This is a genomic window from Streptomyces sp. NPDC002328, assembly GCF_042890065.1.
GTDB lineage: Bacteria > Actinomycetota > Actinomycetes > Streptomycetales > Streptomycetaceae > Streptomyces.
Window position 1 is genome coordinate 170858 of the sequence record NZ_JBIARQ010000014.1, and the last position, 41436, is coordinate 212293.

A 41436-nucleotide genomic window follows, 5' to 3' on the forward strand; every position below is an offset into this window, starting at 1 on the left:
GCTTTGCACTCCGCCTGCTCCGAGACTTCGACGGCGTGACCGCCGGACTCATCCTTCACTGGAGCTCGGGCAGCATCGAAGGCCGTCAACCGCATCAAGAAGATCGAAAGGCAACTCCACGGACGAGCTGGCTTCCGTGCTCGTTGAGCACGGTCTTGCCTCCATCAATCGCTCGGGCTCCGAGCAAATGCCGTGCAAGGATCTCACCCATGATGACCAGGCCCACTCTGACGGAACACCGCTCTCCATGGGTCGTGTTCACCTCACCAGCCGACCCATGGCTGGCGTCGGAAACGGCTGCGCTCGTGGAGCGCAACGGTCTGGTCCTGCGGCTGGACGGCCGGGAAATGCGGGATCCGGCGTCCGTCTTCCGCGCCTTCGCCCGGGAACTGTCGTTCCTCGGCTGCTTCGGTCACAACTGGGACGCGCTCGTGGACTGCCTCCACGACTGGCACGGTCCTGGACACGGCAACCAGGACCTCGCGATCTTGATCGAGCACGCGGACGACCTGCTGGAGTCGGACTTCCTCGGGCTGTTCGTATCGGTTCTCGCCCAGGCGGCCTGGAACTCCAACCTACGCCTGGACGGCGACGGCGAACTCGATGAGTGGCGGCAGCGTATTGCCCAGCACTTCGTCTTCCTCCTGGACCACACTGCACCCGCTGCCTTCACGGAGAAGGCGGCCCGCGGCATGGACGTGGCCGTGGCGCTCGCGGACGGCCGCCTGCTCGCCACCCTGACCGACATCGACTGGCCAGGCGGCCCCGCCTCTGCGCGGCCAACGTCGACCGTCTCACCTTCGGCGGCAACAACATAGAGACCGGCACGGACTCCTACCGCCTAGCCACCACCCGCGCCCGCGCCGAGCAACATGCCGTCGGCTGAGCGCGGAGCAGCGAGGAACTACCCGCCCCTCAGTTCTCCATGAATCGCCGGCGCCAATATCCGCAAGCGCTGAACGGAGTTGCCAGCACGAGGTGAGAGCTGAGGGAGACGGCCCTGCGGTCGAACTCAGCGTCTAACCTGGCAACGATCCTGCCGAGGTCAGCCCGAGCACCACGGGGAAGCCACAGCAGCACGTCCTCCAGGAGGTCTCGCGCCATCAGAGGATCACAGCAGTCGCAGCCCATCACCGGATCTGGTAGAACGCGCCCTGGTTGCCCCAGGTACCACCGGCACTCCGCCAGGGCAGCGGCGACAGCCCCCAACCACAGACGCTCTTCTTCCAACTTTCGGATCGCTACACGAGTCGCCGCGGAAACACCGCGGATCCGGCGAACCGGGATACCTCGTCTGGGCCGCCAACGCTCCGCGCGCAGCCCCTCCGGACGCCTACGCGGCATCGGCCTTTCGGATCAACATGTCGTCATCTTGCCACGGTCCGAAAGACCCTCGCACGCGGTCCTTGCGAGCCCGTGCCGCTCTACGTGCTTTTACGACGTGGTCGGCTATTGGATATCGGGGCCGTGCTGTGTGGCTGAGGACCCCGGACATGGTTGATCAGCGCTTGGTTGACGTGAGTGGGATTCGGTTGGCCTATCAGGTGGGCGGATCCTCACCAAGATCCGTACCGATCCCGCTCGCGCCACGTGCCTCCTGCGTGCCCTGCTCGTCCTGACAAATCTCGAGGTCAACCGCTGCAACGTCCAGCCCCCGTCTCCTGTACCCAGCCTGCGTGCAGTGGGAGGTTGGAGGGCCTGCGCCGCTCGGGCGGCAGGCCCTCCAACTGTTGCAGAGAGGATCGATCATGACCTCGGACCACGAAACGCTGTGGCGTCGCTGCGCGTACCTGGGTCACGTCCTGCTGCCACTGCTGGACCAGGAGCCATGGCGCAAGGATCGCCGCCAAGAGCGGCTGCACTCCTGGGGCATTGACGTGGCGGTGGGAGAACGACTCATTGAGGTCTTCGCGGCTTTAGCTGCCCACGCTGTCGCGTTGGACACTTCCTTGTCCGCGCCAGAGTTCGAGACCCTGCCCCTCAGCGCCGTGGCCGACGCGGCGACCGGCAAGCAAGACTTCGAACTACTCGCCGGGCTCCCCGACACCTTCGCGGACGACCGCGACGAAATCGCGGTCAAAGTCTTCCGCCTGCACGCCTATAGGGGCGGTCAGATCAGTCTCCAGCTCGTTCGGCTGGGCACGGAAGTGCGCCATACACTGACCGTCCTTGCAGCCCGCGAGTCGGTGCCCTCACCTACGTGCGGAGACATCTTCCGCACAGCAGACGAGTCCAACCTGCCGCAGTAAGCATGGAGATTGGCACTCGGGCCGTTGGCACCAGCAACACAACAGAGCCCGACGGACGATCTACTACTCAAACTGCCGTTCGCGACCAGCGTGAGCGACCCGAGAACCGGTCACACCAGCCCTTTGACCTGCGTCTTCAAGTTGGCGGAGGCTCACTGCAGCGCTACACCGGGCGCCGCGAGGACTACGTCGAAACCCACCACGCCATCGCCGGACTGGTCGCCGACCGCGCCGCCCGGCGCCCCACCCGTTCCGCACACAGCACCGAACTGCCGAAAGCGGGAGAACCAAGGGGCAAAGCTGACCGCCCTGTGCCCCCGAAGCACCCACCGGCCCCGCCTCCAGCGGGGTCGGTCTCGGGCTGTTGGGCTACGCGTCGCGCCATACATCGGTCGCCCAGCCGACCTCGAAGTGCCACCACCCATCCTCTTGGCCGCGGATCAGCAGCGCCTTGATCCCGCCGAGGTCTGCGTCTGCCGGCACGGTGAGGGCGACCAACGGGAACTCCTCGCTGAAAGCCTCACCACCCAGGCCGAACGGCGACAGCCGCTCGTGCACAGCCCGAGCACTTCTCCCCAGCGGGCCGGAGGGAACGGGCAGGACCCGGATGGTGCAGTTCCCCGAAGCCTCCACCCGCTCCTTCGCCCAGTGGAGACCGTCAGCATCAGTTGTAAACCGGACGATCTCACCCTCGGCCACCCCGTTTTGGAAGAAGGGGACATCCTCCACTCTGGCCGTATCACCGCTCAGGCGCGTGGCCCAAAGTCCCTCAGTGTCATAGGGAAGCCAGCCTTCGCGCGGCACAAACCGGTACCACACCTTGATCCGGTTGCTCTCGGTAGCGCTTGGCTCGGATGGATTCTTGGAGGCCACGTTCTAGATGATCGCGCACTCATCTGCACTCATCTGCACGCATCGAACGAAAGTCCGGATTCTGTCGGTCCGGAGAGAAGGAGTCATCGAGAAGCCGAACACGGGCCCAGGACGCGCCGTTTGTCGTGCGTGCCGGTGGGGCACTCGGCGGCGCATGACCGGAACCTCGCGTCACCGTCGGATGAAGCGGAGCCGCATGCTGGGGCTGCTCGAGCGCCTGGAGCGTGAGCCGCGCGCCGATCCGCTGATCGACGTCCTGCGGACGGGGATACGTTCCCTGCCGCTGGGCCGCGGCCGGGATGTGCTGCACGGCAGGTGGCTGGGGCATCCGGTGCATCCGGTGGCGGTGCAGGTGCCGATCGGCAGCTGGATGTCCGCGGCCGTGCTGGACCTGTGGCCCGGCCGCTCCCGCGAGGCCGGCCTCCTCGTGGGCGTCGGCCTGGCCGCGGCGGCGCCCGCCGCGCTGACCGGGGCCGTGGACTGGGCGGAGCTGCACCGCGAGCAGTCGCGCGTGGGCCTGGTCCACGCCGCCGCCAACTGGGCGGCCGTCGGCCTCTACGCGGCCTCGCTCGTCTGCCGTGTGCGGGGCCGCACGGGAGCGGGCCGGGCGTACGGCTTCCTGGGGCTGACGGTGGTCGGGGTCGGCGGCATGCTCGGCGGTCACCTGGCTTACCACCAGGCGTCCGGCGCGAACCACGCCGAAGAGGTCCCGCACGTGATCCGCGACGCCTGGCACCGGGTCGGCGCCGTCGCCGAGTTCCCGGCCGGGCGGCCCGTGCGGCGGCTCGTGGACGACGTGCCGATCCTGGTCGTCCGGGAATCCGGCGGGACGATCCACGCGCTCGCCGAACGGTGCAGCCACCTCGCGGGACCGCTCGCCGAGGGCACGATCGCCGACGGGTGCGTGACGTGCCCGTGGCACGGCAGCGTCTTCCGCCTCGCCGACGGCTGGAACGTCCGCGGTCCTGCCACCGCGCCCCAGCCCGCCTTCGACACCCGGGTCCTCGACGGCCACGTCGAGGTGCGTCTGCGGCGCGACGGCCGCCGGGCCGCGAACGGCAAATGGAGCGAGACGACGCCTCCACCGCCGGCGCGCCTGGGCCCCGCCTGACCCAGCGACTCCACCCGCCTGACCCCGCGTCTCAGTGACGCGGCAGCGCCTGCTCCGCCCAGATCACCTTCCCCTGCGGCGTGTACCGGGTTCCCCAGCGGTCGGTCAGCTGGGACACCAGGAACAGGCCCCGGCCGCCTTCGTCGGTCGTCGCGGCGTACCGCAGATGCGGCGAGGTGCTGCTGCCGTCGGCGACCTCGCAGATCAGGGTGCGGTCGTGGATCAGCCTGATGTGGATCGGCCCGCAGCCGTAGCGGACGGCGTTGGTGACGAGTTCGCTCAGCACGAGTTCCATGCTGAAGGTCAGCTCGGACAGTCCCCACTCGTCGAGCCGGGCGGCCGCGGTGGCGCGCGCCCCGGCGACGGCGGCCGGATCGGACTGCACGTCCCACTCGGCGATCCGGTCCGGCGGCAGCGCGTGGGTGCGGGCGATGAGCAGGGCCACGTCGTCCGTCGGGCGGCCGGGCAGCAGCGATTCCAGCACGGCCCGGCAGCTCTCGTCGGGCTCCCGCTCGGGGTGGCCGGCCAGGGCCTTGCGCAGGAGTTCCATGCCCTCGTCGAGGTCGCGTGTGCGGTCCTCGATGAGACCGTCGGTGTACAGGACGAGCTGGGAGCCTTCGGCGATGTCCAGCTCGGCGGCCTGGAAGGGCATGCCGCCCAGCCCCAGCGGCGGACCCGACGGCAGCTCGGGAAAGACGACGCTGCCGTCGGGGTGGACCAGCGCGGGAGCCAGGTGCCCCGCGCGGGCCATGGTGCAGCGGCGCGTCGCCGGGTCGTAGATCGCGTACAGGCAGGTGGCGCCCACGACGGCGGCAGGGCTCTCGGTGCACGCCTCGTCCTGGTCGATGCGTCCGACCAGGTCGTCGAGGTGGCCCAGCAGTTCGTCGGGCGGCAGGTCGAGCGTGGAGAAGTTGTGCACCGCGGTCCGCAGCCGCCCCATGGTCGCGGCGGCGTGCAGACCGTGGCCGACCACGTCACCGACGACCAGCGCCACCCGGCTGCCCGGCAGGGGGATCACGTCGAACCAGTCCCCGCTGACGCCCGACTGGGCCGGGAGATACCGGTAGCCGACGTCGAGGGCGCTCTGCTCGGGCAGGCCCCGCGGCAGCAGGCTGCGCTGGAGGGTGACCGCGAGGGCGTGCTCGCGCGTGTAGCGGCGGGCGTTGTCGATGCTGACCGCGGCCCGGGCCACCAGTTCCTCCGCGAGTGACAGCTCCTCCCGGTCGAAGGGGGCGTGTTCCTCGCAGCGCCAGAAGTTGACCATGCCCAGCACGACACCACGGGCCTGGATGGGGGCCGCGATGAGCGAATGGATGCCGTAGTCCACGATCTGTTCGGTGCGTTCCGGGTCCTGGAGGTGCCAGCCCGTCGCGGTGGACAGGTCGGCCACCAACTCCGAGCGGCCGGTGCCGTAGCCGCGCGCCTGCGGCGTGGACGGCAGGAAGTCGATCAGCCGGCCCTTCTCGTAGAGCGGCTGGTCGTCGCGGATCCCGCAGACGGCGACGCGTCTCATCCCCTTCGCCGTGGTCGCCGGCTCCTCGCCGTGCAGCACGGCGTCGGCCAGGTCCACGGTGACGAAGTCGGCGAAGCGGGGGACGGCGATCCGGGCGAGTTCGTCGGCCGTGCGGACCACGTCCAGGGTGGTGCCGATGCCCAGTCCCGCGTCGTAGAGCAGCTTCAGCCGCTCACCGGTGATCTGGGCTCTGCCGGACACCGCCAGCAGCTCCGTGGAATCGCGCAGCGTCACGACGGTGCCCCTGGGGCCGCCGCCGCAGTCCGTGGGTCGCTGGTTGACGACCAGCAGCCGTGGCCCGGCGGGGTGCACCTCGTCGGTGGCCACGCGGCCCGAGCCGAGCAGGGACGCCATCTCGGGTTCCAGGGTCGGCAGCCGGGACACCTGCCTGCCCTCCGCGTCCGGGGGCAGCTCCAGCAGTCGCCGGGCCTCGTCGTTCGCGAGCAGCAGCCGCCCCTCGCCGTTGACGATGAGCACTCCCTCGCGCACCGAGTGCAGCACCGCGTCGTGATGCTCGTACATACGGGCCATCTCGCTCGGCGCCAGGCTGTGCGTCTGGCGTCGCAGCCGCCTGCTCACCAGCACCGTGGCGGCGGTGGCCGCGCCGAGGGCGACCGCCCCGGCGGTCAGGATGATCGGTATCTGCCGGTCCACCAGACTGGTCACGTTCTTGACCTTCAGGCCGGCGGAGACGAGGGCCACCACCTGGCCCCGGGCGTCCCGGACGGGCACGGTCGCCTGCACCTCCTGGCCGAGGGGGCCGTCCACGCTCTCGGTGTAGACCTTCCCCGCGAGCGACGGCTCGATCTCTCCCACGAACCGCTTCCCGATCCGGTCCGGCATGGGATGGGTGTAGCGGATCCCGTTCGTGTCCATCACGACGACGAAGTCGACGCCCGCGGACTCGCGCCCCGCCTCGGTCAGCGGCTGGAGGACCTTCGCGGGGTCGGGGGCCCGCAGCGCGGACAGCATGCCGGGGGAGTGGGCGAAGGTCTGCGCGACGGCGATGGAGCGCCGTTCGGCCTCCGCGCTGGTGCCGCGGCGTGATTGCAGGACGAGCGCGAAGACGGCGAACGCCACGAGCAGCACCACCAGCGCCACCTGGAGGAGGAACATCTGCCCCGCGACGCTCTGTGCGTTCTTCCGCACCAGCGACCACGGAGATATGTGGCGAACTCGGGCAAAACGGTCGTCCATCGACCCTTTCTAGCATTGGTCACCCTGTGCAGTCACGGGCCGCCCGCAGGCCGGACATCCTCGCCGACGGTGCGGACATCCTCGCCGACGGTGAGAAGAGCGCCTTCGTGCGAGTGGATCAGCCCGTGGTCCCAGCCTCCCTCAGCAGCTCCTCCGCGATCTCCAGTGCCGTGGCGCGGTCGGCGGGGACGAGGCCGATGCGGGTGCGGCGGTCGAGGAGGTCCGCCGAGTCGAGGGCGCCTTCGTGGCGTACGGCCCACAGGAGTTCGGCGCGGGTGACCGGGTGGCCGGGCAGCACGGGTTCGGCGAGGTACGGGTCCCGGGCGCTGAGCGCGTGGACGGCCGGAGCCTCGGTGCCGTAGCGGCGGATCAGGCGGCGCGGGGCGGCGAGTGCGGTGAGGAGGCGGGGCGGCGCGGCGCCGATCAGGGGGAGCGAGGCGGTGGGGGAGGGCCGCGCGGACAGGCGGTGGGCGGTGACGGCGGCGTCGACGGCGTCCTCGGCCATCCGCCGGTAGGTGGTGAGCTTGCCGCCGACGACCGTGATCACGCCGTCGGGGGAGGTGAGAACCGCGTGCCTGCGGGAGATGTCCGAGGTGCGGGCCGGCGCGCCGGAACCCGCCGCCGGCGTGGTGTCCAGCAGGGGGCGCAGACCGGCGAAGGCGCCCACCACGTCGTCGCGGTGGACGGGGATGTCCAGGGCCGAGCCGAGGACGTCGAGGAGGAAGCCGATGTCGGTCTCGGGCGCCTCGGGGGTGTCCGGGATGTCGTCGCCGACGGGTTCGTCGGTCAGTCCGACGTAGGTCCGGCCGTCGCCCTGGGGCAGGACGAGGACGAAGCGGTTGGTCTCGCCCGGGATCGGGATGTGCAGGCCGGCGGGCAGGGTGCCGAGCCGCTCCGAGCGCAGGACGAGGTGGGTTCCGCGCGAGGGGCGGATGCGGACGCCGTCCACCAGGCCGCCCGCCCACACGCCGGAGGCGTTGATGACGGCGCGGGCCCTGATCTCGCCCTCCTCGCCGGTGAGTTCGTCGCGCACACGGGCGCCGGAGCGGGTGAGCTCCAGCGCCCGCACGCGGGTGAGGATCCGGGCTCCGTGGGCCGCGGCCGTCCGGGCGACCGCGGTGACCAGACGGGCGTCGTCGGTGACGCGGCCGTCCCAGGACAGCAGGCCCCCGCGCAGCCCGTCGCCGCGCAGCGCCGGAGCGAGACGGCGGGTCTCGGCCGCGGAGAGCCTGCGCGGTGCGGGCAGCGTGGCCCGCCCGGTGCGGGCCGCCAGGCGCAGGGTGTCGCCGGCCCGGAAGCCGGCCCAGGCCAGCGCGGCCTGCCCGCGGGAGACCAGCGGGGTCAGCGGCAGCACGAAGGGCTGGGCGCGCACCAGGTGGGGCGCGCTGCGCTCCATGAGGATGCCGCGTTCACGCGCGCTCTCGTGGGCGACGTCGAGCTGGGCGGAGGCGAGGTAGCGCAGTCCGCCGTGGATGAGCTTGGAGCTCCAGCGGGAGGTGCCGAAGGCCAGGTCGTGGGCGTCCACGGCGACGACCGTCAGTCCACGGGCGGCGGCGTCCAGCGCCGCTCCCGCGCCGGTCGCGCCGAGACCCACGACCAGCACGTCCACGGCCGGACCGCCGACGGTCCGGGCCAGTTCGTCGCGGCGGCGGGCGGCGGTCAGCGAGGACCCCGGCGCCGTGGCGGAGGAAGGGGCGGTGGGGGAGGAGGGGGCGGGGGAGGAGGTGGCCGTGCTGCTGGGGCTCATGGCGTCAGCGTCCTCTCGAGGATGGTGCGCAGTTCGACGGCGAAGGCCTCGCTCGTCAGGTCGGGGTCGTCCTCGTCGGTCATGGTGCGCAGCGACAGGGTGAAGGACTGGGCGACCAGGAGCAGGGACCGCGCCTGCCGCTCGGGATGGCCGGGACGGACCGATCCGTCGGCGTGTCCCTCCCGCAGAGCCTCGGAGAGCAGGCCCAGCAGGGCTTCCTGGCTCGCGCCGCGCCGGTCCAGCATGTAGGGGAGGAGCAGCTCGGGGTCGACGTCGACGATCTTGCGGAAGAGGGGGTGGGCGCGGAAGGCGGCCACCCCGCTGACGAGGCCGTCGACGACACGGGCGCGCGCGCCGCTCCCCGGCGCCGGTGCGGGCATCGCCCCGGTCGCCGCCTCGATCCATTCCCGGGTCATCAGATCGCCGACCAGGGACCGCACGTCGGGCCAGCGCCGGTACAGCGTCATCCGGGAAACGCCCGCGCGGCGGGCCACGTCGGTGAGGGTCGTGCGCCGGACGCCGACGGCCAGGACGCAGTCGCGTACCGCGTCGAGCACCGGATCGCTGTCCGAGGCGTTGTGACGAATAGGCGTCATGTGTAACAGTGTAACGCCCTGTGCGGCGGTGTCGTACTGCCCGGCAGGAGAAGAACTCTTCCGCGACGACCGATGGGGACAAGCGCATGGACATGCTGTGGAGCGGCTGGGGCGACCCGGCCAGGGCGACGCCGCTGCCCGACTCGGTGACCGGGTTGCTGCGCGACCTGCTCGGGGTCAAGCCCCGCGACACCGAGCAGGTCGCCCTGGCGGAGATCACCGTGCCCGAGCCGGCGCTCGACGCCGCCGCGCTCCGGGACCTCGCCGACGCCGTCGGCGGCGAGAGCCACGTGCGCACTGACGCCGAGGCCCGCGTCCGGCACACCCGCGGCAAGTCCACCCCCGACCTGCTGCGCATCCGTGCCGGGGACGTGGAGAGCGTCCCGGCCGCCGTGGTGCTCCCGGCGACCCACGACGACGTGCTCGCCGTGCTGCGCGCATGCGCCGAACACGGCCTCGCCGCCGTCCCGTTCGGCGGCGGCACCTCCGTGGTCGGGGGACTCTCCCCTGAGCTGCGACGCCCCTTCGTCGCCCTGGACCTGGCCCGCATGGACGGCCTGCTCGCCCTCGACCCGGTCTCCCGCACCGCCACCCTCCAGCCCGGACTGCGGGCCCCGCGGGCGGAAGCGCTCCTGGCCGAACACGGCTTCACCCTCGGCCACTTCCCCCAGTCCTACGAGTGGGCCACCATCGGCGGCTTCGCCGCCGCGCGCTCCAGCGGACAGGCGTCCGCCGGCTACGGCCGCTTCGACGAGATGGTCCTCGGCCTCACCCTCGCCACCCCCGCCGGCACCCTCGACGTCGGCCGCGCACCGCGCTCGGCCGCCGGCCCCGACCTGCGCCAGCTCGTCCTCGGCTCCGAGGGCGCGTTCGGCGTCATCACCTCGGTGACCGTGCGCGTCCGCCCGGTCCCCGAGACCCGGGTCTACGAAGGGTGGCGCTTCGACTCCTTCGAAGAGGGCGCCGCCGCCCTGCGCCGCCTGGCCCAGGACGGACCGCGCCCGACCGTCCTGCGACTGTCGGACGAGACCGAGACCCTCATCGGCCTCGCCCAGCCCGACGCCATCGGCTCCGCCCTTTCCGAGTCCGCCGGCTGCACGGCGATCGCGGGCTACGAGGGCACCGAGGAGGACACGGCCCACCGCCGCGAGCGGGCCGCCGCCGTGCTGCGCGACTGCGGCGGCACCTGGCTCGGCGAGGAGCCGGGCGAACGCTGGGCCCACGGCCGCTACTCGGCGCCCTACCTGCGCGACGCGCTGCTGGACGCGGGCGCGTTCGCCGAGACGCTGGAGACCGCCGGCTTCTGGTCCCGGCTGCCCGAGCTGTACGCCGCCGTTCGCGAGGCGCTCACCACCGCCCTCACGGAGTCGGGCACCCCGCCGCTGGTGATGTGCCACATCTCCCACGTCTACGAGAACGGCGCCTCCCTGTACTTCACCGTCGTGTCGGCCCAGGGCGACGACCCGGTGGCGCACTGGGAGCCCGCCAAGCACGCCGCTAACGAGGCGATCCTCGCCGCGGGCGGCACGATCAGCCACCATCACGGCGTGGGCAGCGACCACCGGGACTGGTACGTCCGCGAAGCCGGCCCGCTCGGCATCCACGCCCTCCAGGCGGTCAAGCGACAGCTGGACCCCGCGGGTCTGCTCAACCCCGGCATCCTCCTGCCGCCCGACTGAACCCCCGTCCCCCGCCCCTCCCCCCTCCCCCCTCGCCCCTCTCCGCTCACGATCCCGTCAGCCGCCCTCGGAGGCACACCGATGCGACAGTTCACCGCCATCGTCAACCCCACTGCCGGCGGCTCCACCGGTGCCGCGGCACTCCTGGGGGTGGCCCGGCTGCTGCGGGAGGCCGGGGCAGAGCTGGAGACCGAGTACAGCCGCGACCTGGCCCACGCGCAGGAACTCGCCCGGGGGGCGGGGGCGCGGGACCGGGTCGTCCTCGCCGTCGGCGGTGACGGCATCGCCGGCGGTATCGGAGGGGCCCTCAGCGGCACCGGGACCGTCCTCGGACTGGTCCCGGCCGGACGCGGAAACGACTTCGCCCGAGCGCTGGGGCTGCCCGCCGACCCGGCCGCGCTGGCCCGGATCCTGCTCGACCACGCGCCCCGCCTCGTCGACACCATCGAGGTGGAGTCCGCCCACGGCCGCACCGTCGCGCTCGGCAGCGTGTACGCGGGCGTGGACGCCCTGGCCAACCGCTACGCCAACCACGCCCGGCTGCTGCGCGGGGCCGCCTCCTACTACCTGGGCGGACTGCGCGCCGTGGCCACCTGGCGGCCGGCCGCCTACCGGGTCACCGTGGACGGCGAGGAGCACATCCACCGCGGCTACACCGTCGTCGCCGCGAACTCCGCCTACTACGGCTCCGGCCGCATCATCGCCCCCGATGCGCGGGTTGACGACGGACTCCTCGACGTGGTGATGATCCGCCACGCGCCGCGCCGCCTCTTCTTCACCCTCATGAACGAGCTGACGACGGGCGCGCACATCCACCGGCCCGAGGTGCGGACCCTGCGGGGCCGGGAGATCCGCATCGAGGCCGAACGGCCGGTCCCCTACGGCACCGACGGCGAGGTCGACGCGGTCCTCCCCGTCACGGCGAGGGTGCTGCCGGCGTCGCTGTCGGTGCTGTGCTGAAGCGGCGGGGGCGGGTCGGGGCAGGCCGGGGGGTTCCCTACGTTCCGCGCGTGCACCGGCCCGTCGGGCTCGACGCCGGAGGGCGGCACTGGAGTGCGAAGTCGCCCGAGTCGGTGCTCAGGTAGCGCCCGATACAGCTGTCGGCGGTCGTGCGGCCCCGTTCCGCACAGAACGACAGCGCCGCTCGGCCGTCGGTGAACGGACCCGGCGCGTAGACCACCCAGAAGCCGGCGCGGAGCGAGGCGTAGTCGTCGCTGCGCAGGACGAGCGCCTCGGGCACGGTGGAACGGATGCGTTCGAGGCGACGGTCGCGGGCCGCGACGCCCGAGGACACCGGCTCCGAGGCGAGCTGGGCGATCCAGCGACCGCCTGCGACGGGAGGCGGGGTGGAGGGCGACGGTGGGCTGTAACTCGGGGAGGTGGCGGGGGCCGGGGTCTTGCTGAGGCTCTGCTGCGGTGCCGTGCTCCGAGGACGCGGGGCGCCGGGCGCGGCCGACGTGCTCGCCTGGGATCCGCCCGCCCGGTCGACGGGATCGCCGCCGTCGTCGAACGGGCGCAGGGTGAGGACGAGTCCGGCCGTCCCGGCGACGACCAGGACGGCGAGCGCGGCGGTGAGACGCCCGCGACGGCGGTGTGGCGGCGGCGGGAGGGCGCAGTCGGGCCGCGTGGACGGCACCGGAACGGGCGGGGCCGACGGGGCCGCCGGTACGGGTGATGCCGGAGCCGGAGCCGGAGCCGGAGCAGGAGCCGGAGGCGGTGCTGGTGCTGGTGCTGGTGCTGGTGTGGTCGGTGTCGGCGTCGGTGCTGCCGCCGTCAGTGTCTGCTGGGCCCACCCCGGCGGGACGCCGGTCTCGACCTGGGCCAGCAGAGCGTCCAGCCGGACGGCGTCGGGGCGGACGGCGGGATCGCGCACGAGCAGCGCCTGGAGGACCGGGGCCAAGGGGCCGGAGCGCACGGGCGGGGGCACCGGGTCGTCCAGGACGGCGGCGAGAGTGGCCAGCGTCGTCGCCCGGCGCAGCGGACTCACGCCCTCCACGCACACGTACAGCACCAGCCCGAGGGACCACAGGTCGGAGGCCGGATCGTCGTGGCCGCGGATCCGCTCGGGGGCCATGTACTCGGGGGAGCCGACGAGTTCACCCGTGACGGTGAGCGCGGAGGCGCCTTGCAGCGCCGCGATGCCGAAGTCGGTGAGCACCGCCGTTCCGTCCGGGCGCAGCAGGACGTTCGCCGGTTTGACGTCCCGGTGCTGGACGCCGGCCGCGTGGGCGACGCGCAGCGCGGCGAGGACCTGACGGCCCACCTTCGCTGCCTCGGTCGGGCTCAACGACCCCTGCGAAAGGCGTTGTTGAAGCGAGACGCCGGGCACCAGCTCCATCACGATCCAGGGGTGCGGCTGCGCCTCGATGATCTGATGGACCGTCACCACGTGCGGATCGTTGAGCCGCGCCAGCGCCCTCGCCTCACGCATGACCCGCTCACGGACGGCGGGGGAGGCCTCCGCGTCGGGGCGTACGGCCTTGAGGGCGACCTCCCGGTGCAGCACGGTGTCGCGGGCCCGCCACACCGTGCCCATCCCTCCACTGCCCAGCCGCTCGATCAGCTCGAAGCGTCCGTCGATCACGTCCCCCGGTGCGTTCATGCGCGTCAGGGTAGGGCAGATGACCATGCCGGAGCCGCGGATCCGGAGGAAGGGAGTCCCACCCGTCATCGAGCGGTTGACGCACAGCGTCCCCGGCCGTCGCCGTCATCCGACCTCGGCGACGCCCGTGGCCGCGAGGATCCCGATGACGATGAGGAAGACACCGACGATCAACGGGCCCAGCCGCACCGTGGATTCGCCCGCGGCGGCGTTGGCCCGCCCGAAGGCTCCTCGCCGGCCGGTGGCGGCCCGGGCGAACTTCCTGCTGTAGAGCACGAGGGCGATGCCGGCGAGGATGCCGAACACGGCGACGAAGATTCTCATCGAGGCCTCCAGGGTCTCGCGGGCGCCCACAACCTGTCACAGGAATCGCACAAACAGGCGGGCCGTTCCCGTGAACTCCCCGCTCATGCGCGCAGGAATCAGCCCCTCCCCTTGCCGGGGTCAAAAGGGCTGAACAGACAAGGCGTGCGAGGAAGCGAGCGCCGCCGGCGGCGGGAGCATGCGCGCTACGCGCCCCGTGACCCCGTGACCCGGGGGCCCGGACGGGTACGGGTCTATGGGCGGTAGAGGGCGCGGGCGCGCGTCAGGTCGGCGGGCCCGGCCTGATCGAGCGCGAGGAACCAGGCGGTCTGCCACGCCTGGGTGCTGCGGGCCTGCCGGTTGGTCGTGGTCACCCACGGCGGATAGACGCGGAACCCGCGCTTCCCGCCGGAGCCGTCGCGGGACACGACACCGCGCTCGCACAGGACCTCGCACGGGAACACGAACTGCCCGAAGCCGTCGCCGTCGCGGCTGCTGATGACGAAGAGGTCCACCCCGTCGTCCGCGTCGAAGGGACGGATCGGCCCCTCCTCGGACCGCTGCCACACGGTGACGAACTGGCCCACCTTCGTCGGAGTGGTCTTGGCGACGCGGAACCGGACCGAGCGGCCGTCGAGCGTGAACGCGCAAGCCGCGTACTCGGCGCTCTCCGGTTCCGGCGCCGGCGGCGAGCAGACGAAACCGCCCGGGCCGTACACCAGCGCCTGCGCCGCCAGCAGGTCCCCGTGCAGCCCCGTCCACGACTGATCCGCCCCGTCCGTCACCATGCCGTCATCCTGCCATCGCGGCCCGAGCGCACCGCGCCCACGCGCACCGCGCCAGCGCCACGTGCCCGAGCCCCCTCCCCGACGTCACGACGACTCCTTCGTGGTCACGGCCGGTTCATCGAGCGCGGCCGACTCCTCCTCGCCGGGCTCGTGCCGCGCACGGCGGCGGCGTACGAGGTCGAGGGCGAGCCCCGTCAGGCCGATGGCGGTCAGCGCCGTGACGCTGCGCGCGGTGCCCGCGTCGACCGGGTCACCGCTCAGGCCGAGCGCCGACACGACGAAGGAGCCCGCCGGGTACGTCACCACGCACAGCGCGAAGGCCAGCCAGAGCGGCGGCGGATGGCTCTCCAGCGTCCACAGGGCGGCGACGCCGACGAGGACGAGCAGGGGGACGGTGATGTCTTCGAGCTGCATGACGCCAGCATGGCCGGGCCGGACCGCGAGGCCATCGTGCGGCGGCACGGTCCTCACCTCTGTCGGAGGGGGTGCCCTCGGCCGGTCGTCTCCATCGGAAGGTAGAGGCGACATCGGGAGGTAGAGGCGACTGCGGAGCCGGCACACCCCGATCGGTCGCTGCTGAGCACCCTGGTGACTGCGTAGACATGCTCGCGTAGTCAGAGCCTCCTGCCAGGCGTCGCGGATATTGTCCGAACCCTTGACGGGCAGCACATGACTGCGTAGACATGTCAGCGTAGTCACATCAGGCCAGGCGGCGATCACCGGATCGGCGGCCCCGACTCCCGGGAGGCACCATGAGGCGAAGGGCGGAAGGGAGCAGCGGCTCCGGCACGCCGCGCAGCGTGGACGTCGCCCGGCTGGCGGGGGTCTCCCAGAAGACGGTGTCCAGGGTCTTCAACGACGAGCAGTACGTCTCCGCCGACGTGCGCCGAAGGGTCCTGGAGGCCGCCGGCAGCCTCGGCTACCGCCGCAACAACGCGGCGCGGGCACTGGCTTCCGGCCGCACCCGGTCCATCGGGGTGGTGACGCTGGGGACCGCGTTGTTCGGACCCGCCTCCCTCCTCATGGGCGTCGAGCGCGCGGTGCGGGACAACGGTTACGCACTCCGCGTGGTCAACACCATGGAGGGCGAGGCTGCGGGCGTCGCCGGGGCCGTGGACTCGCTCCTGGACCAGGGCGTGGACGGCATCGTCATCTCCGAGCCGATCGACGAGGAGAACGGCGCGGCCCTCTCCGCGCGGGTCGACGCGCCGGTCCTCGTCCTCGGCGCACCCCCGCCGTTCGCCGCCTCCCGCGTGCTGACGGCCGGCATCGTCTCCGGGCAGATGGCGCGGGCGGCCACCGAGCACCTGCTGGAGCTGGGCCACGCCACCGTCCACCACCTGGCCGGTCCGCAGCGCTGGTACTCGGCCCGGGACCGGCTCGACGGCTGGCGCTCGGCGCTCGCCGCGCACGGGCGGGCGGAACCGCCGGTCGTCGAGGGCGACTGGTCGGCCGCGTCCGGGTACGCGGCGGGCCGCCAACTGGCCGCCGACGGCGGTCTGACCGCGGTGTTCGCCGCCAACGACGACATGGCGATCGGCCTGATCCGCGCGCTGACGGAAGCCGGACGGCGCGTCCCGGAGGACGTCAGCGTGGTCGGCTTCGACGACATCCCGGTCGCCGCCTACACGACCCCGCCGCTGACGACGATGCGCCAGCCGTTCGACACCATGGCGCAGGACGGCCTGAAACTCCTGGTGCACGCCATCGAGAACCCGCGGGCCGACCCACTGCCGATGACCGACCCACCGGTCGAACTCGTCGTCCGCGCCTCGTCGTCCGCGCCCCCGGAGCCCCGAAAGCCCCCCAGCAGCCCCCTCACCTGACCGCACACGGTCCCGCCCGCGAACGGAGGCCCACCCACACCGCATCCGCCGCCCCTCCTCTCCCCTCTACACACCCTCCCCCTCGACACGCCCTCGGCGCTCGAACGCCACCCCAGCCCCGCAGCAGCACCCACGGCCCCGCAGCACCCCCAGCCCCGCGTCGCCTGCGCCACACCGCTCCCCGCGTCGCCCGGCTCTTCCGCAGCGCGCACCACCGACCCCCGGGCCTCGAACAGGTCCCGCACCGGCCGCCGCCGCTGCCTCCCACGCCTCCCCCCTGCCCGGGCCGGAGCCGGCGGGGAGGGCGTCTCCCCTGACAGCCGCGCCCTCCCCGTCCCGCCCGCCACACCGCCGCAGCACCCACCCGAAACGCAGCACACCGTCGACCGGTGTGCCGGTCCCTCACACCCTTCCGCGGGAGAACACCATGTCCGGACCCTTCTCCGACTCCGCACCCTCGTCGCCCCTGAGCCGCCGGGGCTTCCTCGCCGCTACGGGCGCGCTGTCACTGGCCGCCGCACTGACCGCCTGCGGAGGCGACGACGGCACCGCCGCCGCCTCCGCAAAGCCGGTCGGCCGGGCCGACCTGGACAAGGCCATGCGGACCCCGACCGAGCTGACGTTCTGGACCTGGGTCCCGAACATCGACAAGGAGATCGCGCTCTTCGAGAAGAAGTACCCGGCCGTCAAGGTCAAGGTCGTCAACGCCGGCCAGGGCACACCCCAGTACACCAAGCTGCGCACCGCGCTCAAAGCGGGCAGCGGCGCCCCGGACCTGGTGCAGATGGAGTACCAGGCCATCCCCACGTTCACCGTCACCGACAGCCTGCTGGACCTGCGCCCGTACGGCGCCTCCGCGCTCAAGTCCACATTCGTGGACTGGACTTGGAGTCAGGTCAGCGGCGACGACGGCGAGATCTGGGCCGTCCCGCAGGACACCGGCCCGATGGGCATGCTGTACCGCCAGGACATCTTCGACCGGCACGGCATCCAAGTCCCCGCCACCTGGGACGAGTTCGCCGCGGCGGCCCGCAAGCTCCACAAGGCCGACCCGGACGTGTACCTCACCAACCTCGCCGCGAACCAGCCCGCCGCCTGGCACGGACTGCTCTGGCAGGCGGGTGGCAAGCCGTATGTGACCTCCGGCAAGAGCGACATCGCCGTCAGCGTCGACGACGCGGTCTCCAGGAAGCTCGGCGAGTTCTGGGGCGCCCTCGCCAAGGAGGGCGTGATCGGCGTCGAGCCGGACTTCACCGACGGCTGGTACGCCGCGCTCAACAGGGGCAAGTACGCCACCTGGCTCACCGGGGCCTGGGGCCCGGCCTTCCTCTCCGGCTCCGCCAAGGCCACCGCGGGCAAGTGGCGTGCGGCCCCGCTGCCGCAGTGGGACGCCGCCAAGCCCAGCGCCGGCAACTGGGGCGGCTCGACCACCGCGGTCATCCGTTCCAGCAAGAACCCGATCGCGGCGGCGGTGTTCGCGCAGTTCCTCAACAGCGACCCCGCCAGCGCCAGGATGTTCGCCACCGAGCAGTTCTTCTTCCCGGCCACCAAGGCGCTGCTCGCCGACGCCTCCTTCCTCGGGGACACGCCCGCGTTCTACGGCGGCCAGAAGGTCAACCAGGTCTTCGCGGACATCAGTTCCCAGGTCGACTCCTCCTTCCAGTGGCCGCCCTTCCTCGACCGCGTGGCCACGGACTGGACCGAGACCGTCGGCAAGTCCCTCGCCGACAAGTCCGACACCGTGCGCGCCCTCGGCTCGTGGCAGTCGCGCGTCACGAGCTTCGCCAAGAGCCAGGGCTTCACGGTCAAGGGAGGATGACGATGGCCACCGCCGCCACGGCCTCCCGCACCAAGCACAGGAGCCGCACCACGCACAGGAACCGCGCGAAGGGCGCGAACCGCGCCCAGGGCAGCGTGCCCCCGGCCCGTCGTCGACACGGGGCGGCCGGGGCGCTGTTCGTCGCCCCGTTCATGACGCTGTTCCTGCTGCTGTTCCTCGCCCCGCTCGGTTACGCCGCCTACCTGAGCCTCTTCCAGGAGCGGCTGATCGGCGGCTCGACGTTCGTCGGCCTGGACAACTACGTGACGGCGCTGACGGACCCGCTCCTCCTCGAAGGCATCGGCCGTGTCGCCCTGTTCTTCCTGATCCAGGTCCCCGTGATGGTGCTGCTCGCTCTGGTCCTCGCCCTCGCGCTGGACAGCGGGCTGCTGCGGCTGGCCCGGGTCATCCGGCTCGGCATCTTCGTCCCGTACGCCGTCCCGAGCGTGATCGCCACCCTCATGTGGGGCTACCTCTACGGCCCCGACTTCGGCCCCTTCGCGCAGATCAGCCGCGAACTCCACCTGCCGGCCCCGCACTTCCTCAGCGAGGGCTGGATGCTCGGCAGCCTCGCGAACATCGTGACCTGGGAGTTCGTCGGCTACAACATGATCATCCTGTACGCCGCCCTGCGTACCGTCCCCGCCGAGCTCTACGAGGCCGCCGCCATGGACGGCGCCGGCGCCTGGCGGATCGCCTGGTCCGTCAAACTCCCCGCGCTGCGACCGGCGTTGACCCTCACCCTGCTGTTCTCGGTGATCGGCAGCTTCCAGCTGTTCAATGAACCGAGCCTGCTGATGAAGGTCGCGCCGGACGTCATCGACAGCTCCTACACCGCCAACCTCTACGCCTACTCCGTCGCCTTCATCAGCCAGCAGACCAACTACGCGGCCACGGTGTCCTTCATCCTCGGGCTGGTCATCGTGATCGTGTCGTACGCCTTCCTGCTCACGGCGAACCGCAGGAGGACCTCATGACCACCGTGACCCCCGCGGACCCCGCCACCCCGACGGCGAAGCCGCCGCCCACCGGGGCCCGGTCCCCGCGCCGGTCGCCGGCCCACCGCCGCAGCACCCCGCTCACGATCGCCATGCTGGCCGTCCTCGCCTACTTCCTGCTGCCGCTGTGCTGGCTGCTCATCGCCTCCACCAAGAGCACCCAGGACCTGTTCAACAGCTTCGGCCTGTGGTTCTCCGAGACACCGCAACTCCTGTCGAACATCACGACCACCTTCACCCAGGACGACGGCGTCTTCGGCCGCTGGCTGCTCAACACCGCCCTGTACGCCGGCGTCAGCGCGATCGGCGCCGCGCTGCTCGCGGCCGCCGCCGGGTACGGGTTCGCCAAGTACCGGTTCCGCGGCCACGGCGCCGCCTTCAACCTCGTCCTCGGCGCCATCATGATCCCGACCACCGCGCTGGCCATCCCCACCTATCTGCTCTTCGCGAAGGCCGGACTGGTCAACACCCCCTGGGCCGTCATCCTGCCCTCCCTCATCAGCCCGTTCGGCCTCTACCTCATGCGCATCTACGCCGAGGACGCCGTCCCCGACAGCCTCATCGAGGCCGCCCGCATGGACGGCGCGGGAGAGACCCGGATCTTCTGCACCATCGCGCTGCGGCTGCTGGCGCCAGGCCTGGTGACCGTCGTGCTGTTCACGCTCGTCGCCACCTGGAACAACTACTTCCTGCCGCTGATCATGCTCAACGACCCGAGCCTGTACCCCATCACGGTCGGGCTCTCCTCCTGGGCCGCTCAGGCCCAGAACGGCGGCGCGGGAGCGAGCAGCGACATGCTCGCCCTCGTCGTCACCGGCTCGCTGATCTCCATCGTCCCGCTCGTCCTGGCCTTCCTCCTGCTCCAGCGGTACTGGCAGAGCGGGCTGGCCACCGGCGGCGTCAAGCAGTAACTCCCCCTACTCCCCGGAGGTTTGTCCATGGCGGACCTGCCCGCCCGCGTGCTGTTCGGCGCTGCCTACTACCACGAGTACACGCCCGTCCACGATCCCGGACTGCGGCCCGACGAAAGGCTGAAGACCGATCTCGACCTGATGGCCGCGGCGCACTTCACCGTGATCCGGGTCGGCGAGTCGGTCTGGTCGACCTGGGAGCCGGAGAACGGCCGCTTCGAACTCGACTGGCTCCAGCCGGTCCTGGACGGCGCCCACGAGCGCGGCATCTCCGTCATCCTCGGCACCCCCACCTACGCGGTGCCGCCGTGGCTGGCCCGCCAGTACCCGGAGATCGCCGGCGAACGGCGCACCGGCGAGCGCACCGGCTGGGGCGCCCGGCAGGAGGCGGACTTCACCCACCCCGCCTTCCGCTTCCACGCCGAGCGCGTCATCCGCAAGGCGGTCGCCCGGTACGCCGGCCATCCGGCGGTCATCGGCTTCCAGGTCGACAACGAACCCGGGCTCCAACTCTTCCACAACCAGGGCGTGTTCCAGCGCTTCGTCGACCATCTGCGGGCGAAGTACGGCGACATCGAGACCCTCAACCGCGAATGGGGCCTGGTGTACTGGTCCCACCGCCTGTCCACCTGGGCCGACCTGTGGACGCCGGACGGCAACGCACAGCCTCAGTACGACATCGCCTGGCGGGAGTTCCAGGCCCGCCAGTGCACCGAGTTCATCGGCTGGCAGGCGGACATCGTGCGCGAGTACGCCCGCCCCGGGCAGTTCGTCACCACGTGCATCTCCTACACGCGCCCCGCAGTGGAGGACGACGAGCTGACCGACCGCCTCGACATCGCCACCGGCAACCCGTACTACGACATGCAGGACGGCCTCCTGCTGCCCGACCCCACACCCGACGACCACGAGCAGAAGTGGAAGACGACCGGCCTGTGGGCGCTCTACCAGACGGCCGACTGGATGTTCTCCTCCCGCCAGGAGCCGTTCCTCGTCACTGAGACCAACGCCGGCTCCATCGGCTTCGCCTGGGACAACCGCCCCGCCTACGACGGCCAGTGGCGTCAGGCGGCATGGGCCCTCGTCGGCCGCGGGGCCCGCATGATCGAGTACTGGCAGTGGCAGACCCTGCACTTCGGCGCGGAGACCTACTGGGGCGGCGTCCTGCCCCACAGCGGCCGGCCGGGCCGCACCTATGCCGAACTGGCCCGGCTGGGAGCCGAGTTCGAGGCCGCCGGCCCACTCGTCGCCGGTCTCGAACCGGACTCCGACCTCACGATCGTCTACTCCACGCCCAGCAAGTGGCTGATGCAGAAGCACCCCCCGCTGGCGACCCCCGACGGCGGCCCCGACCCGGCGTCCTACCACCGCATCCTCGACCCCTTCTACCGCGGCGCGTTCGACTCCGGACGGCAGGTCCGCATCGTCCACGCCCGCCAGTTGCACGACCCTCGCGGCGAACGGGCGGGCCTCACGCCCCAGGAGGCGGTCCACCGCCACCCGGTCCTCGTCGTCCCCGCCCTCTACCTCGCCGCCGACTCCACCCTGGACTGGCTCGCCGCCTACGCCGACGCCGGCGGCCACCTCGTCCTCGGCCCGCGCACCGGGTACGCCGACCACGAGGCCCGCGCCCGCAACGAGCCGGCCCCCGGACGGCTCACCGAGGCCGCGGGCGTCAGCTACGACGAGTTCAGCAACCTCACGCGGGACGTCCCGCTGCGCGCCGAGCCCGGCGGTCCGCTGCGCCTGCCGGACGACGCCACGGCGACGCGCTGGGCCGACGGGCTCACCGTGGCCGACGCCGACGTGCTCGCCTCGTACACGGATCCGCACTTCGGCCGCTGGCCGGCCGTCACCACCCGCCGCCACGGCGCCGGCCGCGTCACCGTCGTCGGCACCGTGCCCGGCCGCGGCCTCGCCCGGGCGCTGGCGGAGTGGCTGGCGCCCGACCCCGGCTCCGGGTGGACCGGCCTCCCCGCCCAGGTCACCGTGACCACCGGCACGGCGGCCGACGGACGCCGCGTCCACATCGTCCACAACTGGAGCTGGGAACCGACCCGCGTCCACGCCCCCGACGCCCTCACCGACGCCCTCGACGGCAGCGCCGCGCCGCCGGACGGCCCGCTGGAGCTCGGCGCCTGGGACGTGCGGGTGCTGGTGGGGGAGCGGCCGGGCCGGTGAACGGGTACCAGGTGTCCGCCGCGACCTGAGCGACACTGGTCCGGTGATCGTCGAACGCGCGTATGCCCACCTCTCCTCGTACGACGAGGACGCCTGGCCCTGGTCGGTGCCCTGCGTCCGGCAGCTGCTCGACGAGGGGCTGCGCTTCACCGCACCGGTGACCTTCCTGGTCGGCGAGAACGGCTCGGGCAAGTCGACCCTGGTCGAGGCGCTGGCGGAGGGGTTCGGTCTCGACTCCTACGGCGGCTCCCACGACTGGCGCTACGCCTCACCGCGCGGCAAGTCGGCGCTCGGCGAGCGCATCAAGTTCGACGCGGCCTCGCGCGGACGCCGTATGGCCACCAGCTGGTCGGCCCGCAAGGGATTCTTCCTGCGGGCCGAGACCGCGCTGGACGCCCTGGGCAGGGAGGGCCTCTCGCCGGACTCGGTCAGCCACGGCGAGGGCTTCCTCGCCGCGTTCCGCGGCAAGTTCCGCCACCCCGGCCTCTACGTCCTCGACGAGCCGGAGGCCGCGCTCTCCTTCACCTCCTGCCTCGAACTCATCGGACACATCGACCGGTTGGCGAAGGACGGCGGCCAGGTCATCTGCGCCACCCACTCCCCCCTGCTCACCGCCCTGCCGGGCGCGGACATCCTCGAAGCCGGCGACCACGGCCTACGCCGGGTCCCCTGGCAGAACCTGGACGTCGTAGCCCACTGGCGCCGCTACCTCACCGACCCACACGCCTACCTCCGCCACATCGTCGAACCGTGAGTCAGGCGAATCCGCCGCCGAGGCCGATCAGCACCGTGACCAGGCAGCAACCGGCGACCAGACCCTGCACTGTCGCCGTGACCCGCAGGTGAACGACCCACGCTCCCGCCGCGATGATCCCTGCACACCCGGCGAGGCCCCCCAGGCACACCGGGGTGACCCACAGCTTCCCGTGCGTGAGGAGCAGCGACACGAGGATCGCCGCGGACAGCCCGACCGCCTCGCACACCAGCAGGGTCACAGCCGCGACCACGTCCCCGGCCCACTTCGCGTACCGCCTGCCCGCGTCACTCACCGCGGCAGCGTCTCCCGGAACGACCGACTCCGTCGACCCTGCCCTGGAAACTCCGCGTCAGCCCGGTGCGAGGACGCAGAACTCGTGGTTTTCCGGGTCTGTCAGGCAGGTCCATGGGGTGGGGCCCTGGCCGACGTCGAGGTCGGTGGCGCCCAGGGTCCGCAGGCGGGTCACCTCCGTCTCCTTGTCGTCGCCGGGGTAGGGCAGCAGGTCGAGATGGATGCGGTCCGGCACTGTCTTCGCGTCGGGGGTGCGCAGGAACTCCAGGTACGGGCCGACGCCCTCGGCGGAGCGCAACACCGCGCTGGCGTCGGTCACTTCCAGCAGGGCCCAGTCCGTCGCCTCACCCCAGAACCGGGCCATGGCCCGAGGATCCTCGCAGTCGACCACCACCGCGGCGATCGGCCCGGTGTCCCGGTAGACCTCACGGGGCTCCAGCACACAGAACTCGTTGCCCTCCGGGTCGGCGAGGACCGTCCACGGCACCTCGCCCTGGCCCACGTCGGCGGGCGTCGCGCCCAGTGCCTTCAGACGCGCGACCAACTCCGTCTGATGAGCCGCGGAAGCGGTGGCGAGATCGAGGTGCACACGGTTCTTCGCCGCCGTCTTGGGCTCCGGGACGGGAACGACGTCGACGCCGAGGACCACCGGGTCGGGCCAGACCAGACCGCCGGGCGGCCCCACGTAGGTGGTCACCCCGGGACTGTAGGCACTCCAGCCGAGCGCTTCCGCCCAGAACCGGCCGACCGCCGAGGCGTCCAGAGCCTTCATGTTCACGTGCACGGGTCGCAGCGCCATGCCGACGATCCTATGCACCCGCCCCGCGAGGACCGTGCGCCCCGTGCGGCCGGTTGAGCGGGGTGTGCCGCCGCGCGATGCTGGAGACAGCGCCCGCGACGGGTGACACAGCGCCGTGCCGGGTCGCCAGCGGGAACGAGGTCGGGACACCCCTCCATGGACGAAGAACCTGCCACGACCACCGGAACAGAACCTGCCACGACCACCGGAACAGAAGGCACATCGGCACCCGAGGACTTCGCCGCCGTCGTCGACGCCCGCGGAACCGTCATGGTGTGGAGCGCCGGAGCCGTGCGCCTGCTCGGCTACGGGCCCGAGGCCGTGGTGGGCCGGCTCGCCGCCCACCTGCTCGCCGCCGACCTCCCCTCCGCGACGCGACGCCACCTGACCGCGGGGGAGCCGTGGACTAGCGAGGTGGCGCTGCGCCACCAGGACGGCGACCGCGTCACCGTGGAGCTCCAGGGCACACCGCTCACCGACGCGGACGGCCGGGTGCACTGGGTCGTCACCCCGGCGGCGGTGACGTACGCCTCCGGCCCGACCGATCCGGACACCGCCCAACTGTGGGACCTCACGCTCGCCCAGCTCCCCTTGCCCGTGGCCGTCTACGACGGCGGAGCGCGGTTCGTGGCGTGCAACCACGCCATGAGCCGCGCCATGGGACTCACGCAGGACGAGATGAGGGGGCTCACCCTGTGGGAGATCAACCCCACCCCGCCCCTGGACGAGATCGACCGCCTCCAGCGCCAGGTGCTGCGCACCGGCGAGTCGGTCTTCCGCGAGGAACAGCCGCTCCGGGGCTCCGGCGAGGTCCGCGACCACGCGTGGTCGGTCTACCTCTCCCCGCTGAAGAACGGGGCCGGAACGGTGCTGGGAGTGTCGGCGCTGCTGATCGACATCACCGAGCAGTACTGGGCCCGACGCCGCCTGGCCGTGATCAACGAGGCCGGCGCGCGCATCGGCAGCACCCTGGACGTGACCCGCACGGCGGAGGAACTGGCCGACGTGGCGGTGAGGGGATTCGCCGACTTCGTCACCGTCGACCTGCTGGAGTCGGTCGTCCAGGGACACGAGCCGCGACCGATACCCCCCGCCACACCGGTCGCCTTCCGCCGTACCGCGCAACGCTCGGTGCTGCCGGGATGCCCGGAGTCCGTGGTGCCGACGGGCGACACCGACGTCTACCCGCCCGGCTCACCGCCCGCCCAGGCACTGATCACCGGCCGCGGCGCCCGCTACCGCGCGACCGACCCGCGGCTGCGCGCGTGGGCGGAGGCCCGCCCGGGGCGCGCCGAGAACGTGAGGCGGTTCGGCATCCACTCGGTGATGGTCGTGCCGCTGCGCGCCCGGGGCGTCACCCTCGGCGTGACGCACCTCCTGAGGCACCGCACCTCGGACGCCTTCGGCCGGGACGACCTGCTGCTCGCCGAGGAGATCGCCGCCAGGGCGGCCGTGAGCATCGACAACGCCCGCCGGTACACCCGCGAGCGCCGGACCGCGCTCACCCTCCAGCGCGGCCTGCTGCCCGAGCGGCCGGCGGGAGCGCGGGCGGTGGACCTCGCCCACCGGTACCTCCCCGCCGGCGCGGGGGACGAGATCGGCGGCGACTGGTTCGACGTGATCGCGCTGTCCGGGGGGCGGGTCGCGCTGGTGGTGGGCGACGTCGCCGGCCACGGCGTGCACGCCTCGGCCACCATGGGCCGCCTGCGCACCGCCGTGCGCACCCTCGCCGACGCCGACTTCGCGCCCGACGAGCTGCTGACCCGGCTGGACGACCTGGTCATCCGGCTCGACCGCGAGGAGGGCCCGGACGCCCGAGGGCAGACGGAGGGGGCCGCGGGCGAGGTGGGCGCCACCTGCCTCTACGCCGTCTACGACCCCGTCGCCGGCCGATGCGACCTGGCGCGGGCCGGGCACCCGCCTCCCGTCCTGGTGACCTCCGACGGCGCCGCGCGCGTCCTGGACCTGCCGGCCGGGCCACCGCTCGGCCTGGGCGGCCTGCCGTTCGAATCCGTCCGGATCGATGTCGGTGAGGGCAGCCTGCTCGCCTTCTACACCGACGGCCTGATCGAGGCGCCCGGCCGCGACATCGACGTGGGACTCGACCTGCTGAGCGAAGCGCTGCGCCGCCCCGTCGTCGACCTGGAGGAAACCTGCGACGAAGTGATGCGCAAGGTGCGCCCCGACCCCCCGGACGACGACATCGTCCTCCTCCTGGCCCGCACCCGCGGCCTCGGAGCCGACCGGGTGCGCACCTGGCGGCTGCCGGTGGAACCCGCGGCCGTCGCCGGGGCCCGGCGGATGGCGGGCGAACAGCTGGCCGCCTGGGGACTGACCGACCTCCTGTTCACGACCGAGCTGATCGTCAGCGAACTGGTCACCAACGCCATCCGCTACGGCAACGACCCCGTCCACCTGCGGCTCATCCGCGCCGACGCGCTCATCTGCGAAGTCTCCGACGGCAGCAGCGCCGCCCCGCACCTGCGACGGGCCCGCGTCTTCGACGAGGGCGGACGCGGACTCCTGCTCGTCGCCCAGCTCGCCGAACGCTGGGGCAGCCGCCAGACCTCCGACGGCAAGACGATCTGGGCCGAGCAGCCCCTGCGGGAAGAGCATGACGGCGAGGGCGAGGGGCCGCCCCGCCGGTTCCACCCGGCGTGAGTGAGGCGACGGGCAGTGCACACCCGTGCCGCGCACCCGCCGCACGCACAAGCCCGGCTCTCCCCGAGGGGAAGAGCCGGGCTTTCCATTGCTGTGTCAGACCACGCCCGGCGGATAGCCGTAGTGCCGTCCGCCGCGGGTGAAGGCGCGCCAGGACTCCTCGACGCCGGAGCGGTCCGGGAGGATCTCCACGAGGAAGCCGCGGGTCGCCTCGAGCGACAGCGCACCCGCCGGGCCCCGGCGGACGGTCTCCACCTGCGGGCGGGCGCCGGCCAGGACGCGGTCGAGAAGCGCCGCCCGGTCGTCGTACAGGGTCGCGAAGGCGTCGAACGCGCCCTCCCCGGCGACGCCGTTGCGGACGTACGCCATGTCGCGCGCCCCCAGGATCACCTGGCCGTCGTGGAGGACCCGGAAGGCGCACTGGATGTGCACAGCGAGCTCCTCGCCGTGTTCGCCGGTGAGTTCCAGCACGCCCATGTCCGCGGCGCGGCCGACGGAGCGGATCACCGCACCGGTCAGCAGCCGCCGGACGCCCTCTGCCTCCGTGTCAGCATCCACCGAACAACCCCTTGGCCTCATCGATGATGCGATGGTAGTCGTAGCCCTGGCCGGTGATCCGGTCGTGCAGGGCGCGGCGCTCGGCCGGGGTGACCTGCCGTCCGAGGTCGCGTTCGACGGATCGCAGGGCGTCCTTGAACTCCTTGTTCTCCGCCTGGTTGCCGCGCGGGGCGTGGTACCCGTCGTCGTCCTGGTTGCCGGAGTTCCACTCCCGCTTGAGCTCCTCCAGCCCCTTCTCCCAGTCGAAGCCGCCGTCGTTGTGCACGAGGACGGTGGCGCCGCCGGCCTTCACGTAGAAGGTGTGGGTGTTCGCGACGGTGAGGTTGTAGACCGTCCGCGTCTCCGCCCAGGTGCGGGCGGCGACCACGTCACGGAGCGTTCCGTCGGCCCCGAGGAACCGGTCGCCCGCGCGGACGTGTCCCGCGTCGACCCAGGCGCGCCGGTCGGCCACCCACATCGGGTGGTTGTCGGTCGCGGTCAGGGCGCCGGTGGCCCGTCCGTCCGGTCCGTCGGTGTCGACGGTGAACCGGACGAGGCTCTTCGCCCCGGTGCCGGTGATCACCCGCTGCACGGTCTGCGGCAGGGTCAGGCCGGTGCGGGCGTCGGTCGCGAGAACCCGGTCGCCGAGCCTGACGTGCTGGATCTGCTTCGTCGTGCCGTCCGCCATGACGACGGGCGTATCGGCGGTGAAGCTGTTGGGCGCGGGCACCGGGCAGACCTTCGGGGTCTTGCCGAACATGCCCTTGAACACGCCGTACGCCTTGTCACCCCACTTGCCGAACTTCACGGCCGAGGCCCCGTATCCGGCCAGCGGGACGGCCGAGGCACACGAGAGGCCGGCGTCGATCGCGTCGCCCTCGGCTCCGTACCAGGCGCAGTTCGCGCCGTCGGCGATCTCGCCGACGCCGGGGACGAGACCCGCGATGTCGATCAGCAGGTGCCCGGTGTCGGACCAGGTCCACTCGGCGGCCTCGGACTGCTCCTCGGCGGCCTTGCGCAGCGCCTCCTCGCGGTCCTTGCGGGCCTGCTCGTCGCGGCGCCGGGCCTCCTCCTCGGCCCGCCTCTTGGTCTCGGCGACGGACTTGGCGTCGCTCGCGGCCTGGTCGGCCGCCGTCGCGTCCTTGCCCGCGGCCTCGGCGGACGCACGAGCCTGCCGCACGGACGCGGAAGCGTCCTCGGCGGAGTAGCGGGCCCAGGCGGCGGAGGTGCGGGCCCTCTCCGCCGAGATCCGCGCGTCCCGGACGGCGGATGAGGCCGTGACCTGCGCCTTGTGAGCCTCCCTGGCCCACCGCTGGGCCTCGTCGGCGGACGCGGACGCCTGCTTGGCGGACCTGCCGGCCTCGGCGGCGTGCTCAGTCGCCTCGCGCGCCGACCGGCTCGCCTTCTGCGCCCACTCCTCGGCCTCGCCGGACTTCTTGCGGGCGAGTGCGGCCACCTGCTGGGCCTCGGCGGCGTTCTCCTGGGCCCCGGCGGCGACACCTGCCGCCTCGGCGATCATGCGCTGGACGTCGGCGACGTGCGTGGCGGCCAGGGCGTCCTGGCGTCTGGCCCGGTGCTGGCCCACCGTGATGAGCTCGTGCAGCGCCTGCGGCGTTCCCTCGATCGCGACGCTCGCCGCCGCCTTGAGTTCCGGCCCGCCCACGCCGGCCAGCCGCGAGGCGCCGAGCTGCTCGTCCTTGAGGCGCGCGGTGTACTGGCCGGAGGTGAGGAAGCTCCGCAGGGCGTCCGTTCCGCCGTCCAAGGCGGCCAGGGCCGCCTCCTTGGTGGCTACGCCGCCGCCGCTGACGAGCCGGGACACGCGCAGGCGATAGTCGTTGGCGGCGGCCTCGTGCTGCCCGGTGGTGAGGAACGCGTGGATACGCGCGGCATCCGTGCCGAGGACCTCGTCGGCGGCCTTGCGCACGGCAGGGGACGCCGCCTCGTCGGCGAGACGCTCCACGCGGACCCGCTCGTCCAGTTGAGCGGCCTCCTTCCATCCCGTACGGATGTACGCGACGACGTCTTCGTCGGGGCCGGCGAGGGCGTCGGCGGCCGAAGTGCTGCTCCACGGGCCACGCGTCTTCATGGTCACCAGGGCGATCCAGCGGCCCTTCGCGACGATCCGCGCCCGGTCCGCGTCCGGCCGCGCGGCGTACTCGGACACCTGGTTGACCAGGGTGTCGAGGGAGGCCGACGCCTTGGCGTTCTTGTCGGCCTGGGCCGCCTTCACGTCGTACGCCGCCCGGCTCTCCCGTGCCGCCTCCAAGGCGGCGGCGGTACGGGCGGTGAGCTCCTCGGCCTCGCTCCTGCGGGTCAGGTCGAAGGTCTGACGGGCCTCCTTGACCGCCGCCGTGGCGACGTCGGCGGCCTTCGTCGCCTCGGTGGCGTGGGTGGTGGACTCCTGGGCGGCGTCGGCGGACTTGCCGGCCTGCTCGGCCGCTTCCTCCGCCGCCTTGGCCGCGTTGTCGGCGTGGTCGGCGGCGCTGTTGGCGGCGTCCCTGGCTTCGAGGGCCGCCTCGGCGGATGCCTTGGCGAGGGATTGCGAGACCCCCGCGGCGCGGATCGCCTCGCGGCCACGGCGGCGGGCCGTGGCGGCCGCCGCGTCCGCTTCGGCGGAGTGCGCCCCGGCGGCGCGGGCCAGGCCGTTCGCCCGGCCGGCCTCGCCCGCGGCCTCGTCGGCGTTGCGGCCCGCGCTCGCCGCGGCCTGGGCGGCGGCGCCTGCGGCACTGGCGGCCACTCCGGCGGCCTGCGCCGCGAGGGCGGCCTGACGCGCCTGCGTGGCGATCGTCCGCGCCTCCTCCGCGGCCTTGCGGGCCGCGCCCGCCCGCCCGGCGTCAGTGGCGGCCGCGGCGGCCGCGCCTCGGGCACGGGAGGCGGCGTCGGCGGCTCCGGCCGCCGCGATGGCGGCCTGGGAAGCGGCGGAGGCGGCCACCCGTGCGGCCGCGTTCGCCGCGCGGGCGGCCTGGATGGCCTGCTGCGCGGCCGCGGCGGCGCCCTGAGCGGCGCGGGCGGCTCGTCCGGCGGCGCTGGAGGCGCGCTTGGCGTCCTTGCCGGCCGCCGCGGTCTCCTTGGCGGCCTCAAGTGCGGCGGCCTTCGCCAGAGCGGACGCCTGGACCGCGCGGGCCGATGCCTCCTTGGCGAGGTCGGTCTGCTGCTTGGCCTGCGTCCCGGCGGCCTTCGCCCGTTCCACGAGCTCCGCCACCGTGGCGCGCTCGTTGTCCCTCGCGCGGGCGATGTACTGCCCGACCTGGAGGAATTCCCGTACATCCTCGACGGTGCCGTCGGCGGCGGCCATGGCGGCTGCCTTGGTGACCGGGCCGCCGGTGCTCACGAGCCGGGAGAGCGCCAGCCTGTCGTCGGCTTCGGCGGCCGTGAACCGGCCCTTCTCGAGGAAGTCGAGAATCTTCTCCGGTCCGCCGTCCAGCGCGGCGACGCCGGCGGACTTGACGCTGGGTCCGCCCTGGCTGATCAGCTGTGAGATCCGCAGCTGCCGGTCCTGCTGGAGCGGCAGCCGCCAGCCGTCGCGCAGGAACGCGCGCACCTGGTCGGGGTCGCCGCTGTCCAGCGCCTTCAGCGCTGTCTCCCGCACCTTGGGCCCGCTGACGGAGTAGAGCTGGGAGAACAGCATCTGCTCGTCGTGGCGTTCCGCCACGGCCCGCTCCTGGTCGAGGAACAGCCGGACATCGGCGTCGGTTCCCTGGAGCGCGACCTCGGCGGCGGCCCGGACGGAGGGGCCGCCGGAGTTCCAGACGTCCAGCACGCGCTGGCGGTCGGTCACGGTGGCGCTCGCGGCGGCGGCCGGCCCGTCGCCCGCGTGCGACGGTGCGAGGGCTCCCATGGTCAGTGAGAGCGTCAGGGCGCCGAGGCACACCGTACGTATGCCACGCGCCCTCTTCCCCCCAACTTTATTCACGTTTCAATTTCCCGTTCAATTAAATCCCGCTCGGTCATGGCGGGGTGCGCCGAATTTCGACGGACGGAGTGTATCCCCGGAGAAATCTGCTCCCGTGCACCGATCTCGTGCGCCAATAAAGCGGACCGAGATATTCCGCAGGTGACGACAGAATGCCCTATTGCGTTCCTTCGGTTGATCATCCGTTATGGGCTTGTTATGCGAACCTGTGTTGCGCCGGGTCGGTGAAGAAAGGTGATACGTTCAGAAAGGCCCTGGGGGAACGGGCCTTCTTCGCGGCTGCCTTCCTGCGCCGCATCCTCCGAAGGGAAACTCACATGCAATTTCGCGTGCGTGGAATGCTGCTCGCGGGCACTGTCGGCACGGTCATGGCGCTGACCGGGTTCTCCGCGCTGACCATGGCCAACGCCGCCCCGCAGACCACGACGGCGGTTCCGGGCGCCGCACACGACGCCGGCGCGGAACCCCCTTACGCCATCGAGGACTTCGGCTATCCGGACGCCGAGGAAATCCGAAAGCAGAAGGGAATCACGCTGCGTCGCGGCGACGGCGGCATCACCCTCACCGACTGCTCCGCCCCGCACCAGATTCAGGTGTGGACCCTGCAGAACACCGAGGGCCGGTACTGCTTCCGGACCACGGGAAAGAGCGGATACCTGACCCTGGAAGTCAATCGGGTCCACGCTATCCGGACCGATGACCGGGCCGTCCGCGCCAGTCTGACGACGGAGGGGCAGACCACTACCGTGGACGTCCCGAAAAACGACTACAAGCCGGTGGGCGAAGGCGATGAGAAGGACCCGCGCCCGGCGGTTCTCGTAGAACTCAGGGTGACGGGTTCAGCCGGCCCGCGCGCGCTAACCCTCGCGTCACATTCCCTCTCCGCACACCCGCCCGCACGGCCGCCGGCACCCAAGGAAGAAACATGTTCGCACTCCGTCCGCGCCCGGCGCGGACAGTCAGCCTCCTTTCCGTCACCGCGCTGACGACCCTCGCCATGGTCCCCACCGCATCGGCCACGGCGGTGTCCGGTCCCGAGGCCGCCGCCGGCACGCACCCCTACGCGGTACGGCTCCAGCTCGGCGCCGACGCCGACTCCCGCACCTGCTCGGGCACGCTCGTCGACCGCTTCTGGATCATGACCGCCGCCAGCTGCTTCGCCGCCGCCCCCGGTAGCCCGGTCGGCGCCGGCAAGCCGGCCCTCAAGACCACGGCCACCTTCGGCGACGGCAAGGCCGTCGACATCACCGAGATAGCCCCGCGCACCGACCGCGACGCCGCCCTCGTGCGTCTGGCCACGCCCGTCGCCGGCATCACGACCGCCGAGCTCGCCGCCTCGGCCCCGGCCCCCGGCGCCGACCTGACGGCCGCCGGGTTCGGCCGCACCAGGACCGAGTGGGTACCGGGCAAGCTCCACACCGGCGCCTTCCGCGTCGACTCCACCGACGCCACCACCCTCACCGTCACCGGCAAGGGCGCCGACGCCATCTGCAAGGGCGACACCGGCGGCCCGCTGCTGAACGCGGCAGGACAACTCGTCGGGGTGAACTCCCGTTCCTGGCAGGGTGGTTGTCTCGGCACCGCCGCCACCGAGACCCGCACCGGAGCCGTCTCCACGCGCGTCGACGACCTCGCCGACTGGATACGGCAGGTCCGCCTCACCACCGCCACGGTCCGCAACGCCCACAGCGACCGCTGCCTGTACGTCGGTTGGCGCACCCCCGACAACGGCGCCCGAGCCCAGCAGGCCGACTGCGACCCGCAGTACGCCGACCAGGTCTGGAAGTTCGAGCCCGTCGCCGGTGGCGGCTACCAGATCCGCAACACCTTCAACAACCGCTGTCTGCTGGTCTCGTGGCGCACCCCCGAGTGGGGCGCACCGGTGACCCAGTACGACTGCGACCCGCGGTACGCCGACCAGGTCTGGAAGCTCGACCCGGTGCCCACCGGCGGCTACCAGATCCGCAACTCGCTGTCCGGCCGGTGCATGCACGTGTCGTGGCGCACCCCGGAGTGGGGCGCACCCGTCACACAGGCCGACTGCGACGCGCAGTACGCCGACCAGGTCTGGAAGCTCTGACGTCGGCAGTCAGCCGCAGCCGATCCCCTCCGTGTGCTCGCACACCGAACCCTGCCATCAAGGATGTTCCGCATGTCAGTTCTCCGCCCCCGTCAGGCGCGGATGACCGGCCTCGCGGTGACCGCGACCGCGTTCACCACCAGCCTCGTCACCGCTGCCCCGGCGCACGCGCTCACCGGCGCGGAAGCCCCGTCCGGCCGCTACACCTCTGTCGTCAAGCTGTCCCTAGGCGACGAGGCGAACCGCCGTGCCTGCACCGGCGTTCTCGTGGACGAATGGTGGGTCGCCACCGCCGCCAGTTGCTTCACCGCCGGCGCGGGCGAGCAGGTTCCCGCGGGGAAGCCCGCCCTGTCCGCCACCGTCACCCTGGCCGACGGCGAGACCCGCGAGGTCACCGAGATCGCACCCCGCGCAGAGCGCGATCTGGTCCTCGCCCGTCTCGTGCTGCCGGCCAGGGGCGCGGCCACCGTCAAGGTCTCCGCCTCGGCCCCGGCCCCCGGCACCGACCTGACGGCCGCCGGCTTCGGCCGGACGAAGACCGAGTGGGTGCCGGGCAGGCTCCATACCGGCACGTTCACTCTCGGCTCCGCGGATGCGACCACACTGGCCGTCACCGGCAAGGGGACCGACGCCCTCTGCAAGGGCGACACCGGCGGGCCCCTTCTCGACGCCGCGGGCGAACTCGTAGGCATCAACAGCCGGTCCTGGCAGGGCGGTTGCCTGGGCGTCGATCCGGCGGAGACCCGCACGGGCGCCATCGCGGCCCGGACCGACGACCTCGCCCAGTGGATCGCCAGTACCACCGAACCGCGCCGCTCCGCCGCCGCGCACGAGGCCGGCGGCACCGACCGGGTGCGGTGGGCCGACTGGGACGGTGACGGCAAGGCCGACTACATCAGCGTCGCCGACAACGGCAACGTCGACGTCTGGCTGAACCGCGGCCCCAACGCCTGGGCGGGCATCGGCAGGGTCGCCACCGGCACCACCACCGACCGCTCTCGCGTGCGTCTCGCCGACCACGACGGCGACGGCAAGGCCGACTACTGGGTCATCAACCCCGACGGCTCGGTCAACGTCCACATCAATCGCGGAGGCGATGTCGGCGGCGGGTGGCGGAACCTGGGCATCATTGCGTCGGGCATCACCACCAAGCAGGACCAGGTCCGTTTCGCCGACTGGGACGGCGACGGCCGTTCCGACTACATCACCGTCCTCGACAACGGCCACGTCAGTGTCTGGCTGAACCGTGGCGACAACGCCTGGACGGGCATCGGCAGGGTCGCCACCGGCACCACCACCGACCGCTCCCGCGTGCGCCTGGCCGACTGGAACGGTGACGGGAAGGCCGACTACTGGGTGATCAACCCCAACGGCTCCGTCGACGTCCACCTCAACACGGGCGGCGACGTGGGCGGTGGCTGGAAGGACCTCGGCCAAGTCGCCTCGGGAGTGACCACCGAACACGGCCGCGTTCACTTCGCGGACTTCGACGGCGACGCTCACGCCGACTTCCTGCTGCGCGGCAGTGGGAGCAGCACCGCCTACAGCGCCTGGCTCGGCAACGGCAGGGCCGGCGGCTGGAGCGGCATCGGCCAGATCGCCAGCGGCGTGTGACCACACCGGACCACGCCGGCTACTCGACGACTTGCAGCCCGCGCGGCTGAGTCCCTCCGGCCGTCCGTACCCACTGGGCGGAGGGACTCGGCGCGCATGCTCTGCATCGGTCAGCCCTGCCGGATCGATCCGACCGCCCTGAGCCCCCGTACCGCCGCCCGTCGCAGTGTGGGCTGTTCCCGCACCAGGCGGTGGGCGGCGCGTCTCGGTTCGTGGCGGAGCCAGTGCAGGGCCGCGCCCGGTCCGGTCGTGCGCAGTGCGCCCTCGTGGACCATGAGGTCTCCCGTCTTGAAGGAGTTCTTGTAGGCGGCCTCTCCCCGGCCGAAGTCGACGAGGCGGATGCCGGTCGCGGCGGCGGCCTCGATCATGCGGAGGTAGAGGACCCGGCCGGGGGAGAAGGTCGCGAGGGCACGGTCGTAGGAGGGGAACCAGCACGAGAGGACCGTGCGCGAGCGCAGGCCGAAGTGGGCGGCCACCGGGCGGTCGTCCGCGTAGAGCACGGAGAGGATGCCCGAGCAGTCCGGTCTGTCGGTGTCGGCCAGCAGCCGCACGAGGTCGGCGATCCACGGCTGGACGAACGGGTCGCGGCGGCCGGTGCGGCGATAGTGGGCCGACTTCCAGCCGATGAGGGTCCGCAGCGCGGCCGGCGTGCGTTCGTCGTGGACGTAACGCAGCGGGCCGAGCTGGCGGGCCATACGGCGCTCCTGGGCCCGGGTCGATTTGAGGAAGCTGCGCGACTGGGCGCGGAGATGGGCCTCGTACTTCTCGAATCCCTGGGCGAGGTCGACGACGGGGGAGGCGAACCGGTCCGTCGCGTACGGCAGGAAGAGGTCCTGGCCGCTTTCGAGGTGGTTGAACTCCCAGGCGTTCAGGGAGCATGCGCGCAAAAGATGGTGCGGGTCGACGTGTGAGTCCTCGGGTTGCAGGACGGCGCCCTGGCAGTCGGAGACGCCCAGCCCGAGCGCGCGGCCGTGGCCCCAACGGTCCCGCTGGTAGGGGAAGTAGCCGACGGGTTGCTGCCCACGCCGCAGCACCGCCACGCGGGCGTCGCGGCACACGCGGCCTATGGCCCGGGTGAACTCGGCGCTCATGAAGGGGTTCGCGGTTTCCGCGGTCGTGGTGCGCCGCAGTTCGTTCCAGAGGTCGAGGTCTCCTGGAGTGAGGGCGTCGGCGCCCATGATGTCGATGCGTGGAGTGGCCAAGTGGGTTCCCTGAGTTCTGGTTTCGGCAAGGCGGGTGACCTGGCGGGGCAGGGTGGTGCGCTCGATCGGCCTTGGCGTGGCGTGGCTTGGCGCGTCGAGGAGTTCCGGGACCTGTCGGGCCCGGGGCGGACGGGTGCGGCCCGGGGCGGACGGGTGCAGCAGCGTTATGGGGGGCCCCTGCGACCGGTCGCGCCGGAGAGCAGTACCTCGAAGACGCACTTCGCGTCGTCGTCGGCGCGTGCCGCGGAGGAACGGCTCGCTTCCTCGGCCGGGGCCGGCACTTCCGAGCCGGCCGTGCCGGCCGTGCCGAGCGTGCCGACCGTGCCGCCGACGGGCCGACGGCCGGGCCGGGGGAGAGGGAGCGGCTGCGTGATCATGTCCCGTCCATGGTCGGGGAGATGCCCGGACCTGGACTCGGGAACGGGAAAACCGCTCCAGGTGAACATTCGGGCGACCGGTCACTTCATCGGGTGAACGGCCACCAGATCTGGCATGCACACGCTCGGCCAGTCGCATCAGCCACACCAGCCGCGTCTGACACAATCATGAACATCATTCACATCAGCCTCACAGTCGTGAGGTGTCGCGCGCGCCTGTTCGGCTGCGCGCCGGGGGGAAGGGTGTTCGGTTCAGTATGAGAAAGCGTCGTTGGTGGGGGGCCGGCGCGGTCGTCGCGGCGGGTGTGTGCGGGACGTTGGTGGCGCAGGGTGTCATCTTCGGATCCGACGAGGACGGCGATGACTCCAGGCCCCGGGCGATCAACAGCGAGGTGCGGTCGACCGCGTTGGAGGTGAGCGGCGACAACGGCTCCGCGACGTTGGGGCGGCGGGACACCGAGTCGTTCAGCATGCTGGGGGTCACCTGGCGGGATCCGTCCGCCGCGGTGCCCGGCAAGGTGGAGGTGCGCACGCGCGCGATCGCTTCGGGCACGTGGTCGGACTGGCTGACCCTGGACAACGACTCCGGCCGTGAGGAGAGCGGCACCGCCTCCCGGGGCGGCACGGAGCCGGCGTGGGTGGGGCCGTCCGACGGTGTCGAGGTGCGCGTGAACGGCACGTCGGGGGCGCGGCTGCCGCAGGGCCTGCGCCTGGACATGATCGGCTCCGCCGACGGCTCGAAGGGCGGGGGCACTGCGGGCGGCGGCGGAGACATCGAGCCGGCCGCGTTCGTGGCGCGGAGCAGCGACGAGCCCTCCGCCCCGGAGTCCTCGCCCGCTCCCGAGTCCACCTCGCCCGAGACGTCCGACGGCACCACCCCGGAGCCGTCCTCGTCCGACGAGGCGACGACGGAGCCGTCCGAGGACGAGTCGACCCCCGTCACGGAGTCGCCGTCGGAGAGCGGCACGCCGACCGAGTCGCCGAGCGAGTCCGCTTCCCCGTCCGACTCGCCGACGGCGCCGCCCCCGCCCGAGGCCCCGCCGTCCACCGTGCCGAAGCCGCCGATCACTCCGCGGTCCGGCTGGAGCGCGGACGAATCCCTCAACTCCGAGGCGCCGGTCTATCTGCCGGGCGGCAGGATCAAGGCCGTGACGGTGCACCACACCGCGCAGAGCAACACCTACACGTGCGCCGAAGCCCCGTCCGTCATCAACGGCATCCACACGTACGACGTGAAGACGCTGGGCTGGAAGGACATCGGCTACAACTTCATCGTCGACAAGTGCGGCACCGTCTACGAGGGCCGCAAGGGCGGCGTGGACCTGCCGGTCGTGGGCGCGCACGCCTACGGTTTCAACTCCCAGAGCACCGGCATCGCCGTCCTCGGCACCTACACCGACTCGGTCCCCTCGCAGGCGGCGATGGCCTCGGTGGCGCGGGTCGCCGCCTGGAAGCTCGGTCAGTACGGCGTCGACCCGCAGGGCACCACCACCCTCACCGCGGCGGTGGCCGGGAGCAACCTCGCGCGCAAGTCCTGGGCTCCGGGCGCGGAGTTGACCTTCCCGGTCATCCACGGCCACCGCGACGGCTTCAACACCCAGTGCCCGGGTGACGCGTTCTACGCCGCGCTCGGCACCGTCCGCAGCTGGGCCGCGGGCCCGGTCGCCGGCCTCACGCTGACGTCCGTCACCGGCACCGGCAAGGCCGGGGCGACTTCTTACACCAACGGCCCCGTCACCGTGAACTGGTCGGCCAAGACCCCGGCCGCGCTGATCACCCGCCACGAGGTGCTGGTCGACGGGAAGACGGCGGCCACCGCGGCGGGCGGCGCGACTTCCGCCAAGGTGACGCTGACGGCCGGCACGCACCGGCTCCAGGTCCGTGCGGTCCACCAGTCGGGACGGGCCGCCACGACCGCCGCCGCCACCGTGATCGCCGAGACGACCCCGCCCGCCTTCACCACCAAGCCCGGCCTCGCACTGCGCGCCGGGACCGTGGACACCGCGGCCGTCCCGCTCACGCTGACCTGGAAGGCGACCGACGCGTCGGGCGTCAAGGAGGTCCGCCTGACCGGTCCGGTCGCCAAGACGTACGGCCCGACCGTGACCACCGCGCAGCACACCGCCAAGTCCGGTGTTGCCACGGCGTGGTCGTTGAAGGCGTACGACCTGGCGGGCAACGCCGCCACCGCGTCGGTTTCCGGCACCCCGGTGATCGTCCAGGAGACCGCCGCCGTTCGCGCCGGCACCTGGACGGCGAAGCCCTCCACCAGCTACCTGGGCGGCAAGTCCCTCACCAGCCAGTCCAAGAACGCCTCGCTGACCTGGACCTTCACCGGCCGCTCCGTCGCCTGGGTGGCTTCCCGGGCCGCCACCTCCGGCCAGGCGCACATCTTCATCGACGGCGCGAAGGCGGCGACGGTGGACTTGAAGTCGTCCACCACGGCCTACCGCAACGCGATCTGGACGAAGAACTGGCCGTCCAGCGCCAAGCACACCATCAAGATCGTGGTGGTTGGCACCACCGGACGTCCCACCGTCACCACCGACGGCATCGTCTACCTCAAGTAGCCGCCGCCGCAGGCCGGGTGGTCCCTCGGGGAGGTGACCGCCCGGCCTGCCGAACATAGTTGACGTCACGTCAGGTGTGTCAGGCCCGTGCCGCTGTGGGCCGTTCCCCGTCCTGCTGCCCCGGGCCGCTCCTGCGGGCACGCAGGTAGCGCAGCAAGCGCGTGATGCCGTAGCCGAGCAGCCAGGGCAGCAGCGTGATGCCCCCGACGTACACGGCCAGATAGCCGAGGAAGTCGTACAACTGCTCCGGAGGTTCCAAGTCACCGTCCACCCGACGGGGCCGTTCCCACCGCTCCAGCGGGAAGATCATGACGATCGCCGAGGTCAGCACGGGAATCAGCGGGACCAGTACCGACCACAGCCGAGGCCGGGGGCCGGGCGCGGAGGCGCACCACACGCCCAGCGACACCATGGCGAACGGCCCGAACAGCACCCACAGCACCGCCGGGAACATCAGCAGCACCCACCACTCGTCCGAATATCCGAACATCATCGGCGTCGCCCCCTGGTGTGGTCCGCCGGTCCGCCCCCGAGGGCCGCTTTCCCGTCACACAGCGGCGAATCTACCGTCGAGGGGCCCGGACGGCACCCGAGTATCGAGTCGCCCGAAGACGGTCAGGGCGCTCACCGTGACGCCCGCGACTTCTCGCGCCTGGCGAGGGCCCGGAACGCCTCCCACTGCACGCGCGGCAGCGGCAGGTCGCGCTGCCGCAGATACCGGGCGGTGGCCCGCTTCGTGCGGCGGAGCACCCGCAGCGCGTCGCTGGGGCGTCCGGAGCCCATCGGCTCCACCACCGACGCGGGCAGCAGCAGCCAGCCGTCGTCGGTCCGCCGCAGCTGCCCGCGGACCAGGGCGTTGCGCATGCGGTTCAGCCGCTCGTCGTGCTCGTGCACAAGGAGGGAGGCGCTGCCCTCGGTGACGGGGCAGTCGGCGGGCACGGTCAGCGCGAAGCCGTCGGCCGTGGGCACCGGACGGGTCCGGGCCAGCACGGGTGCGCCGCTCGCGTCGCGGGCGGCGAGCACGGCGCTCGGGTAGCGGGCGAGCTGCTCAACTCCCGGCAGCGCTACGCCGTCCAGTGGAGTGCCATGCGCTGGAGCGTCGTGCGGGCCGGTGCCGTCCGCGCTGCCGGCCGGTGACCGCGGCGAGGCCACCAGCTCCGTCAACGGGCCGCGCACGACGACCTGTTCGGGCGTGACGGTGATCAACAGCCGCAGGTAGTACCAGTGCATCAACCGCCGCATCGGAGCCGAGAGATAGGCCCGGCTGTGCGGCTGCCGCTCGAACAGCGTCCTCCAGTAGTCCTCGGCGCCCTCCGGGCCCGTCATGACGACGTCGGGGCACACCGCCCGGCCGCCGACGAAGATCTGCGGGGCGTGCTCGTGCCCGCTGCCCGTCGGATCGGAGAACAGCAGCGCGACACGCTCGTCCCGGCGCACGTTCAGCGCCTTCTGCGCGAACGCCAGCGACGTGGTCAGCAGCAGCGTCCCGTCCTCCTGACGCCGTACCGCCGCAGGCCAGGCCAGCGGCGTGCCGTCCCGGCCGAGGGTGACGAACTCGCAGGTCAGGTAGGCGTCCAGGACGTCGAGCGGGGCCGAGTCGAGTACGGTCATCGCCCCGTCTCCCCGTTCAACGGGCCGCGCACGGCCCGGCAGGCGGCGGCGTACTGACGCCGGCCCAGCGTGTACCAGAGGACGCGGCCCAGCAGCGGGGCCTTGCCGAGGAAGTACGCGCGTTCCTGCGGCGTGGCGTCCTCCAGGATCGCGCCGAGGGCGATCAGCAGCTTCTCCTTCGGGAGCCCTTCCAGCCCGCGCTGCCCGACGAGGTCCCACTCGGCGACCGTCAGATGCTCGGCGACGAGCGGCAGGACCGACCGCTCCTCCTCGTCGAGGTGGACCAGCAGCACCGAGCGGTGCTCGGCCAGGGCCAGGGCCAGTTCCTCCCGGGCGATGTGGTTCGCCTCCCTGCGCCACACAGGGGCCCATTCGCTCACGACGGCGAGGGTGCTGTCGATGTCCTGGTGCTGCTCCTCCATACGCGCGACCAACTCACCGTCCGCCGCGCGCTCTCGAAGCAGTGGCCAGACCAACTCGTCCTCGAGGGTGTGATGGTGGTGCAGGCCCGTCAGGTAGTCGTCCAGGTGGTTGTATTTACCGACCGTGAACGTGACCGGGTCGGCTCTGACCTGGGGTGATGTGTTGTCCATCGGCACGCGACGTGGCGGGCTGCCGAGGGCTGATTCGA

Annotated in this window: 33 protein-coding genes and 1 pseudogene; 17 read left to right on the forward strand and 17 right to left on the reverse strand. The window is 72.3% G+C overall.

Features of this window, described 5'->3' with window-relative positions:
* Positions 1 to 212 precede the first annotated feature (212 nt).
* From ACFYX4_RS29805 to ACFYX4_RS29815, 3 genes and pseudogenes are all read left to right on the forward strand, one after another.
* A complete protein-coding gene (locus ACFYX4_RS29805; RefSeq protein ID WP_389339844.1) occupies positions 213 to 818 on the forward strand; it encodes a barstar family protein in 606 nt (201 codons plus the stop codon).
* A pseudogene (locus ACFYX4_RS29810) lies at positions 764 to 886 on the forward strand (AAA family ATPase); the annotation flags it as partial. The gene ACFYX4_RS29805 and the pseudogene ACFYX4_RS29810, both read left to right, overlap by 55 nt.
* An 862-nt stretch (positions 887 to 1748) precedes the next feature.
* The gene (locus tag ACFYX4_RS29815; RefSeq protein WP_389339761.1) at positions 1749 to 2249 is read left to right on the forward strand and encodes a hypothetical protein; all 501 of its coding nucleotides are present in this window, start codon (positions 1749 to 1751) and stop codon (positions 2247 to 2249) included.
* 369 nt (positions 2250 to 2618) lie between these two features.
* Here ACFYX4_RS29815 and ACFYX4_RS29820 read toward each other — a convergent pair whose 3' ends face one another.
* Positions 2619 to 3122 carry a DUF4265 domain-containing protein gene (locus ACFYX4_RS29820; protein WP_389339763.1) on the reverse strand — a complete coding sequence of 168 codons (504 nt, stop codon included), beginning with the start codon at positions 3120 to 3122 and terminating at the stop codon, positions 2619 to 2621.
* Positions 3123 to 3303: 181 nt separating this feature from the next.
* Between ACFYX4_RS29820 and ACFYX4_RS29825 the strand changes: the two genes are divergently transcribed.
* Positions 3304 to 4233 (forward strand): Rieske 2Fe-2S domain-containing protein, encoded by a 930-nt coding sequence (locus ACFYX4_RS29825; protein ID WP_389339765.1) that lies wholly within the window; start codon positions 3304 to 3306, stop codon positions 4231 to 4233.
* Between the two features lie 31 nt (positions 4234 to 4264).
* Here ACFYX4_RS29825 and ACFYX4_RS29830 read toward each other — a convergent pair whose 3' ends face one another.
* The 3 genes from ACFYX4_RS29830 to ACFYX4_RS29840 all read right to left on the reverse strand — a co-directional run bounded on the left by ACFYX4_RS29830 (position 4265) and on the right by ACFYX4_RS29840 (position 9286).
* Positions 4265 to 6862, reverse strand: a complete 2598-nt coding sequence (locus ACFYX4_RS29830) for a SpoIIE family protein phosphatase (RefSeq protein WP_389339846.1) — start codon at positions 6860 to 6862, stop codon at positions 4265 to 4267.
* Between the two features lie 199 nt (positions 6863 to 7061).
* Positions 7062 to 8690, reverse strand: a complete 1629-nt coding sequence (locus ACFYX4_RS29835; RefSeq protein WP_389339767.1) for a glycerol-3-phosphate dehydrogenase/oxidase — start codon at positions 8688 to 8690, stop codon at positions 7062 to 7064.
* Positions 8687 to 9286: a TetR/AcrR family transcriptional regulator gene (locus ACFYX4_RS29840; RefSeq protein ID WP_389339769.1), complete on the reverse strand. Its 600-nt coding sequence runs from the start codon at positions 9284 to 9286 to the stop codon at positions 8687 to 8689. Before ACFYX4_RS29840 ends, ACFYX4_RS29835 begins: the two co-directional genes overlap by 4 nt.
* Positions 9287 to 9372: 86 nt before the next feature.
* Here ACFYX4_RS29840 and ACFYX4_RS29845 point away from each other — a divergent pair, with 86 nt between their 5' ends.
* Entirely contained in the window at positions 9373 to 10965 is a 1593-nt protein-coding gene (locus ACFYX4_RS29845; protein ID WP_389339771.1) for an FAD-binding oxidoreductase, read from the forward strand.
* Between the two features lie 81 nt (positions 10966 to 11046).
* The gene (locus tag ACFYX4_RS29850) at positions 11047 to 11925 is read left to right on the forward strand and encodes a YegS/Rv2252/BmrU family lipid kinase (RefSeq protein ID WP_389339773.1); all 879 of its coding nucleotides are present in this window, start codon (positions 11047 to 11049) and stop codon (positions 11923 to 11925) included.
* A gap of 37 nt (positions 11926 to 11962) precedes the next feature.
* Here the strand turns inward: ACFYX4_RS29850 and ACFYX4_RS29855 are convergent, their stop codons facing one another.
* The 4 genes from ACFYX4_RS29855 to ACFYX4_RS29870 form a co-directional block, all read right to left on the reverse strand.
* Positions 11963 to 13567 (reverse strand): serine/threonine-protein kinase, encoded by a 1605-nt coding sequence (locus ACFYX4_RS29855; RefSeq protein ID WP_389339775.1) that lies wholly within the window; start codon positions 13565 to 13567, stop codon positions 11963 to 11965.
* A gap of 105 nt (positions 13568 to 13672) precedes the next feature.
* A complete protein-coding gene (locus tag ACFYX4_RS29860) occupies positions 13673 to 13891 on the reverse strand; it encodes a hypothetical protein (RefSeq protein WP_389339779.1) in 219 nt (72 codons plus the stop codon).
* 233 nt (positions 13892 to 14124) lie between these two features.
* A complete protein-coding gene (locus ACFYX4_RS29865) occupies positions 14125 to 14658 on the reverse strand; it encodes a MepB family protein (RefSeq protein ID WP_389339781.1) in 534 nt (177 codons plus the stop codon).
* A gap of 84 nt (positions 14659 to 14742) precedes the next feature.
* Positions 14743 to 15072 (reverse strand): hypothetical protein, encoded by a 330-nt coding sequence (locus ACFYX4_RS29870; protein ID WP_389339783.1) that lies wholly within the window; start codon positions 15070 to 15072, stop codon positions 14743 to 14745.
* Positions 15073 to 15410: 338 nt separating this feature from the next.
* On the opposite strand from ACFYX4_RS29870, the gene ACFYX4_RS29875 reads away from it, so the two are divergent.
* The 6 genes from ACFYX4_RS29875 to ACFYX4_RS29900 all read left to right on the forward strand — a co-directional run bounded on the left by ACFYX4_RS29875 (position 15411) and on the right by ACFYX4_RS29900 (position 23147).
* Complete coding sequence (locus ACFYX4_RS29875) at positions 15411 to 16484, forward strand: LacI family DNA-binding transcriptional regulator (protein ID WP_389339785.1); 1074 nt, start codon at positions 15411 to 15413, stop codon at positions 16482 to 16484.
* Between the two features lie 427 nt (positions 16485 to 16911).
* On the forward strand, positions 16912 to 18303 hold the full coding sequence (locus ACFYX4_RS29880; protein WP_389339787.1) for an ABC transporter substrate-binding protein: 1392 nt from the start codon (positions 16912 to 16914) through the stop codon (positions 18301 to 18303).
* Between the two features lie 152 nt (positions 18304 to 18455).
* Positions 18456 to 19280, forward strand: a complete 825-nt coding sequence (locus ACFYX4_RS29885; protein ID WP_389339848.1) for a carbohydrate ABC transporter permease — start codon at positions 18456 to 18458, stop codon at positions 19278 to 19280.
* On the forward strand, positions 19277 to 20212 hold the full coding sequence (locus ACFYX4_RS29890) for a carbohydrate ABC transporter permease (protein ID WP_389339790.1): 936 nt from the start codon (positions 19277 to 19279) through the stop codon (positions 20210 to 20212). Before ACFYX4_RS29885 ends, ACFYX4_RS29890 begins: the two co-directional genes overlap by 4 nt.
* A 27-nt stretch (positions 20213 to 20239) precedes the next feature.
* Positions 20240 to 22393 carry a beta-galactosidase gene (locus ACFYX4_RS29895; RefSeq protein ID WP_389339792.1) on the forward strand — a complete coding sequence of 718 codons (2154 nt, stop codon included), beginning with the start codon at positions 20240 to 20242 and terminating at the stop codon, positions 22391 to 22393.
* Between the two features lie 43 nt (positions 22394 to 22436).
* Positions 22437 to 23147: an AAA family ATPase gene (locus tag ACFYX4_RS29900; protein WP_389339794.1), complete on the forward strand. Its 711-nt coding sequence runs from the start codon at positions 22437 to 22439 to the stop codon at positions 23145 to 23147.
* A 1-nt stretch (position 23148) separates the two neighbouring features.
* Here ACFYX4_RS29900 and ACFYX4_RS29905 read toward each other — a convergent pair whose 3' ends face one another.
* The gene (locus ACFYX4_RS29905; RefSeq protein ID WP_389339796.1) at positions 23149 to 23442 is read right to left on the reverse strand and encodes a hypothetical protein; all 294 of its coding nucleotides are present in this window, start codon (positions 23440 to 23442) and stop codon (positions 23149 to 23151) included.
* Between the two features lie 57 nt (positions 23443 to 23499).
* Positions 23500 to 24240 (reverse strand): VOC family protein, encoded by a 741-nt coding sequence (locus ACFYX4_RS29910; protein ID WP_389339798.1) that lies wholly within the window; start codon positions 24238 to 24240, stop codon positions 23500 to 23502.
* A gap of 156 nt (positions 24241 to 24396) precedes the next feature.
* Between ACFYX4_RS29910 and ACFYX4_RS29915 the strand changes: the two genes are divergently transcribed.
* Complete coding sequence (locus ACFYX4_RS29915) at positions 24397 to 26901, forward strand: SpoIIE family protein phosphatase (RefSeq protein WP_389339800.1); 2505 nt, start codon at positions 24397 to 24399, stop codon at positions 26899 to 26901.
* Positions 26902 to 26997: 96 nt separating this feature from the next.
* On the opposite strand, the gene ACFYX4_RS29920 is transcribed toward ACFYX4_RS29915, so the two are convergent.
* Both ACFYX4_RS29920 and ACFYX4_RS29925 read right to left on the reverse strand, forming a co-directional pair.
* Positions 26998 to 27459, reverse strand: a complete 462-nt coding sequence (locus tag ACFYX4_RS29920; RefSeq protein ID WP_389339802.1) for a hypothetical protein — start codon at positions 27457 to 27459, stop codon at positions 26998 to 27000.
* Positions 27449 to 31276 carry a polymorphic toxin-type HINT domain-containing protein gene (locus tag ACFYX4_RS29925; RefSeq protein ID WP_389339804.1) on the reverse strand — a complete coding sequence of 1276 codons (3828 nt, stop codon included), beginning with the start codon at positions 31274 to 31276 and terminating at the stop codon, positions 27449 to 27451. The genes ACFYX4_RS29920 and ACFYX4_RS29925 overlap by 11 nt, the downstream gene beginning before the upstream one ends.
* Positions 31277 to 31575: 299 nt before the next feature.
* Here ACFYX4_RS29925 and ACFYX4_RS29930 point away from each other — a divergent pair, with 299 nt between their 5' ends.
* The 3 genes from ACFYX4_RS29930 to ACFYX4_RS29940 all read left to right on the forward strand — a co-directional run bounded on the left by ACFYX4_RS29930 (position 31576) and on the right by ACFYX4_RS29940 (position 35045).
* The gene (locus tag ACFYX4_RS29930; RefSeq protein WP_389339806.1) at positions 31576 to 32337 is read left to right on the forward strand and encodes a hypothetical protein; all 762 of its coding nucleotides are present in this window, start codon (positions 31576 to 31578) and stop codon (positions 32335 to 32337) included.
* A complete protein-coding gene (locus tag ACFYX4_RS29935) occupies positions 32277 to 33431 on the forward strand; it encodes a trypsin-like serine protease (protein ID WP_389339808.1) in 1155 nt (384 codons plus the stop codon). Before ACFYX4_RS29930 ends, ACFYX4_RS29935 begins: the two co-directional genes overlap by 61 nt.
* A gap of 72 nt (positions 33432 to 33503) precedes the next feature.
* Entirely contained in the window at positions 33504 to 35045 is a 1542-nt protein-coding gene (locus tag ACFYX4_RS29940; protein WP_389339810.1) for an FG-GAP-like repeat-containing protein, read from the forward strand.
* 110 nt (positions 35046 to 35155) lie between these two features.
* Here the strand turns inward: ACFYX4_RS29940 and ACFYX4_RS29945 are convergent, their stop codons facing one another.
* Positions 35156 to 36247 (reverse strand): GNAT family N-acetyltransferase, encoded by a 1092-nt coding sequence (locus ACFYX4_RS29945; protein WP_389339812.1) that lies wholly within the window; start codon positions 36245 to 36247, stop codon positions 35156 to 35158.
* Between the two features lie 164 nt (positions 36248 to 36411).
* Positions 36412 to 36624: a hypothetical protein gene (locus tag ACFYX4_RS29950; RefSeq protein ID WP_389339814.1), complete on the reverse strand. Its 213-nt coding sequence runs from the start codon at positions 36622 to 36624 to the stop codon at positions 36412 to 36414.
* Between the two features lie 257 nt (positions 36625 to 36881).
* Here ACFYX4_RS29950 and ACFYX4_RS29955 point away from each other — a divergent pair, with 257 nt between their 5' ends.
* Complete coding sequence (locus tag ACFYX4_RS29955) at positions 36882 to 39194, forward strand: N-acetylmuramoyl-L-alanine amidase (protein ID WP_389339816.1); 2313 nt, start codon at positions 36882 to 36884, stop codon at positions 39192 to 39194.
* 79 nt (positions 39195 to 39273) lie between these two features.
* On the opposite strand, the gene ACFYX4_RS29960 is transcribed toward ACFYX4_RS29955, so the two are convergent.
* From ACFYX4_RS29960 to ACFYX4_RS29970, 3 genes are all read right to left on the reverse strand, one after another.
* Positions 39274 to 39687 carry a hypothetical protein gene (locus ACFYX4_RS29960; protein WP_389339818.1) on the reverse strand — a complete coding sequence of 138 codons (414 nt, stop codon included), beginning with the start codon at positions 39685 to 39687 and terminating at the stop codon, positions 39274 to 39276.
* Positions 39688 to 39818: 131 nt separating this feature from the next.
* Entirely contained in the window at positions 39819 to 40805 is a 987-nt protein-coding gene (locus ACFYX4_RS29965; protein ID WP_389339820.1) for a pyridoxamine 5'-phosphate oxidase family protein, read from the reverse strand.
* Entirely contained in the window at positions 40802 to 41398 is a 597-nt protein-coding gene (locus ACFYX4_RS29970; protein WP_389339850.1) for a hemerythrin domain-containing protein, read from the reverse strand. Before ACFYX4_RS29970 ends, ACFYX4_RS29965 begins: the two co-directional genes overlap by 4 nt.
* Between the last annotated feature and the right edge of the window lie 38 nt (positions 41399 to 41436).

Coding starts and splice junctions, on each gene's coding strand:
- ACFYX4_RS29805 (WP_389339844.1), top strand. CDS start 213: ATGACCAGGCCCACTCTGACGGAACACCGCTCTCCATGGGTCGTGTTC.
- ACFYX4_RS29815 (WP_389339761.1), top strand. CDS start 1,749: ATGACCTCGGACCACGAAACGCTGTGGCGTCGCTGCGCGTACCTGGGT.
- ACFYX4_RS29825 (WP_389339765.1), top strand. CDS start 3,304: ATGAAGCGGAGCCGCATGCTGGGGCTGCTCGAGCGCCTGGAGCGTGAG.
- ACFYX4_RS29830 (WP_389339846.1), bottom strand. CDS start 6,862: ATGTTCCTCCTCCAGGTGGCGCTGGTGGTGCTGCTCGTGGCGTTCGCC.
- ACFYX4_RS29835 (WP_389339767.1), bottom strand. CDS start 8,690: ATGAGCCCCAGCAGCACGGCCACCTCCTCCCCCGCCCCCTCCTCCCCC.
- ACFYX4_RS29840 (WP_389339769.1), bottom strand. CDS start 9,286: ATGACGCCTATTCGTCACAACGCCTCGGACAGCGATCCGGTGCTCGAC.
- ACFYX4_RS29845 (WP_389339771.1), top strand. CDS start 9,373: ATGGACATGCTGTGGAGCGGCTGGGGCGACCCGGCCAGGGCGACGCCG.
- ACFYX4_RS29850 (WP_389339773.1), top strand. CDS start 11,047: ATGCGACAGTTCACCGCCATCGTCAACCCCACTGCCGGCGGCTCCACC.
- ACFYX4_RS29855 (WP_389339775.1), bottom strand. CDS start 13,567: ATGAACGCACCGGGGGACGTGATCGACGGACGCTTCGAGCTGATCGAG.
- ACFYX4_RS29860 (WP_389339779.1), bottom strand. CDS start 13,891: ATGAGAATCTTCGTCGCCGTGTTCGGCATCCTCGCCGGCATCGCCCTC.
- ACFYX4_RS29865 (WP_389339781.1), bottom strand. CDS start 14,658: ATGGTGACGGACGGGGCGGATCAGTCGTGGACGGGGCTGCACGGGGAC.
- ACFYX4_RS29870 (WP_389339783.1), bottom strand. CDS start 15,072: ATGCAGCTCGAAGACATCACCGTCCCCCTGCTCGTCCTCGTCGGCGTC.
- ACFYX4_RS29875 (WP_389339785.1), top strand. CDS start 15,411: ATGAGGCGAAGGGCGGAAGGGAGCAGCGGCTCCGGCACGCCGCGCAGC.
- ACFYX4_RS29880 (WP_389339787.1), top strand. CDS start 16,912: ATGTCCGGACCCTTCTCCGACTCCGCACCCTCGTCGCCCCTGAGCCGC.
- ACFYX4_RS29885 (WP_389339848.1), top strand. CDS start 18,456: ATGACGCTGTTCCTGCTGCTGTTCCTCGCCCCGCTCGGTTACGCCGCC.
- ACFYX4_RS29890 (WP_389339790.1), top strand. CDS start 19,277: ATGACCACCGTGACCCCCGCGGACCCCGCCACCCCGACGGCGAAGCCG.
- ACFYX4_RS29895 (WP_389339792.1), top strand. CDS start 20,240: ATGGCGGACCTGCCCGCCCGCGTGCTGTTCGGCGCTGCCTACTACCAC.
- ACFYX4_RS29910 (WP_389339798.1), bottom strand. CDS start 24,240: ATGGCGCTGCGACCCGTGCACGTGAACATGAAGGCTCTGGACGCCTCG.
- ACFYX4_RS29915 (WP_389339800.1), top strand. CDS start 24,397: ATGGACGAAGAACCTGCCACGACCACCGGAACAGAACCTGCCACGACC.
- ACFYX4_RS29925 (WP_389339804.1), bottom strand. CDS start 31,276: ATGGGAGCCCTCGCACCGTCGCACGCGGGCGACGGGCCGGCCGCCGCC.
- ACFYX4_RS29935 (WP_389339808.1), top strand. CDS start 32,277: ATGTTCGCACTCCGTCCGCGCCCGGCGCGGACAGTCAGCCTCCTTTCC.
- ACFYX4_RS29940 (WP_389339810.1), top strand. CDS start 33,504: ATGTCAGTTCTCCGCCCCCGTCAGGCGCGGATGACCGGCCTCGCGGTG.
- ACFYX4_RS29950 (WP_389339814.1), bottom strand. CDS start 36,624: ATGATCACGCAGCCGCTCCCTCTCCCCCGGCCCGGCCGTCGGCCCGTC.
- ACFYX4_RS29955 (WP_389339816.1), top strand. CDS start 36,882: ATGAGAAAGCGTCGTTGGTGGGGGGCCGGCGCGGTCGTCGCGGCGGGT.
- ACFYX4_RS29960 (WP_389339818.1), bottom strand. CDS start 39,687: ATGATGTTCGGATATTCGGACGAGTGGTGGGTGCTGCTGATGTTCCCG.
- ACFYX4_RS29965 (WP_389339820.1), bottom strand. CDS start 40,805: ATGACCGTACTCGACTCGGCCCCGCTCGACGTCCTGGACGCCTACCTG.
- ACFYX4_RS29970 (WP_389339850.1), bottom strand. CDS start 41,398: ATGGACAACACATCACCCCAGGTCAGAGCCGACCCGGTCACGTTCACG.